This window comes from Pseudomonas sp. MF7453, assembly GCF_016405455.1.
Classification (GTDB): Bacteria; Pseudomonadota; Gammaproteobacteria; order Pseudomonadales; family Pseudomonadaceae; genus Aquipseudomonas; species Aquipseudomonas paralactis.
The window spans coordinates 115,344-173,014 of record NZ_JAEKCN010000006.1; the positions used below are offsets into that span (position 1 = coordinate 115,344).

Annotated in this window: 41 protein-coding genes and 2 pseudogenes (2 of these 43 cut by a window edge); 23 read left to right on the forward strand and 20 right to left on the reverse strand. The window is 57.6% G+C overall.

Going from position 1 to position 57,671, the window contains the following annotated elements; genetic code table 11:
* A protein-coding gene (locus JFT63_RS11405; RefSeq protein WP_057703026.1) for an aldehyde dehydrogenase crosses the window boundary here: on the forward strand, positions 1 to 383 show its 3' portion. 1,108 nt of this gene lie to the left of the window's left edge; the window shows 383 of its 1,491 coding nt (coding positions 1,109-1,491); its start codon lies beyond the left edge, outside the window; it ends in the stop codon at positions 381 to 383.
* Positions 384 to 513: 130 nt separating this feature from the next.
* The gene (locus JFT63_RS11410) at positions 514 to 1,446 is read left to right on the forward strand and encodes a cupin (RefSeq protein ID WP_057703027.1); all 933 of its coding nucleotides are present in this window, start codon (positions 514 to 516) and stop codon (positions 1,444 to 1,446) included.
* Between the two features lies 1 nt (position 1,447).
* On the opposite strand, the gene JFT63_RS11415 is transcribed toward JFT63_RS11410, so the two are convergent.
* A complete protein-coding gene (locus tag JFT63_RS11415; RefSeq protein WP_057703028.1) occupies positions 1,448 to 2,353 on the reverse strand; it encodes a LysR family transcriptional regulator in 906 nt (301 codons plus the stop codon).
* 402 nt (positions 2,354 to 2,755) lie between these two features.
* On the opposite strand from JFT63_RS11415, the gene JFT63_RS11420 reads away from it, so the two are divergent.
* Both JFT63_RS11420 and JFT63_RS11425 read left to right on the forward strand, forming a co-directional pair.
* A complete protein-coding gene (locus tag JFT63_RS11420) occupies positions 2,756 to 4,492 on the forward strand; it encodes a hydrogenase maturation protein (protein WP_198843968.1) in 1,737 nt (578 codons plus the stop codon).
* Positions 4,493 to 4,621: 129 nt separating this feature from the next.
* Entirely contained in the window at positions 4,622 to 5,245 is a 624-nt protein-coding gene (locus JFT63_RS11425; protein ID WP_198843969.1) for a dTMP kinase, read from the forward strand.
* Positions 5,246 to 5,286: 41 nt separating this feature from the next.
* Here JFT63_RS11425 and JFT63_RS11430 read toward each other — a convergent pair whose 3' ends face one another.
* The 7 genes and pseudogenes from JFT63_RS11430 to JFT63_RS30080 form a co-directional block, all read right to left on the reverse strand.
* Positions 5,287 to 6,438, reverse strand: a complete 1,152-nt coding sequence (locus JFT63_RS11430) for an alkaline phosphatase family protein (RefSeq protein WP_198843970.1) — start codon at positions 6,436 to 6,438, stop codon at positions 5,287 to 5,289.
* Entirely contained in the window at positions 6,435 to 7,886 is a 1,452-nt protein-coding gene (locus tag JFT63_RS11435; protein WP_198843971.1) for an FAD/NAD(P)-binding protein, read from the reverse strand. Before JFT63_RS11435 ends, JFT63_RS11430 begins: the two co-directional genes overlap by 4 nt.
* On the reverse strand, positions 7,883 to 9,433 hold the full coding sequence (locus tag JFT63_RS11440; protein ID WP_198843972.1) for an AMP-binding protein: 1,551 nt from the start codon (positions 9,431 to 9,433) through the stop codon (positions 7,883 to 7,885). Before JFT63_RS11440 ends, JFT63_RS11435 begins: the two co-directional genes overlap by 4 nt.
* 773 nt (positions 9,434 to 10,206) lie before the next feature.
* Positions 10,207 to 10,938: a hypothetical protein gene (locus tag JFT63_RS11445; RefSeq protein ID WP_186562741.1), complete on the reverse strand. Its 732-nt coding sequence runs from the start codon at positions 10,936 to 10,938 to the stop codon at positions 10,207 to 10,209.
* Between the two features lie 304 nt (positions 10,939 to 11,242).
* Positions 11,243 to 15,502: a hypothetical protein gene (locus JFT63_RS11450; protein WP_198843973.1), complete on the reverse strand. Its 4,260-nt coding sequence runs from the start codon at positions 15,500 to 15,502 to the stop codon at positions 11,243 to 11,245.
* Positions 15,503 to 15,648: 146 nt separating this feature from the next.
* Positions 15,649 to 16,512 carry a methyl-accepting chemotaxis protein gene (locus tag JFT63_RS30075; RefSeq protein ID WP_407071385.1) on the reverse strand — a complete coding sequence of 288 codons (864 nt, stop codon included), beginning with the start codon at positions 16,510 to 16,512 and terminating at the stop codon, positions 15,649 to 15,651.
* Positions 16,507 to 17,262, reverse strand: a pseudogene (locus JFT63_RS30080) (HAMP domain-containing protein); the annotation flags it as partial. The pseudogene JFT63_RS30080 and the gene JFT63_RS30075, both read right to left, overlap by 6 nt.
* A gap of 158 nt (positions 17,263 to 17,420) precedes the next feature.
* On the opposite strand from JFT63_RS30080, the gene JFT63_RS11460 reads away from it, so the two are divergent.
* Entirely contained in the window at positions 17,421 to 18,632 is a 1,212-nt protein-coding gene (locus tag JFT63_RS11460; RefSeq protein ID WP_198843975.1) for a multidrug effflux MFS transporter, read from the forward strand.
* 13 nt (positions 18,633 to 18,645) lie between these two features.
* Here the strand turns inward: JFT63_RS11460 and JFT63_RS11465 are convergent, their stop codons facing one another.
* A complete protein-coding gene (locus JFT63_RS11465; protein ID WP_186559969.1) occupies positions 18,646 to 19,560 on the reverse strand; it encodes a site-specific integrase in 915 nt (304 codons plus the stop codon).
* A gap of 106 nt (positions 19,561 to 19,666) precedes the next feature.
* Positions 19,667 to 20,479, reverse strand: coding sequence for a M949_RS01915 family surface polysaccharide biosynthesis protein (locus tag JFT63_RS11470; protein WP_198843976.1), 813 nt, complete (start codon positions 20,477 to 20,479; stop codon positions 19,667 to 19,669).
* A gap of 411 nt (positions 20,480 to 20,890) precedes the next feature.
* Between JFT63_RS11470 and arnC the strand changes: the two genes are divergently transcribed.
* The 12 genes from arnC to JFT63_RS11530 all read left to right on the forward strand — a co-directional run bounded on the left by arnC (position 20,891) and on the right by JFT63_RS11530 (position 33,975).
* Positions 20,891 to 21,925, forward strand: a complete 1,035-nt coding sequence (arnC, locus tag JFT63_RS11475; protein WP_005788328.1) for an undecaprenyl-phosphate 4-deoxy-4-formamido-L-arabinose transferase — start codon at positions 20,891 to 20,893, stop codon at positions 21,923 to 21,925.
* A complete protein-coding gene (gene arnA / locus JFT63_RS11480) occupies positions 21,922 to 23,913 on the forward strand; it encodes a bifunctional UDP-4-amino-4-deoxy-L-arabinose formyltransferase/UDP-glucuronic acid oxidase ArnA (RefSeq protein ID WP_198843977.1) in 1,992 nt (663 codons plus the stop codon). The genes arnC and arnA overlap by 4 nt, the downstream gene beginning before the upstream one ends.
* Entirely contained in the window at positions 23,913 to 24,797 is an 885-nt protein-coding gene (gene arnD / locus JFT63_RS11485; RefSeq protein WP_057703040.1) for a 4-deoxy-4-formamido-L-arabinose-phosphoundecaprenol deformylase, read from the forward strand. The genes arnA and arnD overlap by 1 nt, the downstream gene beginning before the upstream one ends.
* The gene (gene arnT, locus JFT63_RS11490) at positions 24,794 to 26,449 is read left to right on the forward strand and encodes a lipid IV(A) 4-amino-4-deoxy-L-arabinosyltransferase (RefSeq protein ID WP_186559978.1); all 1,656 of its coding nucleotides are present in this window, start codon (positions 24,794 to 24,796) and stop codon (positions 26,447 to 26,449) included. The genes arnD and arnT overlap by 4 nt, the downstream gene beginning before the upstream one ends.
* Positions 26,446 to 26,793, forward strand: a complete 348-nt coding sequence (arnE, locus tag JFT63_RS11495; RefSeq protein WP_186559980.1) for a 4-amino-4-deoxy-L-arabinose-phosphoundecaprenol flippase subunit ArnE — start codon at positions 26,446 to 26,448, stop codon at positions 26,791 to 26,793. Before arnT ends, arnE begins: the two co-directional genes overlap by 4 nt.
* A complete protein-coding gene (gene arnF / locus JFT63_RS11500) occupies positions 26,790 to 27,203 on the forward strand; it encodes a 4-amino-4-deoxy-L-arabinose-phosphoundecaprenol flippase subunit ArnF (RefSeq protein ID WP_057703043.1) in 414 nt (137 codons plus the stop codon). The genes arnE and arnF overlap by 4 nt, the downstream gene beginning before the upstream one ends.
* Positions 27,200 to 28,582, forward strand: coding sequence for a UDP-glucose dehydrogenase family protein (locus tag JFT63_RS11505; RefSeq protein WP_198843978.1), 1,383 nt, complete (start codon positions 27,200 to 27,202; stop codon positions 28,580 to 28,582). Before arnF ends, JFT63_RS11505 begins: the two co-directional genes overlap by 4 nt.
* Positions 28,583 to 30,205 carry an ArnT family glycosyltransferase gene (locus JFT63_RS11510; RefSeq protein WP_198843979.1) on the forward strand — a complete coding sequence of 541 codons (1,623 nt, stop codon included), beginning with the start codon at positions 28,583 to 28,585 and terminating at the stop codon, positions 30,203 to 30,205. It abuts the gene before it with no gap.
* Positions 30,206 to 30,526: 321 nt separating this feature from the next.
* Entirely contained in the window at positions 30,527 to 30,715 is a 189-nt protein-coding gene (locus JFT63_RS11515) for a type VI secretion system contractile sheath small subunit (protein WP_269812657.1), read from the forward strand.
* A 165-nt stretch (positions 30,716 to 30,880) separates the two neighbouring features.
* On the forward strand, positions 30,881 to 31,588 hold the full coding sequence (locus tag JFT63_RS11520) for an HPP family protein (protein WP_057703046.1): 708 nt from the start codon (positions 30,881 to 30,883) through the stop codon (positions 31,586 to 31,588).
* A 131-nt stretch (positions 31,589 to 31,719) separates the two neighbouring features.
* Positions 31,720 to 32,820 (forward strand): enoyl-CoA hydratase/isomerase family protein, encoded by a 1,101-nt coding sequence (locus JFT63_RS11525; RefSeq protein WP_057703047.1) that lies wholly within the window; start codon positions 31,720 to 31,722, stop codon positions 32,818 to 32,820.
* Between the two features lie 3 nt (positions 32,821 to 32,823).
* Positions 32,824 to 33,975, forward strand: coding sequence for an acyl-CoA dehydrogenase family protein (locus JFT63_RS11530; RefSeq protein WP_198843980.1), 1,152 nt, complete (start codon positions 32,824 to 32,826; stop codon positions 33,973 to 33,975).
* A 130-nt stretch (positions 33,976 to 34,105) separates the two neighbouring features.
* On the opposite strand, the gene JFT63_RS11535 is transcribed toward JFT63_RS11530, so the two are convergent.
* The 5 genes from JFT63_RS11535 to JFT63_RS11555 are packed head-to-tail and all read right to left on the reverse strand — an operon-like array spanning position 34,106 to position 39,662.
* Entirely contained in the window at positions 34,106 to 34,879 is a 774-nt protein-coding gene (locus tag JFT63_RS11535; RefSeq protein ID WP_057703049.1) for an enoyl-CoA hydratase, read from the reverse strand.
* 11 nt (positions 34,880 to 34,890) lie between these two features.
* Complete coding sequence (locus tag JFT63_RS11540) at positions 34,891 to 36,018, reverse strand: acyl-CoA dehydrogenase (RefSeq protein ID WP_057703050.1); 1,128 nt, start codon at positions 36,016 to 36,018, stop codon at positions 34,891 to 34,893.
* Between the two features lie 9 nt (positions 36,019 to 36,027).
* On the reverse strand, positions 36,028 to 37,212 hold the full coding sequence (locus JFT63_RS11545) for an acetyl-CoA C-acyltransferase (RefSeq protein WP_198843981.1): 1,185 nt from the start codon (positions 37,210 to 37,212) through the stop codon (positions 36,028 to 36,030).
* Positions 37,213 to 37,223: 11 nt separating this feature from the next.
* Positions 37,224 to 37,991, reverse strand: coding sequence for an SDR family NAD(P)-dependent oxidoreductase (locus tag JFT63_RS11550; protein ID WP_057703052.1), 768 nt, complete (start codon positions 37,989 to 37,991; stop codon positions 37,224 to 37,226).
* Between the two features lie 21 nt (positions 37,992 to 38,012).
* Positions 38,013 to 39,662 carry an AMP-binding protein gene (locus JFT63_RS11555; protein ID WP_198843982.1) on the reverse strand — a complete coding sequence of 550 codons (1,650 nt, stop codon included), beginning with the start codon at positions 39,660 to 39,662 and terminating at the stop codon, positions 38,013 to 38,015.
* Positions 39,663 to 39,890: 228 nt separating this feature from the next.
* Here JFT63_RS11555 and JFT63_RS11560 point away from each other — a divergent pair, with 228 nt between their 5' ends.
* From JFT63_RS11560 to JFT63_RS11580, 5 genes and pseudogenes are all read left to right on the forward strand, one after another.
* Positions 39,891 to 40,784 (forward strand): bestrophin family protein, encoded by an 894-nt coding sequence (locus JFT63_RS11560; RefSeq protein WP_057703054.1) that lies wholly within the window; start codon positions 39,891 to 39,893, stop codon positions 40,782 to 40,784.
* Positions 40,785 to 40,918: 134 nt separating this feature from the next.
* Positions 40,919 to 41,977 (forward strand): tetratricopeptide repeat protein, encoded by a 1,059-nt coding sequence (locus JFT63_RS11565; RefSeq protein WP_057703055.1) that lies wholly within the window; start codon positions 40,919 to 40,921, stop codon positions 41,975 to 41,977.
* Between the two features lie 203 nt (positions 41,978 to 42,180).
* Positions 42,181 to 43,683: pseudogene (locus tag JFT63_RS11570) on the forward strand (ATPase domain-containing protein).
* The gene (locus tag JFT63_RS11575) at positions 43,680 to 45,350 is read left to right on the forward strand and encodes an ATP-binding protein (RefSeq protein WP_057703057.1); all 1,671 of its coding nucleotides are present in this window, start codon (positions 43,680 to 43,682) and stop codon (positions 45,348 to 45,350) included. Before JFT63_RS11570 ends, JFT63_RS11575 begins: the two are co-directional and overlap by 4 nt.
* Positions 45,351 to 45,662: 312 nt before the next feature.
* A complete protein-coding gene (locus JFT63_RS11580; RefSeq protein WP_198843983.1) occupies positions 45,663 to 50,234 on the forward strand; it encodes a hypothetical protein in 4,572 nt (1,523 codons plus the stop codon).
* 41 nt (positions 50,235 to 50,275) lie between these two features.
* Here the strand turns inward: JFT63_RS11580 and JFT63_RS11585 are convergent, their stop codons facing one another.
* The 5 genes from JFT63_RS11585 to JFT63_RS11605 form a co-directional block, all read right to left on the reverse strand.
* Positions 50,276 to 50,653: a response regulator gene (locus JFT63_RS11585; RefSeq protein WP_057703059.1), complete on the reverse strand. Its 378-nt coding sequence runs from the start codon at positions 50,651 to 50,653 to the stop codon at positions 50,276 to 50,278.
* 78 nt (positions 50,654 to 50,731) lie between these two features.
* Positions 50,732 to 51,925 carry a hybrid sensor histidine kinase/response regulator gene (locus JFT63_RS11590; RefSeq protein WP_198843984.1) on the reverse strand — a complete coding sequence of 398 codons (1,194 nt, stop codon included), beginning with the start codon at positions 51,923 to 51,925 and terminating at the stop codon, positions 50,732 to 50,734.
* Positions 51,919 to 52,518 carry a chemotaxis protein CheB gene (locus JFT63_RS11595; RefSeq protein ID WP_057703061.1) on the reverse strand — a complete coding sequence of 200 codons (600 nt, stop codon included), beginning with the start codon at positions 52,516 to 52,518 and terminating at the stop codon, positions 51,919 to 51,921. Before JFT63_RS11595 ends, JFT63_RS11590 begins: the two co-directional genes overlap by 7 nt.
* Complete coding sequence (locus tag JFT63_RS11600; protein ID WP_186560003.1) at positions 52,515 to 53,345, reverse strand: CheR family methyltransferase; 831 nt, start codon at positions 53,343 to 53,345, stop codon at positions 52,515 to 52,517. Before JFT63_RS11600 ends, JFT63_RS11595 begins: the two co-directional genes overlap by 4 nt.
* Positions 53,346 to 56,843, reverse strand: a complete 3,498-nt coding sequence (locus JFT63_RS11605) for a response regulator (protein WP_198843985.1) — start codon at positions 56,841 to 56,843, stop codon at positions 53,346 to 53,348.
* 279 nt (positions 56,844 to 57,122) lie between these two features.
* On the opposite strand from JFT63_RS11605, the gene JFT63_RS11610 reads away from it, so the two are divergent.
* Positions 57,123 to 57,671, forward strand: partial view of a YopT-type cysteine protease domain-containing protein gene (locus JFT63_RS11610; RefSeq protein WP_198843986.1) — the start only. It continues 3,036 nt past the right edge of the window; the window shows 549 of its 3,585 coding nt (coding positions 1-549); the start codon lies at positions 57,123 to 57,125; its stop codon lies off the right edge, out of view.

A 57,671-nucleotide genomic window follows, 5' to 3' on the forward strand; every position in this document is an offset into this window, starting at 1 on the left:
AGCAGATGACCCTCAACGGTTCATCAAACTTCATCCAGCCGACGATCTTTGGCGACGTCACCCCGGGTATGAGCCTTTGCCGCGATGAAGTGTTTGGCCCCGTGCTGGCGGTGAGCGCCTTCGACACCGAAGAACAGGCCGTGCAGCAGGCCAACGCGAGTATCTACGGCCTGGCGGCATCGGTGTGGAGTGACGACCTGAACCGCGCGCACCGCGTGGCTCGCGCCCTGAATGCCGGCACTGTGTCGGTCAATACAATCGACGCGCTGGATGTCACGGTGCCCTTTGGCGGGGGCAAGCAGTCCGGCTTTGGGCGTGATCTGTCGCTGCATTCGTTTGATAAGTACACGCAGTTGAAAACCACCTGGTTTGAGTTGCGTTAACGGCCCCGTTTCGCATAACTGCTGTGCAGGTGCAGGGATTAATCCGCCAGCGCACACTGCCTATAGTTGATTCACGCACTGCAGCGCTTAAAAGCGCTGCGGGCTCCAGCCAACGACTGAGGTGAGCCTGATGAACCGTGAATTCAACCCCGCGCTGGCGGATATAAACCAGGTGGACGCCGAGTACTTCGAGTACAGCAAGGCGGCCAACCCCATCAGTGCCAACCTGATTGCGCGCATTCCCTACCACAGCTTTCCCGCCTCGTTATACGACAGTGGCCCTTCACGCGTGGTCCCGCTGGACCTCAGCGAGGCCTTGGGCTGCGAAGGCCCCGCGACAGGTCCCGGGCTGTGCGCGAACTTCATGCGTCTTAACCGTGGCGACACGCTGACCTTGCAACCCAATGCGACCTCCCAGGTGTTCTATGTGATCGCCGGGGAGGGCAGGCTGGTTCAGGGCGAGCATGAGATTCAATGGTCAAAAGGCTGTTTTATTGCCTTGCCAGGCTTGCAGGCGGTGCACTTCAGTGCCAGCCAGGATGCGCGTCTTTACTACGTGCACGATGAACCCTTGCTGCGCTACCTGGGAGTGACACGTAGCGTAGACCGCTTCGCGCCGACGCTCTACCCCGCAGCGTTGGCTAACGCCAAGTTGCGCGAAGCGGCCGACGATCCCCGGGCGCAAGACCGCAGCCGCATCAGCATTTTGCTGGGCAACCGCAACTTCCCCCAGACGCGCACCGTGACCCATGTGCTGTGGGCGATGTACGGCATCCTGCCGGCAGGCTCGGTACAAAAACCTCACCGGCACCAGTCGATTGCGCTGGATTTCATCATTGATTGCCCGTCGGGGTGTTACTCGCTGGTGGGCACCGAGCTGGACGCGGATGGTCAGATCCGCAATCCGCAGCGGGTGGACTGGTCGCCTGGCCTGGCATTTGTCACGCCTCCGGGCTATTGGCACGCGCACTTCAACGAATCGGACACCGAGGCGTTCCTGATTCCGATTCAGGACGCAGGGCTGCAAACCTATCTGCGCTCCCTGGATATTCGCTTCAGTTGAGTCATGTCCACTCAGGCGTCTGGCCCAGTCGCTCAACGATAAAGTCGATAAAACACCTGACCTTGGACGACACGATGCGCTTGGGCGGGTAGACAAACCACACGGCGAAGTCGCGCTCGACATCGCGTATTCGCCATTGCGGCAGCCACACGAGCAGCTCGCCGGCCTGGATGCTCTGGGCGACCAGCCAATCCGGTAACAGGGCAAAGCCCAACCCTTGGCGTGCGGCGATCAGTTGGGCGTCGAGGTCATTTATCCGAATGCCGCCGTTATGCAGCAGCGGTGCGACCTGGTCCCCGCAGACAAAGCTGATAGCGCCCGCAGGAGAGGTACCCAGCACCGCGGGCACACCGGTGAGGTCGGTTGGGGTTGTTGGTGCACCGTGCTGCCCGGCAAAAGCCGGGCTCACCACCACGCGGTAATGGCCGTCGCAGAGTTTGCGCGCCTTGAGCGTTGAATCGGCCAGCGCGCCAATGCGAATGGCTAGATCAACGCCTGCATGAATCAAGTTGACCTGCGCGTTGTCCAGCACCAGTTCCAGGCTGATTTGCGGGTAGCGCGCGCCAAAGTCCTTCAAGGCCGCAAGGATGTGATGGCGGGCGAAGGCCGGTGGCAGGTTGAGCTTCAACACGCCCCGGGGCTGCTCGTTTAACGCAGACGTCGCCGCTTTGGCATGTTCCAGTTCATCCAGCACCCTGCGCGCGTGCATCAGGAAGGTTTGGCCGCCTTCGGTCAGGTGCAGGGTGCGTGTGGAGCGATTGAACAGCGCGATACCCAGGTCCTGCTCAAGGTCCTTTACGTAGCGTGAAACCGTGGACGCCTTGATCCCCAACCGCTCGGCGGCGCGGGAGAAGTTATTGCCTTCGGCGGCTTCGACGAAGGCGGTGAGGGCACTGAAATAGTCCAAGGACAGCCTCGGGGCAGGGCAGGGAGAGGTGCAGATTGTTGAAGTTTGGACGGTGCTGTCAACCTTATGTGCTTAGCCAGTCAGTCAAGGATTTTGTAGGCGCGAGCTTGCTCGCGAGAAACCCATAGGCACCGCGTTTATTCTGGAAGCACTTTGCACCTGAATGTCGCTCAACTGCGCATCCTTGAGCTCTGCGAAACGCTGCTTGAGCAATACCTGGGCTACTTTTGGCTAAAGAGTGTCTGCGTCGTATTCAAGCGTGCGGATCTGGGCATTGCTCATACAAAATTGATCCGGATCAGGTGGCGCGGCTGCCGCGCTCTATAACCTTGGGCTTCCATCAAAGGCCAGGGACGGCTCAAGGAGCACCTCTGGTCGCCCAATCTCAAGGAAGAGTCAGCCATGCGATCACTGAAGATCCTGTTGTTATCCTCGGCATTCAACGGTTTGACCCAGCGGGCCTGGCTGGATTTGCGCCAGGCGGGTCACGATCCCAGCGTTGTGGTGTTCACCGATGAAATTACCGTGTGCCGCCAGGTCGAGGCGTCGGGGGCCGATCTGGTGATCTGTCCATTTCTCAAGGACCGGGTACCCGAGCAGCTATGGAACCACCCGCAGCGGCCGGTGGTGATCGTCCACCCAGGCATCGTCGGTGACCGTGGCGCCAGCGCGTTGGACTGGGCCATCACCCGGCAGGTTAATCGCTGGGGCGTCACGGCCTTGCAGGCGGTGGAGGAAATGGACGCTGGGCCGATCTGGTCGACCTGCGAATTCTACATGCCCGCCGATGTGCGCAAATCCGAGCTGTACAATGGCCAGGTAAGTGACGCGGCGATTGTCTGCATCCGCGATGTGGTGGAAAAATTCGCCACGGGCTTTGTCCCTGTGCCCCTCGATTACACCCAACCCGACGTTATCGGGCGATTGCAGCCGAACATGACCCAGGCTGACCGAACCTTCAGTTGGTTCGATTGTGCAGCCTTTATCAAGCGCAGCATCGACGCCGCCGACGGCCAACCCGGTGTGTTGGCAAGCCTGCTGGGCGGGCAATATTACCTGTACGACGCGCACCTGGATTCACGCCAGGGCACCCCAGGGGACATTCTCGCGGTCCAGGATGACGCAGTGTTGGTGGCGGCTGGGGATCACAGCCTGTGGATCGGCTCGCTCAAACGCAAGGCCCAGCCAGGGCAGGAGACCTTCAAGCTGCCGGCGCGTCATGTGCTGGCTGAACAAATGGCTGGCGTTCCGGTGCTGGACAGCTCGATCGCGCAACAGCGTTTCAATGCGCTGGCCTATCAACCGATTCGCTACCGGGAGACCGATCACGTCGGCGAACTGACATTTGAGTTCTACAACGGCGCCATGAGCACCGAGCAATGCCAACGACTGGTGGCTGCATTGCGCTGGGCCAAGGCGCGAGACACCCAAGTGTTGCTGATCAAAGGCGGGCGCGGCAGTTTTTCCAATGGCGTGCACCTTAATGTGATCCAGGCCGCCAAAGTGCCGGGGCTGGAAGCCTGGGCCAATATTCAAGCCATCGACGATGTGTGCCAGGAACTGCTAACCGCCAGGCAACTGGTAATCAGCGGCCTGACCGGCAGCGCGGGCGCAGGCGGCGTGATGCTGGCGCTGGCCGCCGATATTGTTTTGGCCCGTGAGGGCATAGTGCTCAACCCGCATTACAAAACCATGGGCCTCTATGGCTCCGAATACTGGACTTATAGCCTGCCAAGGGCCGTCGGCAGTGAAGTCGCGCACAAGCTGACCGAAGAATGCCTGCCCATCAGCGCCGTCCAGGCTCTGGAATACGCAATGGTTCAGGACATCGGCCCGCGCTGCCCACACACCTTTGATCTGTGGCTCTCTCAACAGGCCCAAAGCGCGCTGACCAATCCTCAATACCGGGACGCACGCGCGCGTAAAGCCATGTTGGATATTCAGCAAATTGAACGCTGTCGCGAGCATGAGCTGGCACAGATGCAGTTGGACATGGTGCAAAACCGCCAGCAGTTTGCCGAAAAGTGCCGCAACTTCGTGTTCAAACGCAAAACCTGCCAGACCCCGCAGCGGTTGATCGCACCATGGGCGTTGACGTACGAGGCTGGCATGCCGGAAAGCCGAATGCTGAACGGTTGACGCAGGGAGGGCGCTTCGGTCCAGTCCCGCCTCGCATTGGGCAATAAGGTTCCCCATAATGGAGGCCAACTTGCCCAAACTCCGAGACCTCATGGAACCGCACAACCTGAACGATAACGCAGCGCTCGTATGACTCGGGCGCTGTTTGTTTCGTTGGATGGGCCCAAGGGCACCGGCAAAACCACGCTGTTGGAGGCTGTTACGACAGCATTGAGGGCCGACAACAAAAAGGTCGTCCGCCTGTGCGAGCGCAAAAGCGATCCCTATCGAGCGCAAACGATGGCTCTGGTTAACAAATTCGCCAGAGACCCCAGCCGGGATCTGGAGCTTGAGGTGTGTGAACGCTTTGCCGACAGCCGCAGCTGGATCACCCGACACGTACTGGCTGCGCAGCCACCCGACAGCATCATCTTGATGGACCGCTGGTACCCGTCCGATGCCGCGTTTCGGCGGTTGATACCGTTTAAAGACATTCTTGCGCTGAACCTTGACCGACAGGTGCAAGTGCCGGATCTGCATGTGGGGGTTGTCACCACTGCGCAAATATCCTGGGCGAGGGCAGCGGCACGGCGGCGTGGGTTGAGCAGTACGGTGATGTTCAGGCTGGAGGAACAGGTGGCTTGTACAGAGGCGTTTGAGCGGGTGGGTGTGGGGCATGGGTGGGCGTTGTGTCGGAATGAAGGGACGGTTGAGGAGGGCGTGAGGTGGATGGTATCCGAGGTCCATAAAGTTCTTCGGGCACAGGCAGGTTGATGTGTAGGCTGTAGCTTCGAAGTCGAGCCACAGCCTACGGGTCACCGGTTGGTGTAGATTAGAAGCGGAGAAAGCTGATCCTCATCTGTTAAAGCCCCGTGATGTCCGTTCCATAAGGTCTGGTCTTTCTCCCTGAGGCTTTGCAAGATCCCGCCCTGACCTGTGGGATACACAATCATATCTCCGATACGTTGTTCAAACCTCGTGGAACCACCAAACAAACCTTCGTTAACCGCCTGGCTACGGGAAAGTACCGTAAAGTCATCACCCAGTTTGTTTTTCCAGCGCTCCATCACGGCGGGGAAGTTGCCGTCTTTCACGTAGACGTGCCGAGCTCGAATGTCGCCAGCAATCCATGCCACACCTTCTTGCAAGTGCTGATCAGAGTCGAAGTCAAAGCTTACTTCGGAGCAAAGGGTTGTCATGCCATGATCGGCGGTGACTAGCAGTTGCGTCCCTTGAGTCAGCGTACTGGCGATGGAAGAGATTAGGGTGTCGACCTCCTGCAGGCGGTTTAACCAGGCCTGCGAATGGGGTCCGTGAATATGACCCGCGTAATCCAACTCGCCAAGATAGACGTAAATCAGCTGTCTTGATAAGTTTTTTTGGGCGTTTCTAATCCGAAAGCCGCAGTGGGAGTAGTCTTCGTAGGGAGTGAAAGTAGCTCCTCTGTAGACAGCTTTGCTGTAACGAGAGTCTACGAATTTCGCTGGGAGTATGCACTCTATGTTCAGGCCCTGTTCCCTGGCAGTTTCCCAGGCTGTAGTTTCATCTTTAAAAATCGACGATTCAACGATCAGATCTTGATCGTGATGAGGACTGCCTGATTTCCATGGAAGTGGGGTGAACGATGTCTGAGCATCCAACGCGAATCGGCTGCCCACCACTCCGTGCTCGCCGCTCCCTTGCCCAAGGGCAAAGGAGGCCAAACTGGTAGCCGTGGTTGCAGGAAACCCAACCCTGAAAGACTGGCTACGACCCAGCAGCGTTTTCAGAAACGGTGCGTGGGAGCAATACTCATCAAGTAATCGCAGCCCTAAACCGTCAACCATGAAAACGATGATTTTATTCGCAGGTTGGAGATTGAAACCAGGCTCAAAAGTGAGTACCCCAAGGCTCGCTAGAATCGCATGTGACAGCTGAGCGAGCCCGGATTTTTGCGCGTGAAGTTCGTTTTGAAGCACCTGCCTCATGTCAGTGTCCTGGAGAGGATGGCGGAGGTGGCAGCGACACCGTGCATGACGCTGCGTACCACATCAGTGGTAGCCAAGAATTCACCCTTGGTCATATCACCCACGAAAAATAGGCCAGGGACTTCGTCGCCACGGCGGGACAGGGCTTGATACGTCAACGGGTTGATGGAGACACCGCCCAGGGGGTGAGTACTTATCGTGCCATTGACCAACATGTTTCTCAAAACGGGCAACTCTTTGAGGTCAGCTTCATCGTAACCAGCGCCGCGGCCATCAATCAGATACTCGACACACAAACATTCGCTCTGGCCGTGATAAATTTCGAAGCTCGACTCGGTAGCTTCGATTCCTTGAAGATCCGAGAAAATGTGTAATTGCTCAGCTTTCATCAACTGCAATATACGAGTGGCGCTAAACGCAGGAAATGCGGCCAGGTACGTCATCCAAGGACCATAGTATCTAGTCATGAACGTTGCTTTGTCGTCGTCACTAAGTTTCGACCAGAGCTTGTCAACAACTGTATAGGACGCGAGCAAAACGCTTTGCCAGAGATGATTGCCCTCAGAGCAGTTGTGCAGTTCTTGCTCAAGCTCTTCAGCCTTGGTTGGTCCTGCGTGTAATAGGGCATTCCAGTCAATAAGGTGGTTGGTGACCTTATCGAGTTCTTTCTTATGGATCGCCAGTATCGACTCTAACGTCTGAGTTTTTTCATCCAGAAGAGCAGCAGTAAACGCTTCAGCGTCATATCCGGAGTGCTCAGCAATCACCTTGGGTAGCTTACCCGCTCTGGAAACCATAAAGATTTTTCCAGTATGCCCCTTTTCTTGAAGCGCCAAGACTGCATCAATTGCTGTGAGTCGAGAACCAATGATCCCCACCGTAGCATCGGCAGGTATTTTCAAACCTTGATAAGGAGAGCGGAGCAGTTTTTTTGACGTGCTGGATAACAACGGCGATTTAGGTGCATGGCCAATGCATACAATCACCTTGTCAAAAATTTCCTCGGTGCCGTTTTCAAATTCTACGGTAAATTTTTTGACCGACTTGATGGGGGTAACGCAGGTCACTGCGGTATTGATAAGTTCAGCATAAGGTGCGTTATTCAAAGCGTTTTGTAACTGATGCTCCACATAGATACCAAACAAGCGACGTTGCGGGAACTCCGACCACGCCTGGTTTTCTTCAAGTGATGCTGCTTGCCACAATGACTGATTTTTTGCTCGCCACTCTACAAACTCAAGAGGGTTTTCCGGGTTCAGGCTCATGATAGAAGCCGGGAGGTTAATGATGTGACTGTTATAGTGAGTCCCAAAAGCCAAGCCAGCGCCCGGCTTGAGCCCGTCAGCAATAACATATTCAAGCACCGGGTCTTGTTTTGCGAGTTGGGAATACAGTTGTATGAACAGGCTAACGCCTGTTGGCCCTGCACCAATTTGTAAAACTCTCATTTGGACGCCCCTGCCTGGAGTTTGATAGCTATTTTACTTGCTTCATTTCGATCGATTTTGCCGGTCATGGTCATCGGCAGATCCTGTGCGAAATAGATATCTGTGCGGTTAACGGGATAATCATCAAGATGCGAGACATGCTTAACGATGACTTCGTGAGTGGGTTGTGTGCGGTGAGGCTTGAGCTTTATGAGCAGTAAGATTTTTTTGTCGACTTCGTGCGGCGTAGTAGTGGCGACACATTCCAGTACGTCTTCATGGTCACGCAAGTGAGACTCAAGCTCTGTCAGGTCGACCAACTTGCCGAGTACTTTAACCCGCGCGTCGGCGCGGCCATGAAGGCTGAAGATCTTGCCGTCATATGAAGCGAGGTCACCCGTTCGGTACCATCGACCGTGGCGCCCGTGTGGAAGACGGCGCAGGTATCGTCCTGACGTTCTGTGATCATGGTGTACGTAACCTTGCCCAACGCCACCGCCACCTATGTAGAGTTCGCCGACCTCGTGCACATCGGCATGAGTACCATCTTTGTTCAGAATGGCAATGTGAGTGCAGGGGAAGGGTATGCCAATAGGCAACGGGGCATCATCACCCAGGCGGCTTAGGACTTCAGCGGTAGGTTCGAAATAAGTGCTGTCGATTGTTGTTTCGGTTGTTCCATAAGAAAACACCAGGCGGCAGTTGTGAGCGATGACTTTACGAATATCGTTGAACTCCCTAACGCGCATCACGTCAGACCCGGCAATAAGCAGCTTGAAGCTTTCAAGTATGACGTTGTTGCTCAGTGCATAGTTGTAAAGCTCCCTGAGGATGATGGGAGTGAATTCCGCACACTCGATCTTGTGCGTGATGATGAAGTTGGCAAGGCTTTCAGCGTCTTGTTTTTCGGCCGACGTAGGAACGTAAATGGTTGCTCCGGAACAAAGTCCACGAATCCAATCGCCTGCAAATACGTCAAATGAAAGGCTGGCAAATTGCAGGTGCCTCTTGATTGTGCTCAGTTGATAAACTTCGCGCCAAGCCAAAAATGTTTCAATTAGATTGGCATGCCCAATGGCCACGCCTTTCGGATCTCCGGTTGAACCGGAAGTAAACATAATATAAGCGAGTGGGTGATAGTGTTGCTTTACGCTGATAGACGCCCGGACAGGCAGGTCACTATAATTAATAAACTCCGGGTCATCATTTTGCCTTTGATAAGGCAACTCATATTCAGAGAGCACGAGCTCAACGTTGGCAACGGCTAAGGTGCGTTGGATTTTCGACGTTGCCATCAACGGGTCTATAGGGCAGTAGATACATCCAGCATGTAAGCATCCCAACAGGGCGGGGAGTGCGCTGCTGATTTCACTCTGCATAATAGCAATAACGCTACCGGGTTCAATCCCCTTGCTCTGAATAAAAGCAGACACGTTGAATAGCTGCTCTTTTAACTCTTGGTAACTGACGATTTTATTGTCTGTAACGATGGCTGGCATATTGGGTGCAGCGTCACAGTGATTCAATATGAGTCGGAGGATTGACGAGTTTTTATCGGGGCGGTACATAAAACCATCCTTGTATTTATTTTATGTTTGCACTGCGGTTGTTTGCTCCGACTGTGCTGCTCACGTAAATGACGGCCATGCTTAAGCCGACATAATTAAGCGCCTAGTCAGTAGCCGAACTAAGTGTATAAAAAATGGATAAGTATGTTTGTGGGTGACAAACAGGTGTAAGAGGGAGTGAGGGTGTCATCTTAATCATTTAATTGCCTTCCATTGGCATCTACCGCCTTCCATTGGCGTGATTGGATCCAATATTTAGCGCTCATTTCCTCATGTGTCAACCCTCAATTCCAACCACCCTGATAGCTAGCCAATCAGGATGGGAGCGTAAGGGAAGTTTGGAAACGTTACAAAATACAACAAGCTTGGGATGTCAGAGCTCTTGGGCTCTTGGGCTCTTGGGCTCTTCGGCATTGCGGGAGCGGCTGGTGCGCTGCTTGCACGGGCGGAGGTATGGCGGACGGCGAAGGGAAACTGGTTACCCTAAAAAAGCGATGAGGTGGCCAGCCAGGAAGTCAGATAGCACCTTTGCTGTGTGAACCAACTGATTGATGTGGGGAGCTTTCCGATTAACTCGTTCACGTTTCCGATCAATCGGTGGGGGGCAAATTTGCGTCCAGCCATTACGAAATGCTGATACATGAGTGAGGCAGACCCAATCTTGTATTTAACATAATATACATTATGCGTACCGTCCTATACAGAGCTGGGGGGCTCCGGAAGCCAGATTTCAACCTTCACCAAGGCCTCAACACTCAAACCAGTCCTGCTCACTAAAACGACAACCCTTTCGGCACCACATATCGGCTGCCGTCATAATTCAGCACAAACGTCGCCGTCGACGAGTCGCCCTGAGTCTCTTCACAGCCGTCGCCTTCAACAGCACTATGACGGGTATTCGATTTTTCGGTGATCCGCAAATCCGCGAAACCTGCCGGAACTGATTTGCCAACCGCCAGTGTCCGCTCTGTCTGGTTGAAGTCGCCGGCGCACATGCCATCCCATTCACCACCGTTAAGGCTTACTTCCAGGTTGCTCATGATCTGGTGCAATTGCGAGCCATCGTGCAAATAGAGACTCAGGGTTTCACTGCTGTACGGGTTGACCCGTGACGAACCGTCATAGCTCACACGTACGCCAAATGCGCGTATTCCGGGCGCAAGTTGATAGCGTGCAGTGTCCAGCCGCAAGCCACTGAAGCGGATTGCGTCGGACTCGATTGCCGCTACCTGGTAGCTATGAGCAAGGACCTTGCCACTGGCGGCATCGGCGACAAGGACATCCAGGCCATAATCGCCGTCCCCGTCTTCAGTGACATTTACCGCAAATGGCAAGGCAGCAAGCACTTGGCTGGAGTTTCCTGGATTGACTTTGCAGGTCGCGCGTTCGCTGTCCAACGTCAACTGTGGATGCAGGGTCGCGGCCCAGGCTTGCATGTGTTCAGTGCAGTCACCCCAGGTGATCATGGGGAAAAACAACAAGGGTAATGCTAAAAATTTAGGCATGGGTCGGTCCTTGGACGGGTTGTCATAGTAATAATCCAGTTCCAAATTTCACAGTATTCAATCAGGATGGGTGAGCCTCCCTCCCCCTTGCTTATACTTAATCAACGCTATAACTCTACTAAATAGTCATTTAGTAGAGTTATTGTAAGTTCCTAGCGTTTATTAGTCCCCCTACGACCACGCCTTGAACCCCATCTGCGACCACTACAACCTACGGTCTCACGACTTCAGTACACTTGCCTTAGACATCTCTCCTCTCTCTTCCACCAGCCTACGGCATTAAACTGGCCCCCACCTAAGTCAATCAAGCCCCTTCTACAGCGAGCCGAGGACGTAAATCCAAGCCTCGAACCATCACCTGTATCTCACCCGAATGGGCGTTATTTATCTGCTGCGCAGCATCTTCCAAGAACGCGATAAGCCCTTCAAAATCCAACTCTTTGTGTGTATGTGGATGCCTCCATGTCCGCTTACCTGCGAACGTTATCAACAAGCACCCTGACCTAGCTTGCTCAGCGGCCATGTACTTATCCAATAATTGGTCATGCAGGGCGCTGAGCAGCTCGTTTGCTGATCGCGGCTTATCGCCTAATTTCAGTTCTATAACGGCTTGTTGCTCGGAGGCAGTGGAGCGCATGCGGATATCAGTTTCTTTTCCGTCCGCGGTTACACTCTCCTGATCCACGGTATATGCACCCTTGGCTGCATGATTGAGCTCGCGGGCGATAACCTGTCGAAGCGTATTTTCATCTTCGACGATGCTCCAGGCTCTGCGCGGAGAAGTATCCTCCAGCAACATACTCCTGAGGTCCTCGATCCGATCGTCCAGCAGCATGAACATCTGCTCGCGTGTCAGGGGAGCAAAGTTACCGGACGCCTCGATCTGCTGAATGGCCCTCATTGACAACGCGCGTCCTTCAGACTCAAGGGCCGCCCGTTCAAAAATAATTTCTTTCACGCGCTCCCGAGCATCGGCGAATACTGGATCTGCAAGCAGCTCAAGTTTAGCCTCCCAGGCGGCAGCCCCCTCTTGTTTAAGCAACTCATGTAAAAACCTATTACGCACATTTTCGGCTTGCCTGCGTACATCGCTCTGGCTGGAAAGCCCTCCCGATTTGTCGAATTTTTTATCGACATGTCGATGAGCCAACCGAACCAAATCAAGTAGGACTTGGGGCGTCATGCTTGCGAATGAAAATGGAGCATGGTTGCGCTGGCTCAAATCAGCGAAGGACAAAGCGAACCATTCTACGCCTCGCCCCATGTTAGCAACGGGGGCATCTTTCAAAATTTCCTCAAGGCACTTTACACCCGAAAGCGGGTCTGTTCGAAATAACACCGGCCCCCAGAGTCGCATCGACAGATCCGCCTCTTTACCAAAGATGTTCTGCTTGGCTTGTAACTTAAGTTCATCACGTGTTTGAACGTCGCCGCTCTGCGCGAGTATATTTGCAACGGCTATCAGTCGATCAGAAACCCCTGTACGGTCAGCAGCTTTGATTTGCGCTTCCAACCACTGCGAGAGTGCCGATTGCATGTAAGTGCTAAGCGAAACACCCATTGAGCCTAATCTTTCCAGCAAAGGCGTTGCCTCACTGCCCGCCAAACTCAACTGTTCGTTGGCCTCCCTCTCAACAGCACTGCGGTGCTTTTCATAAAGAGCCGGAAGAAGTCGCTCCAGCGTAGGTGCCCGCAGGCCGATCAAGCGTAGTGCTTGTTGGACCTCCAGCGCTGTCAGTGTGTCAGCCCAACCCGGTTGGCTGGCATTGAAAATCAACGCGGCCAATCGCAGCGTTTCTGTGAGTTCGCTGTTGTTTGTTACTAGGTCGCCTGAAGCTTTAGTCGTAGTACGCCAGGCACGACTCAATGCTTCCTCAAGAGGCACGCGGGCGTTCACTCCCAAATGTGCCACGACTCGTTCTATATCCCATTGGGCTCTGAATCGTATAAAGGTGTGCCTTGGCCCAGCAAGCCATAGCTTACGCAAAGTTCTTTCTGCCTGTTCGTCAGAAAACGCAGTGGTCGGATCATCCATTACCCGCTTTCTGAAGGCCTCCCAGAGATGGATTTTCGGATTTGCCCGTTCAGATCTTTTTGACCTACGCAGTTGTGCCGTAGGAGCAACCGCTTGTTCCACGACAGGGGTTGTGAAATTACGCGCAACGCTGACAAGTTGTGAGTTCCCCGCGAGGCTGGAAAGTATCGTGTCGTAACAGTGCTGGTCTTCAGGTTGTTCAGCACTCAAATGCAAGGCTGCTTGCAAAAGGAACTCACGCTTGCTGGCAGGCACACTGGCATCCGCCAATGCTGTGATCACCCATTCAAAGTCCACGGCATAGTCAAGTCTGAGCACGCCATGTTTCTGGGTATTGTCGTACTGTTCCTTAGCATCGGCAGGTGAAAAAAATTGCGCTCTGAGTGCCTCATCTGCCCAAAATAGCGTTTGGCGTGGCTCGCCACGCAGCGCCGAAAGCTGCGCCCTCAGCCTTCCAGGGAAGTCATTTTTATCGAGGTCAATTATTCTGAGTTGTGCGGCCAGCACGCAGGCCTGAAGTGTCTCTTGCGACGCCTCACCATTATCCAGTAAACGCGAGCACAACGAGCATAGCGAAGTGACCAGCGAAGCGTCTTCGGTATTCAACCCACCAGGGGCTTGCCAGGTTGCAGTTTCCCTTATCCGATTTATCAGCCAGTTGCACAGTTCATTCAATACTTCGCCAGACAGATCAACAGTGACCAGTATTGACGCGAGGTTACGAACCGGGCCCTCGCCTCTGGAGTTACGCAAGCGCCGCAAGATAGGAAACAATCCACTCAACGGCAGAAAGCGAGGGAATACAACAGGCACAAGATGGAAAGCGAGTTTATCGGGCCAGCGTTGCGGGGTATCGTTAATATCTTGAACCAAGGGCGATAAATCTGCATCTGAAAGAGCACCAAGCGTCGAGATCGCTTTGATTCGCTCATCATCATCAGCGCCAGCGTCCAACGCGAGCTTCATTGGAATATCGGTGCATTCGGACATGCGCGCCAAAGCGATCAAATCAAGCAACAGGTATCGGACCTTCTTATCTTCAGTGGCTTGCAACCACAATGCCGAGACCGTGGAGTGCAACTTCGGGTCCGCCAACCTTCGCGCTTGAAGGGTAGGGATAGCAAGGCCCCTATACGCCTCAGCAGCGTAATAATGGACATACGCATGCAACGCGCTTTTTTTCTGCGATAAGCTGAGAGACGCAGGATCACCATAGATCAACATAACGCTGGGGTCGCATTTCAGAACACTGTCGAATACTCGATCATTTTTTAGGCCAAGCCACGCGGCCACGGGGCGTAGTGACGGCTTTACAATCTTCAGCCCGGCAGTCGTTGTTGAAAAAAGAAGTCGTTTTACGTCACGGAAAGGCCGACCTTGGTCTAGTAAACTATTCAACCGTTCGGCAGCCAAAAACTGGGCAACCGACAGATGGTGAAACCGGACTAACCCATATGAAGCGAATCCAAAAATGGCACGTTGCAACAGGGCATCTCGCTCAGCTTTTGTCCAGTCGACAAGTACCTGCGCTACGTCTAATGCTGTGTTAGACCCGTTCGACGCGTCCGTTGAATATTTGAAATTCAACCGCCGCGCCAATAATGCTGCCAACGCTAAACGAGCGGAGCCCTCTCTTGCACGCTTCGGGCTTAACTCAGCGACTTCTTGACGTGACTCTGTCGGATTGAGTTTGAATTTCACACTTTCATGGATCTGCTCCTGAAGTTTCCCCAACGCTTGGTTTTCTCTCCAATGACTGCAAATTTCCAGCAGATCTTGTGGGCGTTTGGCAAAGTCATCCGCATTGGCGTTTTCGATTGCAGCCAGAAGCGCATCCGGATCGTTGATATGCTGTTGAACGATCAATGCCCTAGCCTGTTTCAGCGTCAGCGAATCGAGCTCTACCCGACACCAATAACTCGCCTCGTCCAGCGCAAGTGCTGCACCGTGTATTACTATATCGGAAAAGCTCTGCATCGCTGCTGGTAGGATGTTATCGCCATAAGCTGGAAGATACTTATATGCCAGGTGCTCATCGATGGGCACCGGCCGGCTCGTAATGACGACCCGAATGCGGTGCAAAAAGCCTTGGACGCCTTTGGCCAAGGAAATGAGCGCTTGTCGGAATGTACCTTGCGTTAATGAGAGTTCATCAATCGAATCCAAGAAGAAGGTTGCAATCTCGGTTCGGCTTTCCTGCCATTTAACCAGGCGTGCATATTCTTCTGGACTCAACAAGTCGTCTAACTTGTTCATCGAGAGTTGGCTGAGCTCAACGAAAAACGCTGCTTCCCCGTCGGCCCAAAGTAGTTTTTGCTGTTGCTGGCACTCAAACGTCTTGCCTGCGCCAGCTTCGGAAATGATCAAGATGCGGCGATACTCCAACAGGTCCTTCCATTCCCGCCGGCTACCGAATTTTTTAATTGCCGATGCCATCCAATCATCCGGCCTTGCAGCACTTTCATCGATCTCGACGTCTGAAAACCTGCGCATCACCCTCGTTACCACGTTGCGATCACCCTGATTCACTCTTGCAACACCCCTCCGGTGCAATCTTCTTATTATGCCGTGCGCGCGAGGCATTATCGATACTCGCTATGAAAGAGGTCACAGGTCGTATGGGGTATATTCGTACTCCGGTTGGCTGGTTGCCAACCTGGCAAAGGGATGTCAGCTCACAACCTAAACCGATCCACCGACTGCGAAAGCTTCCCCGCCAAACTCGACAATTCATCCGTCGTCGACGCAGTGTCCCCAATCACGCGGCTGTTGCTTTGCGACATGCCTGCAATCATCTCCACCTGATGAGCAATTTCGTTGCTGGCCAGGCTTTGCTCACTGATAGTTCGGGAAATATCGTTGACCAATTCGGTGGTGCTGAGCGTAGCCTGGAGGATCTCGCGAATGGCGCGTTCGACTTCGGCGGTAACGGCCATGCCCTTGTCCACTTGAGCAACGCCCTCCTCCATGCTGGTCACCGCTTCCCGAGTGTTTTGCTGGATGCGCCCGACCATGCTGGCGATCTCCTGGGTGGATGCGCTGGTGCGTCCGGCCAGGCTGCGTACTTCATCGGCGACGACTGCAAAACCGCGACCCTGCTCTCCGGCGCGGGCGGCTTCGATGGCGGCGTTCAGGGCCAGCAGGTTGGTCTGGTCGGCGATGCCTTTGATCACTTGAATAATGCTGTAGATCGCCTCGGACTCTTTGTCCAGGGTGCGGATAACCTGGGCCGATTGCTGCGCTGAACGGGCAATCCCGTCCATGTCGCTGACCACTTGGTGAATGACGCGGCCGCCATCCTTGGCCAGGGTTTCAGCCTGGTTGGCCATGTCGAGGGCACGTTGGGCATGGCGGGTGATTTCTTCGATGCTGGCGGTCATTTCGCTGGCGGCGGCGGCCATGGTGCTGGCGGCGGCGCTTTGCTGTTGGCTGCTGCCTGCGACTTCATGGCAACCCTGGCTCAGTTGTTCGCTCATGCCATTGACGCCATGGGCGTTGCTGCGAACCACTTCGATCATGCCGCGCAAATCCCGCTGCATGGTGGCCAGACTGCGAATCAGCGCACTGGCTTCGTCGTGACTTTTCGGCTCAATGATGGGTTCGCTCAAGTTGCCATGGGCGATGCTGTCGGCAATGTGGCTGGCGGTACGCAGCGGGCCCATGATGCTCAGAATGACCCAGCGCCCTTGTGCCAGCAGCAGTAACAGGCTGGCGATCAGCACCACGGCCAGGGTCCAGTTGGCTTGGCTGATGGTTTGCCGGGTACCGATGCTGGTCAGCTGGGTCTTGTTTTCGATCAGTTCACTCAAGGCCGCCATTTGATCTTCCAACCGACTGAAGGCGGCATTGAAGGTCTCCAGCTCGCCACGGGCGGCTTCGGGGTTGTCCAGGGCCAGCGCGACAATGCGCTCGCCGGCGCTGATGTAGGTATCCAGGCTGGGCTTGATGTTTTCCAGGCTCGTCTTGATTGCTTCGTCCAACGGCTGCTTGAAGTTGTCGGCCAGCACCTGGCGAAAGTGCTCGGCATGTTCCTTGAGCGAGCTGTTGACTTCGGTCGGTGTACTGGTGCTTTTGCCCAGCCCCACCAACATGGCCGCCAGCACATCGGCACGCAGGGCGTCGTGCATCATGTCGGCTTCCATGTGATTGCGCAGTACGGTCATGCTGACGTCATTGTCCTGTACCGCATCGCCCATCCGGGTATTTCCCAAATAGCTGGCCAGGCTCATGATCAAGGCGGTGAGCAACCCGGTCCCAATCAACAGCATCAAGCGTAATTTGATCGTCATGCTGGTATCCCCGTGCCAGGACCCTCGGTTGGGAACCCAACCGTTCAAGTGTCACTGTTAGCTGTATCGGCAACAACTGCTTGTTAGTGAAGCCTAAGTTTGCGGATCTGCGCGTTTCACTTAAGCTGGCCGTCCTTTGCTCCAGCCGGACCTGCATAATGTCTCGAAGTATTGCCCATCTCGCCCTGCTGCTGGGCCTGATCACCGCCGTCGGCCCGTTTGCCATCGACATCTACCTGCCTGCGCTGCCAACCCTGGGTTCAAGCCTTGGGGCCTCACCGGCGGCGGTGCAGATGAGCCTTACCGTGTTCTTCATGATCATTGGTGTGTGCCAGTTGTTCTACGGGCCGATCAGCGATGTGTTCGGGCGCAAACTGCCGATTTATGCGGGCTTGGTGATATTTACCATTGGCAGCATCGGCTGCGCGCTGGCGCCGACCATCGAAGTATTGATCGGTTTTCGCGCCATACAGGCATTCGGTGCCTGTGCGGGGATGGTGATCCCGCGGGCGATCGTGCGCGACCTGTACACCGGCCATGAAGCAGCGCGTCTGATGGCTTTGCTGATGCTGGTGATGAGCGTTTCGCCGATCCTTGCGCCGCTGGCCGGCAGCCTGGTGATCTCGATCTGGAGTTGGCGCGAAGTATTTGCTGTGCTGGCGGTGGTCGCTGTGCTTTGCCTGGTGATGACTGTCGTACAACTGCCGGAAACCCACCCGGCCGAACGCCGTTTGGGCAAGACCCTGGGCAATGCGTTCGGCAGTTATGGCGCGCTGTTGCGTGACCCGGTATTCACCGGCTTATCGGTCGTGTGCGGCTTTGGCCTTGCGACCTTCTTTGTGTTTATCGGCAGTGCGCCCTTCGTGTACATCGAGTATTTCGGCCTGACACCGGCGCAGTTCAGTCTGTGTTTTGCCCTCAACGCCGCCTCGTTTTTCGCCATGAGCCAACTGACTGCACGCTTGAGTGTGCGCTTTGGCCTTGCGCCGTTGATTCGCTGGTCGGTGGTGGGTGTGGCAGCGGTCATGGCCCTGTTGGCGGCCACCACATTCTGGGGTGATAGCTTGCCCTTGATGATGAGTTTGCTGTTTATCGGGTTCGGTTTTCTCGGCCTGTTGCTGCCGGCTGCGGGTGTATTGTCGCTGGAAGACCATGGCGCCGTGGCAGGTTCTGCGTCTGCATTGCTTGGCGCGATCCAGATGGTGACCGCGGCCGTTTCAATGACCCTGGTAGGGGTGTTCGCCGACCATACGCCCGCGCCGATGTTGATCGGCATTGCGTTGTGCGCGCTTGCCGCAATGCTCACCACGCTGTGGACCTTGCGCCGCTTGCCGGCGCACCTGGCCTCAAGCGCCCCGCCCTCCTCCTGAGCCTCGCCTACAGCTACAGATCAAAGCGGTCCACCGCCCGCCGCCGCTCATTGTCGTCGCGTACGTCATAGCTGGCGGTGGTCTGGATATTGGTGTGATGCGCCAGTTTCTGGGCGATCGACAAATCATGTTCTTCGATCACCCGGGTGATGAATGAACGGCGAAAATCATGGGGCATGATCTTCACACCCACCTGATCGCCGCGCTGCCGAGCAATGTAATAAATCGCATGTTTGGTAATGCGTTCGCGGGTGATGTGGCTGCCGCGGCGGATACGGTTGAACAAAAACGTGTCGTCCTGCTCGCCTTCCTTGAGTTGTTCGCGACGAAACTCAAGCCACGCCCGCAGCTTGACGAACGCCCAGTCCGGCGCGTATTTGATCAGCTCCTTGTTGCCCTTGCCGATCACCCGCAAGCTGCGTTCGTCAAAGTTGATCTGCGCCAGGTCCAGGTTGACCGATTCCGACTTGCGCATCCCGGAGCCATACAACAAGCCGATCACTGCCGCATCCCGCAGCCCCTGGGGTCGAGGGTCGGCGGCGCACACATCGAGCATCTCGCGGATCAGTGTACGACGCAGATTACGGCCCTGCCCCAGACGCGTGCCGGCTGCGGCCTTCACCGAGCGCATCTTCAACAGGTGATCCTGGCTGATCAAGCTCATGCGCCACGCTTCATTCATCACCCCTCGTACCGCATTCACATACAGCGATGAGGTATTCGGCGCGTAGCCGTCCTCGCGCAAGGCAGCCACCAGTGCAATGACGTGGTCGGGTTGCAGCAGGTGCCAGTCAATGTCTTCGAGGTTGAGGTCTTCGAAGCCCAGGCGGTCGGCGGCATCCTGCAGCACGTAGCGCATGGTCAGTTGGCTGGAGGGGGCCAAGCGAGTGAGGTAGAGGGTCAGCGGGTTGCGGATAGTCTCGGTCAAGGGATCAGCCTTTGGATTAAATACATCGATCAACTCATTGATTAATCGATGTATTTAGTGGGTTGGCGAAGGCTGAGTCTAACCCAGTAGCGGCCATGGTACAAAATCACGGCGCCGATTCGACGTCCTCCGCGGCTTCCTGGGGTTGGGCCAGGGATTGGCTCCAGTCGGCATCCTGTTTCTGCATCAGCGCGAACCAATGCCGGCGCATGAAGACGAGGTAGTCGCCCGGGGCCTTGGCAAAGTCCTTCTCGTCGCCATAGCAGCCCGGCAGTGGCAACTCAGTGCCCTGCTCCTTGTACTGGCTGACCAACTTCTGCTGGGCCTCGACGCTGCAATCGGTGGGCAACGGCATGCCGCGCAGGGCACCGGCATCTTCGTCCCACCAACTGGCGCCGACGCGGTCGAGACCACGCAGGCGATACTTGCCGGATTTGCCGACACGCATGATCAGCTTGAACTCATTGGGGCTCACGTCGCTGGTACAGGTGCGCGAATAACCGACCGTGACCTGGCTATTGCCGTCGCGCAGCAGGTCGGTGACTTTGGTGGCCGACTGATCAAAGCGCAGGCTGGCGTCGAACTCGCAGTGTTGCACGTCGTCGTGCAGCATCCACACACGCTTGGGATGATCGCCCGTCAGCAGATACTGCGCTGCGTAGACAAACGCCGACTGGGTGCCATCGTCCTCCCGCTCGCTGACCTGCTCGGCGAGTACCAGCAGGTTCTTGCCCTGACGGTCATCCCACGTATAGGCGGCGACTTGCTTGCCCGGCACTTCCACACCTTCCGGCACCTGATCGATATGGGTCAACGCGACGGCATCATCGGCATGCACACAAGTGACACAGGCCATCGTCATCAATAATCCCATCAGCGCAGGCCGCAACTGGCTGCGCAAAAGCTGCACGCTATTCATCCGATAACCCTGGCAAGAGATGGCTTACTTTACCGGCACTTGGGCGCCATTGCAGAGAAGTTTGTTCAATCACAGGCATCGGCCCAGCGAGCGCGCCCGGATTGAACCAAACAGCACGCATCGCGTTCCCATTTGCCCGTCTGGTCTGCACATGTAACGCCTTGATTACTTAGCTGAACCCTAGCTGTCTGCCTGTCAAATAAACGAGTTTTTCATCCGCCTTTCATATTCGTTGCACACATTTGCGCTTAACCTTGTCAGCAGTTCTTCAGAGCAATCCGTGGATTATCGACTAACCTATTGAAAACGCGTCAACTTTAGCGCCGTTTTGTAATCTGCGGCCTGTAGTTTCGTCCAATAATTGCTGCTGTTTTCACGCTTGAAGTTGCTTTAGCCCGAGGTCATGAATCTTTGAAACCCTACCCTATTCATTGCGTGTCGATCGTTATCCCGGTCTACAACGAACAAGAGAGCCTGCCTGAGCTGCTGCGTCGTACCACGGCAGCCTGCAAGCAACTGGCCTACGAATACGAAATCATCCTGGTGGATGACGGTAGCCGCGACAATTCAGCCCAACTGCTCGAAGACGCCGCTGCTGAAGAAGGCAGCCATGTCGTCGCGGTGATCCTCAACCGTAACTACGGCCAGCACGCCGCGATCATGGCCGGCTTCGAACAGTGCCGTGGCGAAGTCGTCATTACCCTCGATGCCGACCTGCAGAACCCGCCGGAAGAGATTCCGCGCCTGGTGGAGCAAGCTGCCCTGGGCTACGACGTAGTCGCCACCGTGCGTAACAACCGCCAGGACTCGGCGTTCCGCCGCTGGCCGTCGCGTTTGATCAACCTGGCCGTGCAGCGCTCCACCGGCGTGGCCATGACCGACTACGGCTGCATGTTGCGTGCCTACCGCCGCACCATCGTTGATGCCATGCTCGCCTGCCGGGAACGCAGCACCTTTATCCCGATTCTGGCCAACGGCTTTGCCCGCCACACAACCGAAATCCTCGTGCACCACGCCGAGCGTGAGCACGGCGAGTCCAAATACAGCGCCATGCGCCTGATCAGCCTGATGTTCGACCTGCTGACCTGCATGACCACCACGCCCTTGCGCCTGCTGTCCATCGTTGGTTTCAGTCTGGCGGCCCTGGGCGTGCTGTTCGCTTTTGCTCTGATCGTCATGCGCCTGGCCTTCGGCGCCGATTGGGCGGGCGACGGTCTGTTTGTGCTGTTCGCGGTGCTGTTCGTATTTACCGGCGGCCAATTCATCGGCATGGGCCTGTTGGGCGAATACCTGGGCCGCATGTACAGCGATGTACGCGCCCGCCCACGCTTCTTTATTGAAAAAGTGCTGCGCAACCAGCCGGCAGCACCGACTCCAGTCGTCGTCGTTGACGGCCTGGTGTCTTCCCATACTTCTACTTCTCCTTCCGATCAGGTTCAGTCATGAGTTCAAAAGCTGTTGTCTTCGCTTACCACGATATCGGCTGTGCAGGCATTGAAGCCTTGCTCGACGCGGGTTACGAAATTGCTGCGGTATTCACCCATGCCGATGACCCCAAGGAAAACAATTTCTACGGCTCCGTCGCCCAGCTCTGCGCACGCAATGGCATCCCGGTACACGCCCCGGAAGACGCCAACCACCCGCTGTGGATCGAGCGCATCGCCAAGCTGAACCCGGAGTACATCTTCTCCTTCTACTACCGCAACCTGCTGAGCGAACCGCTGCTGGCCACCGCCCGCAAAGGTGCGTTCAACCTGCACGGTTCGTTGCTGCCCAAATACCGCGGTCGCGCCCCGGCCAACTGGGTGCTGGTCAATGGCGAAACCGAAACCGGCGTGACCCTGCACCGCATGGTCAAGCGTGCCGATGCCGGCGCCATCCTCGCCCAGCAGAAAGTCAGCATCGACCGCACCGATACCGGCCTGAGCCTGCACGCCAAACTGCGGGATGCCGCCGCAACCCTGCTGCGCGATGCGCTGCCACAGCTGGCCCAGGGCAAGCTGACTGAAACCGCTCAGGACGAAAGCCGGGCCACTTACTTCGGCCGCCGCACCGCCGCCGATGGCAAGCTGGACTGGAAGCGGCCCGCCGAGCAGCTGTTCAACCTGGTTCGCGCCGTCACTCAGCCTTACCCGGGCGCCTTCTGCGCCGTCGGCGAGCATAAGCTCATCGTATGGCAAGCCGAAGTGCTCAAGAGCAATGAAGGTTTGGCGCCAGGTCGCGTAATCAGCGTCAACCCGCTGCGTATTGCCTGCGGTGAAGATTCCCTGGTGATCAAGTTTGGCCAGCGTAACGAAAACGGCCTGTACCTGGCCGGCCCGGCTTTAGCCGATGAACTGGGCCTGGTGGATGGCTCGGTACTGCGCGGCGCCGAGTCTGGCCGCAAGCCACGCCGTACCCGCGTGCTGATCCTGGGTGTGAATGGCTTTATCGGCAATCACCTGTCCGAGCGCCTGTTGCGTGACGACCGCTACGAAATCTACGGCCTGGATATTGGCTCCGACGCCATCGAGCGCCTGCGCAGCCACCCCAACTTCCATTACGTCGAAGGCGATATCAGCATTCACTCGGAGTGGATCGAGTACCACATCAAGAAATGCGACGTGGTCCTGCCATTGGTAGCGATCGCCACGCCAATCGAGTACACCCGCAACCCGCTGCGGGTATTCGAGCTGGACTTCGAAGAAAACCTCAAGCTGGTGCGCTACTGCGTCAAGTACAACAAACGCGTGATCTTCCCCTCGACCTCCGAAGTCTATGGCATGTGCCAGGACCAGTACTTCGACGAAGACACCTCCAACCTGGTGGTCGGCCCGGTCAACAAGCAGCGCTGGATCTACTCGGTGTCCAAGCAGTTGCTCGACCGCGTAATCTGGGCCTACGGCGACAAGGGCCTGAATTTCACCCTGTTCCGTCCGTTCAACTGGATGGGCCCGCGCCTGGACCGCCTGGACTCGGCACGTATCGGCAGCTCCCGCGCCATTACCCAATTGATCCTCAACCTGGTGGAAGGTACGCCGATCCGCCTGTTTGACGGTGGTGAACAAAAGCGTTGCTTCACCGACATTGCCGACGGCATCGAAGCCCTGGCGCGCATCATTGATAACGACAACGATGTCTGCAACGGCCAGATCATCAACATCGGCAACCCGGAAAACGAAGCAAGCATCCGTCAGTTGGGCGAAGAGCTGCTGCGTCAGTTCGAGGCTCACCCGCTGCGCCACAACTTCCCACCGTTCGCAGGTTTCCGCGACGTAGAAAGCAAGGCCTTCTACGGTACCGGTTACCAGGACGTGGCCCACCGCAAGCCAAGCATCGAAAACGCCAAGCGCCTGCTGAACTGGGAGCCGAGCGTGCAGATGAGCGAAACCATCGGCAACACCCTGGATTTCTTCCTGCGTGAAGCCATGCTTGAAATTGCGGATAAAAAGTAATGCAGGCAGGTCTTCGCATCGACGTCGACACCTACCGTGGCACCCGTGAAGGTGTGCCGCGGCTGCTCGAATCCCTGGATGAAGCCGGGGTGAAGGCGACGTTCTTCTTCAGTGTCGGGCCGGACAACATGGGGCGCCATCTGTGGCGCCTGATCCGCCCGCAGTTCCTGTGGAAGATGCTGCGCTCCAACGCTGCCGGTCTGTATGGCTGGGATATTTTGCTGGCCGGCACCGCCTGGCCGGGCAAACCGATTGGCCGCGACCTGGGGCATCTGATGCGCCAGGCCAAGGCCGCCGGGCATGAAGTCGGCCTGCACGCCTGGGATCACCATGGTTGGCAGGCCAACACCGGGCGTTGGAGCGAGGCACAGCTGGTCGAGCAGATTCGGCGTGGTGTGCAGACCTTGAGCGACATCCTGGGTGAGCGCGTGGACTGTTCAGCGGCCGCCGGATGGCGCGCCGATGAGCGTGTAGTGCAAGCCAAGCAAGGCTTCAACTTTCGCTACAACAGTGATTGCCGGGGTACCAGCCTGTTCCGACCGACGCTGGCCGATGGCAGCGCGGGCACCCCACAAATTCCGGTAGACCTGCCGACCTTCGACGAAGTCGTCGGGCCGGTAGTGGCTGCCAACGATTTCAACCGCTTCATCCTGGACCGGTTCAGCGCGTCGAAGCTGAACGTCTACACCATCCACGCAGAAGTCGAAGGGATTCTGATGGCCAATGATTTTCGCCAGTTGCTCGCCCAGGCAGGGCAGCGCGGCATTGATTTCAAACCCTTGGGTGATCTTCTGCCGGCAGATGTAACCACCCTTCCCCAGCAAAAACTGGTGCGCGGCGCATTGAGCGGTCGCGAGGGTTGGCTGGGAGTACAGCAGGCATGATTCGTCGCTGGGCCTTGCCCCTGCTCCTGCTGGCGTTTGCCGCGTTTTACCTGCTGCCGCTGGCCACCCATGGTTTGTGGATTCCTGATGAAACCCGCTACGCGCAGATCAGCCAGGAAATGCTGCTGACCGGCAAATGGGCCTCGCCGCACTTCATGGGCATTCGTTACTTCGAAAAACCCGCTGCGGGCTACTGGATGATCGCGCTGGGCCAGGCGATTTTCGGCCAGAACCTGTTCGGCGTGCGCTTTGCCTCGGCGTTGAGCAGCGCCCTGAGCATTGTGCTGGTTTACCTGGTATCCCGCCGATTGTGGAATGACCCGCACAAAAGCCTGGTCAGCACCCTGCTGTACATGAGTTTCCTCAGCGTGGCTGCCCTGGGTGGTTATTCCAACCTGGACCCGCAGTTCACTTTCTGGGTCAACCTGACCGGTGTGGCGTTGTGGTTCTGCTTCGACAGCAGCACACGGCGCGGCCGCTTGTGGTCATGGACGCTGTTGGGTTTCGCCTGCGGCATGGGCTTCATGACCAAGGGTTTCCTGGCCTGGTTGCTGCCGGTGTTGATCGCCCTGCCCTACGCCCTCTGGCAAAAACGCCTGGGTGAGTTGTTCACGTTTGGTGGCGTGGCCGTGGTGGTCGCAATTGCTGTCAGCCTCCCCTGGGCTTTGGCTGTACACCTGCAAGAACCGGATTACTGGCATTTCTTTTTTTGGCACGAGCATATTCAACGCTTTGCCGGAGAAGACGCCCAGCACGCCGAACCTTTCTGGTATTACCTGCCGCTGCTGGTCGCGTTCGCGCTTCCTTGGGTGGCCCTGCTGCCGTCCACGTTCAAGCAGGCGTGGCTGCAAAAGCGCGCGCCGAAAACCGCCTTTCTGCTGCTGTGGCTGTTGATGCCGCTGGCGTTTTTCAGCCTGGCCAAGGGCAAGTTGCCCTCCTACATCATGCCGTGCATGTTGCCCCTGGCGTTGCTGATGGGCTCGACCTTGAGCGACAAGCTCAAGCAGGGCCATGCTCGCGTCCTGCGCATTAATGGCTGGCTGAACCTCGCAATCGGGGTGCTGGCATTGCTGGCCCTCAGCTGGTTCCAGTTGAAGAAACCGGTGTACGAGCCGGGTGAGGAAACCTTCAGTCTGGTGCTGGTGTTCACCTTCCTGTTCGGCTGGATCGTGGTCAATCTGTTGCAAGCGGCACGGCCCTTGACGTTGTGGGCCGCGCCGCTGATTGGCAGCGGGTTATTGGTGTTATTGGTGCCTGCAGCGCTGCCCCATTCGGTGGTTTATAACAAGACCCCGGACCAATTCATCATCGATCACATTGACGAGTTGCAGCCCTCTGTCGCCCTGCTGAGTAATGATCTGGGCGCCGCTTCTGCGCTGTCATGGCGTCTCAAACGCCCGGATATCACGCTTTACAACACCTCTGGCGAGGTCAAGTACGGGCTGGCTTACGCCGATACGGCCCATCGATTGGTCGACCCTAACTCTATCCAGGCGTGGATGGCACAAACCCGCCGCACCGGCGCCGTCGGCGTGGTTATGCGCCTGAACAGCCAAGGTGAAAAGGAAGAGCTTGCGCTGCTGCCAACCGATGGCAAGCGTTATGCCCAGGGCAAGATCGTGATTCTGATTTTCCCGCAGGTCGCGCCATGATCACCCTGCTGCTGTTGCTCAGCGCCTGCTTGCTTACCTGCATGGGCCAGGTCTCGCAAAAGTTCGCCGTGGAAAGCTGGCGGAACATGCCCGAAGGCTGGGCATTGAGGCTGCGCTCGCCGTGGTTATGGTCAGCGCTGGTGTGCCTGGGTCTGGGCCTGTTGGTGTGGCTGCTGGTAGTGCAGCGCCTGGAAGTGGGGGTTGCCTACCCCATGCTCAGCCTGAATTTTGTGCTGGTCACACTGATGGCGCGCTTTGTATTTCACGAACCCATCGATGGCCGTCACTGGCTGGGTGTGGGGCTGGTGATTGCCGGCGTCGTCTTGCTGGGGCGCCAGGTATGAGCCGCACACAGGGTTTCGCCCTGGCCCTGGGCAGTGTCGGCCTGGTGAGTGGCGCCCAACTGGGCATGCGCTGGAGCATGACGCGCCTGCCCCTGCCCACCGAGTGGCTGGCTGCCTTTAACAGCAACAGCATCGACCCTGGCGCCCTGGGCGTGGTGATCCTGGCGATCATTGCCTACGCGCTGTCGATGCTCTGCTGGCTTGGCGCGCTCAAGCATCTGCCACTGGGCCGAGCCTACTCGTTGCTCAGCATCAGCTACGCACTGGTCTACCTGCTGGCCGCCAGCCTGCCGGTGTTCAACGAAGCTTTCTCGCTTTCAAAAACCCTGGGGGTGGCCTTGGTCATCCTCGGCGTACTGGTTATCAACTCTCGTCGTGCTTGCACCTCAAGTCCCAGGAATACCCCATGAAAATCAGCGTATTTGGTAGTGGTTACGTTGGTCTGGTACAGGCCACTGTATTAGCCGAAGTCGGTCACGATGTCATTTGCATGGACGTTGACAAAAGCAAGGTCGAGTCGCTCCAGAAAGGGCACGTGACCATCTTCGAGCCGGGCCTGGCCGCGATGGTCAAGGACAACCTGGAAAGCGGTCGCCTGCGTTTTACCTATGACGAAAAACTCGCCGTCGAGCACGGTGAAGTGCTGTTCATTGCCGTGGGAACGCCGTCGGATGAAGACGGTTCTGCCGACCTCAAATACGTGCTCTCGGTGGGTGACGCCGTGTCCCGCCACCGCGTGGAGCCGGTAATCCTGGTGGAGAAGTCCACCGTGCCCGTCGGCACTGGCGACACCTTGCGCGCCCATATCGAAAAGAACCTGCATATCGCTGGCCGTCAGCTGGAGTTCGATATCGTCTCCAACCCGGAATTCCTCAAGGAAGGCTCGGCCGTTGCCGACTGCCGCCGCCCGGACCGCATCATCATTGGCTGTGAGCGCGAGGAAGTGCGTGAGGTCATGCGCGACCTGTACGCGCCGTTCAACCGCAACCATGACCGCATCATCTTCATGGACCTGCGCAGCGCCGAACTGACCAAGTACGCCGCCAACTGCATGTTGGCCACCAAGATCAGCTTCATCAACCAGATCGCCGAGCTGGCCGAACACCTGGGCGCCGATATTGAATCGGTGCGCCTGGGCATTGGTGCCGATTCGCGAATCGGCTACCACTTCATCTACCCAGGTTGTGGTTACGGCGGTTCGTGCTTCCCCAAAGACATGCGTGCCTTGATCCATAGCGCCAAGCAAGCCAACTGCTCCAGCGACCTGCTCGAAGCAGTGGAAGCCATCAACCAGCGCCAGAAGAGCAAGCTGTTCGAGCGCATCAATGCGTTCTTCAAGGGCAATCTCAAGGGCAAGACCTTCGCGCTGTGGGGCCTGGCCTTCAAACCCAACACCGATGACATGCGCGACGCTCCCAGCCGCGTGCTGATGGAAGCCCTGTGGGCCGCCGGTGCCAATGTGCGCGCCTTCGACCCGGAAGCCATGCAGGAAACCCAGCGGATCTATGGCGACGACCCGCGCCTGATGTTGATGGGGACTCCGGAGTCCACCCTGGGCGGCGCCGATGCGCTGATCGTGTGCACCGAATGGCAGCAGTTCAAGGCACCGGACTTCGACCTGATTCACCAGCGCTTGAAAACCCCGGTGATCTTCGACGGCCGCAACCTGTATGACGGCGAACGCTTGACGCGCAAAGGCTTCAAGTATTTTCCCATTGGCCGTGGTGATTCCTGCGAGTTGCCGATCCCCCAGCAAAACTGGGTTGAACAGGTCAGGGATGTCGGCTAGGTGAACAAGGCTTTCCCATCCATGCAGAGCGCCACGATCCGCCGCCAGTCGCTGGGGCTCGGGCTGTTGGCGCTGGTGCTGTTTATCGCCGGCAACTGGCACCAGGCAATTATCGGTTTTGATTCGCGCTTCGTGATGTTCGCCCAGGAAATGCTGCGCCACGGGCCAGGTTTTTTCCCCACGACCTACGGCCAACCGTATGCCGACTACCTGGCCACTTCAACGCTGCTGACCTGGCTGCTGTCATTGCCTCTGGGCCAGGTCACCAGCCTGACGGCATGGCTGCCCAGTGCTGTCGCCTCAGCACTGATCGTCATGCTGGTTTATCGCCTGACTGCGCCCTACTCCCTGCGCTGGGGGATGTTGAGCGTGGCAATGTTGCTGCTCAGCAGCACCTTCGTCAGCGAAACCCGCGCGGTCTCCCTGGACCAGATGCTCGCCGCCGTGACCCTGGCGGTGTTTTACCTGGGCTATGCCCATGATCACTTCGCTGCTGCCAAGCGCTTGCATTGGGTGTTTGTGTTGCTGCTGCTCGGGTTTGCCCTGCGTGGGCCGATTGGTTTGGTGATTCCCACTGGCGTGTTGTGCAGCTATTACCTGATCAACCAGCAGTGGCGTCGTTTGTTCAGCTTCGGCCTGCTGGCGTTGGCGCTGCTGGCGGCGTGCGTCGGCCTGTTGCTGCTGCTGGCCAAGCTCAGCGGCGGCGAAGACTTCATGCATGACGTGATTCGTATGCAGTTTCTGGGGCGCATGGATGGCAGCGAAGGCTCCGGCGGTGTGCTGTATTACTTCACCAGTTCCCTGGGCAACTACGCCCTGGCTTATCCGCTGGCAGTCCTGGTGCTGGTGGCGATCATGATCGGCGGGCGGCGTGCGCCGGAGCCCGCGTTGAAGCTGGTGCTGTATTGCGCAGCGGCGGGTGTGCTGGTGATGGTAGGCCTGTCGGTACCCCAGGCGAAAAAAGCGCGCTATATCCTGCCGATGTTGCCGATGGCCGCGATCATCGCCGCGTACCCGTTCCAGGCGACACAGGGGCGACTGTTTGCCTGGCTGCGCGGCCTGACGCTGGGCGTCTGGACACTATTGCCGACGCTGTTGGTGATTGGCCTGCTGATGGCACGGCGGCGTTATCCGCAACCGCTGGCCAACCTCGAAGTAATCTTCGTCGTACTTGGCCTGCTTCAGACCCTGGCGCTGCTGACCCTGCTCAAGTCGCGGCTGCGTACATTTGGCCCGGCCCTGGCCGCAGTGCTGGCCCTTTGGACAACCTACATCCTGGTGGTTGAACCCCTGGAGCGTCAGTTATACGACACCCGCACGTTCAGCCTCGCCGTCAAGGCGCAAGTCCTGCAGCAACCAGCGCCCGTGGTGCTGCACGCGCTGGGTAAAGATGCGAAAGCCATCAAGTTCATGGTCAACTTCGATTGTGACAAGGTGCCGCTGTTTACCCAATTGCCCATCGAATTGAAGCCGATTCAGGCGCCGGCATGGTTGGTCATGAGCCAGGCCGACTTCCAGGCGCTGGACGATCCACGCCTGCGTTCAATTACGCCCACGCTGACAGGCGAGTTCGACAAGAACCCTTACGTATTGCTGCATCTGGTAAAAACCACAGTGCCATAAGCACTTTTCCAGGGGCATTGTAAGAAAGAGCGCCGACTCTTTAATGGGTGGGCGTCTTTCATCAAAGGCACCAAGAAAACACCTACATTCCTTTGCGTAATGGCTGGTGCACTTTCCCTTCCTGTGCCTGGAACCCGACGGTAGACTCGCTGCCACGTGCACTAAGTATTTACCACCCGATCGTCAGGGCTGTCCCGAAAGCGCTTGGGTCAAGGCACGCCATAATTACAAGGACGTTGTAGGCTGCCCACGCGCGATGGCTTACTTCATCGAGAGGACAATGCCGTGCGAGAGGAACTGTTGAATGTACCTGTACCAAGACTGGATCGGCTGATGGCATTGCGCGACGCGCTGGTGGCGTTAAAGGGGCCGCTCGCAGACGACCCCAGGCTGCGCGAAGATCTGCATGAGCGCTTGTTCAATGAAGAGGCCAATAACCGGGTGTTGGGCAAAGTCAGCCCACCAGCGCCCACTGTGGCAGGCTCCATTAGCTTGGGCGATGCCTTTTAACTGCATTAGTTTTGCGTTTAACCCTCATTAATATGCACTGGTACGATCGGGTCAACCTCGGCAAACTGCGCAGGTTCCTCCCCCAAATATTGGAACGTTCAAAGGGCTGCACCGGGAAACCAGGCAGGCCTTTTTTTTCGCCCGCCGTTTATGGATCGTCTTTACATGCTCGCTCGCTGGTTACCCGCTTCAATCAACACCCGCCCCGCTGAATGGAGCCGTGCCGGGATCGGCATGGCCTTGGGAACCCTGCTCAGTGTCTGGGCTTGCGCCCAGGTATTCGGCATGGAGGTTGCCCTGCATTTGCTCGGGCCCCTTGGCGCTTCGGCCGTGTTGCTGTTCGCGGTGTCCTCGGGAGCGCTGGCCCAGCCATGGTCAATCATGGGCAGTTACCTGTGTGCCGGTATCGTTGCCTTGCTGGTGGCACGGGTACTGGGGCGAACCCTGGGCAGCGCGTGCCTGGCGGCAGGCATGACGGTAATCCTGATTTGTTGGCTGCGTTGTTTGCACCCACCGGCCGGTGGCCTGGCCATGACGCTGGTGCTGGCCGACCCTGCGTCCATCGCCCTGGGCTGGTACGAACTGGCGCCTGTTATGCTGGGTGCCGGCGCTCTGCTGGGGTGCGCGCTGGTCTACAACAATGCCACGCGCACGCGGTATCCCAAGGGGTTGGCCGAGCCTGCACCTGTGGTCCTCGGCGTTCAGCCCGTCAGCGATCCGTCGATCACAGCGGCCGACCTCAAGCTGGCGCTGGCCGAAATGGAGCAGTTTTACGATGTCGAGCCAACCGAGCTGGAGCAGCTGATCCACGCAGCGGAAGGACACGCACGGCGGCGCAGTATCGGTGAGGTCCTGGCCAACCGCGTGGTTTGATCCCTGCTGCATAAATGCAACAACGACCTGCATGATTGAAGGTTGTACTGGGCAAATTTGCACTGGTACGATCGCGAGAAGGTTCGCCCGCGAACATCTTGATAAAGAACAATAAAAGCAGGGAGTTAGTGATGACTGCTCAGGTTTCATCCGAAGCAAGCCGCGCCGATATTCAGCAACAAGTACTGAGTGAAGTGCGTAACCATATCGGCCACCTCACCCTCAATCGCCCCGCCGGCTTGAATGCCATCACCCTCGACATGGTCCGCCAGCTGACTGCGCAGTTGCAGGCGTGGGCCGATGACCCGCAGGTATACGCAGTGGTGCTGCGCGGCGCCGGCGAAAAAGCCTTCTGCGCCGGCGGCGACATCCGTTCGCTGTACGACAGCTTCAAGAACGGCGACACCCTGCACCAGGATTTCTTCGTCGAAGAATATGCCCTCGACCTGGCTATCCACCATTACCGTAAACCGGTGGTGGCATTGATGGACGGCTTCGTCCTCGGCGGCGGCATGGGCCTGGTACAAGGCGCGGACCTTCGGGTCGTGACTGAACGCAGCCGTCTGGCGATGCCGGAAGTGGCTATCGGCTACTTCCCCGATGTAGGTGGCAGTTATTTTCTGTCGCGTATTCCCGGTGAGCTGGGAACCTACCTTGGCGTGACCGGCGTGCAGATACGTGCCGCCGATGCGCTGTATTGCGGACTGGCCGACTGGTCTATCGACAGCGCCAAACTCCCCGCCCTGGACAACAAACTCGACCAGCTGCAATGGAGCGATTCACCCCTCAAGGATTTGCAAGGTGTGCTAGCCAAACTGGCGGTGCAGCAATTGCCCGATGCGCCGCTGGCGGCCCTGCGCCCGGTTATTGATCACTTCTTCGCGCTGCCGGACGTACCGAGCATCGTTGAGCAATTACAGGCAGTTACCGTCGCCGACACCCATGAATGGGCATTGAATACCGCCCACCTGATGCAGACCCGTTCGCCCTTGGCCATGGCCGTGACTTTGCAAATGCTGCGTCGTGGCCGGCACCTTGCGCTGGAACAGTGCTTTGCTCTGGAGCTGCACCTGGACCGCCAATGGTTCGAGCGTGGCGATCTGATCGAAGGCGTTCGCGCCCTGATCATCGACAAGGATAAAGCCCCACGCTGGAACCCGCCCACGCTCGATGCGCTGGACGACGGCCATGTCGATAGCTTCTTCCGCGACTTCGCGCAGATTGGGAAATAAGCCATGCAAGATCTTGAATACACAGAAGAACAAATCATGATCCGCGACATGGCGCGCGACTTCGCCCGTGGCGAAATCGCCCCTTACGCCCAAGCCTGGGAAAAAGCCGGCTGGATCGACGACGCGCTGGTGGCGAAGATGGGCGAGCTGGGCCTGCTCGGCATGGTGGTCCCGGAAGAATGGGGCGGCACCTATGTGGACTATGTGGCCTACGCGCTGGCCGTGGAGGAGATCTCTGCAGGTGACGGCGCCACTGGCGCCTTGATGAGTATCCATAATTCAGTGGGTTGCGGGCCTATCCTCAACTACGGCACAGCCGAGCAAAAACACACCTGGCTGGCCGAACTCGCCAGCGGCCAGGCCATCGGCTGCTTCTGCCTGACCGAACCTCAGGCCGGCTCCGAAGCGCACAACCTGCGCACCCGCGCCGAATTGAAGGACGGCCAGTGGGTCATCAACGGCGCCAAGCAATTTGTCAGCAACGGCAAGCGTGCGAAGTTGGCCATCGTGTTTGCGGTGACCGATCCGGAATTGGGCAAGAAGGGTATTTCAGCGTTTCTGGTGCCTACCGACACCCCGGGGTTTGTGGTCGACCGCACCGAACACAAGATGGGCATCCGTGCCTCGGACACCTGTGCCGTTACGCTCAACCAATGCAGCGTGCCCGAAGCCAACCTGCTGGGTGAGCGCGGCAAGGGCCTGGCGATCGCCCTGTCCAACCTGGAAGGTGGACGCATCGGGATTGCCGCCCAGGCTCTGGGCATTGCCCGCGCCGCCTTTGAAGCAGCACTGGCTTATGCCCGGGATCGGGTGCAGTTCGACAAGGCAATCATCGAACACCAGAGCGTGGCCAACCTGTTGGCCGACATGCAAACGCAGCTGAACGCAGCGCGCTTGCTGATCCTCCACGCGGCACGCCTGCGCACCGCCGGTAAACCGTGCTTGTCCGAAGCGTCACAGGCCAAGCTGTTTGCCTCGGAAATGGCCGAGCGGGTCTGCTCCAAGGCGATGCAGATCCATGGTGGGTATGGGTATCTGGAGGATTATCCGGTGGAGCGTTACTACCGGGATGCGCGGATCACGCAGATTTACGAAGGCACCAGCGAAATTCAGCGGATGGTGATTGCCAGGGAGTTGAAAAACTACCAGTTCTAACGGACACCACACAAAACCTTGTGGGAGCTGGCTTACCTGCGATGCAGACACCTCGGTACATCAGTAAACCGAGGCGATGCCATCGCAGGCAAGCCAGCTCCCACCTTTGCTCTGCGGCGTTTGGCAGGGTTTACTTATCCTTGAACGCCGGCGCCCGCTTGGCCACGAATGCGGCCATGCCTTCCTTCTGATCCTGGGTCGCGAACGCCGCGTGGAACACCCGGCGCTCAAAGCGCACGCCTTCGGACAGGCTGACTTCAAAGGCGCGGTTCACGCTCTCCTTGACCATCATGCTGATCGGCACTGACTTACCGGCGATCAGGGTCGCGACTTTCAGCGCTTCTTCCAGCAGTTCATCGGCCGGCACGATACGCGCCACAATCCCACAACGCTCGGCTTCGACGGCATCGATAAAGCGCCCGGTCAGGCACATTTCCATGGCCTTGGCTTTGCCCACGGCGCGGGTCAGACGCTGTGTGCCGCCCATGCCCGGCAGCACGCCGAGGTTGATTTCCGGCTGGCCGAATTTGGCATTGTCACCGGCCAGGATAAAGTCGCACATCAGCGCCAGTTCACAGCCGCCACCCAGGGCAAAGCCGTTCACCGCGGCGATGATTGGCTTGCGGCGGTTGGCCACCCGGTCGCTGTCGCTGAACAGGTCGTCCATGTAGATCTGCGGGTAGGTCAGCTCGGCCATTTCCTTGATGTCGGCACCGGCCGCAAAGGCTTTTTTCGAGCCGGTCAGCACGATGCAGCCGATTTCCGGGTTGGCTTCCAGGCTATCCAGCGCCTGGTTCAGTTCGCTGACCAGTTGCGCATTCAGCGCATTCAACGCCTCGGGACGGTTGAGGGTAATCAGCCCGACGCGGCCCTGGACGTCAAGCAGGATGGTTTCGTAGCTCATGTATCGACTCCTTAAAGATTGCGTGAGATGACCATGCGTTGGATATCGCTGGTGCCTTCGTAAATCTGGCAGACCCGCACATCGCGGTAGATCCGCTCCAGGGGAAAGTCGCTCAGGTAACCGTAACCGCCCAGGGTTTGCAAGGCGGCCGAGCAGACTTTCTCAGCCATTTCCGAGGCAAACAACTTGGCCATGGACGCCTCCACCAGCGCCGGCTGGCCGCTGTCACGCAGGGCCGCGGCGTAATGCACCATCTGCCGGGCCACAGCAATCTGCGTGGCCATGTCGGCCAGGCGAAAGGCGACGGCCTGGTGTTCGATCAACGGCTTGCCGAAGCTTTCCCGCTCACGGGCATAGTCACGGGCCGCTTCGAAGGCGGCGCGGGCCATGCCTACCGACTGGGACGCGATGCCGACTCGGCCGCCCTCAAGGTTGGCCAGGGCGATCTTGTAGCCCTCGCCCTCCTCGCCCAGGCGATTGGCCACAGGCACCTTCACGTCTTCAAACAGGATCTGGCAAGTGTCGGACGCATGTTGCCCGAGTTTGTCTTCGACCCGTGCCACGCTATAGCCCGGTGAGTCAGTGGGGACGATGAAGGCGCTGATCCCGCGTTTGCCCGCTGCCGGGTCAGTGACGGCAAACACAATCACGACCCCGGCGTTTTGCCCAGAGGTGATGAACTGTTTGCAGCCATTGAGTACATAGTGATCGCGTTCAAGACGCGCACGGGTCTTCAGGCTGCTGGCATCGGAGCCCGCCTGGGGTTCGGTCAATGCGAAGGCACCGAGCATGGTGCCGCTGGCCAGGGGCGTGAGGAACTCGGCCTTTTGCTGGTCATTGCCGAATTTAAGGATCGGCACGCAGCCCACCGAGTTATGCACGCTCATGATCGTCGAGCACGCACCGTCGCCTGCGGCGATTTCTTCCAGGGCCATGGCGTAGGCCAGGTAGCCGGTGTCACAACCGCCCCACTGCTCCGGCACCAACATGCCGAAAAAGCCCAGCTCGGCCATTTCAGCGATGGCTTCTTTGGGAAAGCGATGCTCGCGATCCCACTCGGCGGCGAACGGCTTCAAGCGTTCCTGGGCAAATTGCCGGGCGGCGTCGCTGATTTGCAGTTGTTCGTCATTGGGCAGCATAAGTCATCCTTAGTAGAGGCATTCAACGGCCATGGCCGTGGCTTCACCGCCGCCGATGCAAATGGCCGCGACGCCACGCTTGAGGCCCCTCTGGCGCAGGGCCGACAGCAGTGTCACCAGGATTCGCGCACCCGAAGCACCAATGGGATGGCCCAAGGCGCAGGCACCGCCATGCACGTTGACCTTGTCGTGAGGGATCTCAAGCTTGCTCATGGTCACCAGGCTCACCACAGCAAAGGCTTCGTTGATTTCAAACAGGTCGACGTCTTCCAGGCTCCAGCCGGTTTTGCTCATCAGCTTGCGGATCGCCCCCACCGGCGCCACCGGAAACAGCCCCGGCTCATCGGCAAATGCCGCGTGCCCGTGGATCACCGCCAAAGGCTTGAGGCCACGTTTGTGGGCCTCGGACTCGCGCATCAGCAGCAATGCCGCAGCGCCGTCGGAGATCGAGCTGGAGTTGGCCGCGGTGACGGTGCCGCTTTCACGGAACGCCGGTTTCAAGCTGGCGATCTTGTCCAGCCTGGCTTTAGGCGGCTGTTCATCGTGCAAGATGGTTTTTTGTTCCTTGCCCACGGTGACCTGCACCGGCACGATCTCGCTGGCGAAGCTGCCATGGGTGATGGCCTCCTGCGCGCGTGTCAGGGAGGTGATCGCGAAGGCATCCTGAGCTTCCCGGGTAAAGCCGTTATGCTCGGCGCAATCTTCGGCAAAAGTGCCCATCAGGCGGCCCTTGGCGTAGGCGTCTTCCAGGCCGTCGAGGAACATATGGTCAAGCACCTTGCCGTGGCCCATGCGGTAGCCACTGCGTGCACGATCCAGCAGGTACGGGGCGTTGGACATGCTTTCCATACCGCCTGCGATCACCACATCGACACTGCCGGCGCGCAGTGAATCATGGGCCAGAATCGTCGCCTCCATGCCCGAGCCGCACATTTTGTTCAGGGTGGTGCAGCGGGTGCCTTTATCCAGCCCCGCGCCCAGGGCCGCCTGGCGTGCCGGTGCCTGCCCGAGACCGGCCGGCAGCACGCAACCAAACAGCACCTCATCCACGGCATCGGTGGCGAGACCGGCCCGTTCAACGGCGGCACGAATCGCCGCCGCGCCCAGCTGCGGTGCGGTCAGGCTTTTGAGATCGCCCTGAAACCCGCCCATGGGCGTGCGCACGGCGCTGACAATCACAATAGGGTCGTTCATACAGCCGTTCCTTACTTGGCGGCCATGCGCAAGGCGCCGTCGAGACGGATCACCTCGCCATTAAGCATGCTGTTTTCAAGGATATGTCGCACCAGCGCGGCATATTCGTCGGGTTTGCCCAGGCGTGGCGGAAACGGCACGCCGGCGGCAAGGGAGTCACGTACTTCTGGGGTCATGCCGGCCATCATCGGGGTTTCGAAAATGCCCGGGGCGATGGTCATCACGCGGATACCGAAACGCGCCAGTTCCCGTGCGGCGGGCAAGGTCAAACTGGCAATCGCGCCTTTGGACGCGGCATACGCAGCCTGGCCGATCTGCCCATCGAACGCCGCCACCGAGGCGGTATTGATGATCACACCGCGTTCGCCGTCGGCATTGGCTTCGGTTTCTGCGATCGCCGCAGCGGCCAGGCGCAACAGGTTGAAGCTGCCGATCAGGTTGACGTTGATCACCTGGGCAAAGCTGGCCAGCCCGTGAGGGCCGTTCTTGCCGAGGATTTTCTCGCCGCGCACCACACCCGCGCAGTTGATCAACCCATGCAAGCCTCCAAACGCCTCGACAGCCGCTTTAACGGCCGCTTCGGCAGCCGCTTCCTGACTGATATCCGCGACGGTGCTGCGGGCGTTGTCGCCCAGTTGTGTGGCCTTTGCCGCAACCGCGTCGGCGTTCAAGTCCACCAGCATCACCTTGGCACCGGCCGCGATGAGCATGTCAGCCGTGGCCGCACCGAGGCCCGAAGCACCGCCGCTGACCAGAAATACCTTGTTTTCAATCTGCATCGTTATGTCCTTTGAGTGGGGTCAAGCCACGGCCGCCTGGGCTTTGGCTATTTCCTGATTGCGCAAAATAAAGCGTTGCAGCTTGCCGCTTGGGGTTTTGGGCAAGTCGCTGACAAATTCGATTTCCCGTGGGTAAGCATGAGCGGCCAGGCGCTGACGTACATGCAGGCGCAGCTCTTCGGCCAGTTCCGGGGTGGCGCGGTATTGCTCGCTGAGCACCACGAAGGCTTTCACCAACTCGGTACGCTCAGGGCAAGGCTTGCCGACCACGGCGGCCTCGATCACCGCCGGGTGCTCAACCAGAGCGCTTTCCACATCGAACGGCCCTACGCGGTAGCCGGAGGTGGTGATCACGTCATCGCTGCGCCCCACAAAGCTGATACTGCCATCGGGGTTCAACTCCACGGTATCGCCGCTGAGGTAGTACTTGCCGACGAAGGCTTTGGTCTTCACACCGTCGTAGCCGGCGAACCAGCACATCGGCGATTGTTCGCGGTCGATGGCCAGAATGCCCGGTTGGCCGGCGGGCAATTCCTGGTAGTTGTCATCCAGCACCACAATGCGATGCCCGGGTGAAGCGAACCCCGCCGAGCCCACATGCACCGGATGCGTCAGGCCGTGGTGATTGCACAGCACCATGCCCAGCTCGGTCTGGCCGTAGTGATCGTGGATGGTCACGTCCAGGTTGTCGGCGAACCAACGGATCACCTCCGGGTTCAACGGCTCGCCGGCACTGCTGACGATGCGCAGCTTGCCCTTGATTGAGCGGGCGAACTGCTCGCCCCCGGCAATCAGCAGGCGATACGCTGTGGGCGAGCCGGTCAGGTTGGTGATCGCGTATTTATTGATGACCCGGCAGGTGCTTTCCAGGGTGAACGGGCCATCGTAGAAGGTGATCGGATGCCCCATGGACAACGGCCCGGTCACACCGAAATAGATGCCGTAGGCCCAGCCTGGGTCGGCGACGTTCCAGAACGCGTCTTCTGGGCGCAGGTCGACGGCGTCGCGCATGTACCCCTGGAACGCGACAATCGCCTTGAGCGGCACCGCCAGAGCCTTGGAGGGGCCAGTGGTGCCCGAGGTGAACATCAGCAGGAACGGATCATCCGCGCCCAGCAACACCGGCTCGCAGACGTTGGAATAGTTGGGCAGCTCGGCCCAGAAGCTGAAGTCGCCGCGCACGATGCCCTCGCCCTTGGCCCCGGTGACAGTGACAATGGTCGGGCAACCGGCGACTTCGGCCAGCTTGGCGCGGTTCACCGCGTCGGTGACCACCAGCGCGGCGCCTGAGCTGGTCAGTCGATGTTCAATGGCCTTGGGGCCGAAGGCCGTAAACAGCGGCTGATAAACCGCGCCGATGCGCCAGGTGGCCAACACGACCACCAGCAATTCGGCCGTACGTGGCAACAGCCCGGCCACCTTGTCACCGCGCTTGACGCCCTGTGCGAGAAGGAAATTGGCGAAGCGTGCGGCCTGGTCCTGCAGTTCGGTAAAGGTCGACGTGGAACTGCGCCCGTCCCGGCCCTCCCAGAACAATGCGATGCGCCCCGGCAGCGCATGGCGGTCACAGCACTCCACGCAGGCGTTGAGCGCCTGCAGGTTGCCGGCCAGTGCGGCATCGACAGTGCGCTGATAATCAAACTCGGTGGTGGCGGCCAGGTACTCACGCATCGTTTCAATCCTTCTGTGTTTTTATTTTCAGGACTTTTAACTGGATAAATCGGCTGAAATAGTCGCTCCAGAGCGTTGCAGGGGCAATGGTCAAAGCCTTCAACTTGGCTGACTGGTTTGGCCAACCGGCGATCATTGATCCCAACGATCAGACGGTCGATCCAAGTGATTGGACGCTCTGCATACCAGCTTCTACCCTGATGGCCTGCACTCTTACAGAAGCCTGCCATGATCGTTCGCCCCAAGCCCAACGTGTTGGGCATCCTGTTTTCCCTCAAGGGCTCGATTGCCAAGCGCATCGCCTGGCGCAGCCTGTTGGTCACGCTGCTGGCTTCGGTCATTGTGCTGGTGGAAACCCTGCACCCCGCTTACTTTTCCAGGGTCAACGCCACGCCCTTTACCTTGCTGGGCTTGTCGTTGTCGATTTTCATGAGTTTTCGCAATAACGCCTGCTATGACCGCTGGTGGGAAGGCCGCAAGCAACTGGGGCAAATGATCATTGAGGTACGCTCGCTGATTCGTGAAACCCAGGTGCTGGGCGACACCCCCGAACGGGCCGGGCTGCTGCATGAGCTATGCGGTTTTGCCCATGGCTTGATCGCGCATTTGCGCCATGAGGATGAGGTGCGCGCCATACAGCCCTGGGTCACCGTGCATCCGAGCCACCCCAACCTGCCCGACAGCGTGCTGCAAATGCTCGGTGCGCGGTTGTGCGTGCTCGCCCGGCAGGGTGTGATCAGCGAATGGCGCTACACGCAGCTGGAAGCCAGGTTGGTCAGCCTCAGCCAAGTGCAGGCGTCCTGCGAGCGCATCAAGACTACCCCGCTGCCCTTCCCCTATACCTTGCTGCTACACCGCACCATTTACCTGTTCTGCATCCTGTTGCCCTTCGCCATGGCCGAACCGCTGGGCTGGTTGACACCGGTGTTCACCGCGATCGTCAGCTACACCTTCTTTGGTTTGGATGCGATCGGCGATGAATTGGAGGACCCATTTGGCTTCGACGAAAACGACCTGCCGTGCGATGCCATCCTGCGCACCCTGGAGCGCGAGATTCTTGCGGCTCTCGGTGAAGCCGACTTGCCTGCTGCGCCGCAGCCAGTGGATTACGTACTGACCTGAGGGTGGCAAGCAAGCTTGCTAGCGCTCCCAAAAAAGCCTGAGACTGCTGCGCATCACCTGCGGGTTTGACACTCGCCCTGCACTGACCGAAGCTGATGGCTTTGTACTAGCCACCAAAGCTTTCGGACGCCCGCATGTCAAAGTCACGCCGTAACGCCATCATCGGCCTGTGCGCCCTGTTGTTGATCGTATCGACCCTTTGGTTTTTCTCTCGCTCCCCTCAAGCCACCGTGGCCCCCGCCATTGCCCACGGTTATTCCAAGGCGTTGAAACAGGCGCAGAACGGCGAGCCAGGCGCTGCGCGCGTGTTGTACCAACAGTTGGGGCGGCCTGATCTGTCGCCTGAGCGCCGCGCTGCCCTGCACGCCCAATTGCCCAATTACCCCAGCCCCCAAGCGTTGAAGCTGGCGGATAAGGACCTGGCCGATGAATCTGCGCTGGTACGTGAGGCGGCGATCCACAGCATCGTCGGCCTGGTGCCCACCGGCCAGCGCACACTGTTGCTTGGTCCGGTGCTGGATGATCCCGAACAGTCGGTGCGCTTTGCTGCGGCCAATGCCCTGCTCGGCCTGTCGCCAGACACCCTGGGCTTGTATTTCGGCCCCTTGCAGCAGGTACTCGACGAGTTTGTGAAAACCCTCAAGGCCCAGCCTGAAAGCGCGCAAGGCTGGATCCAGCTGGCGCGTCTGTACATCCACAGCGCCATGCTGGCTCCGGCGCAAGACGCGCTGGAGCAGGCGATGCGTCTGGAACCGGACAACCTGCAAGCAGGCGTGGCGCAAATCGAACTGCTGGACAAGCAAGGCAAAACCGAAGAGTCGCGCCAGCTGTTGGCGCAGCAATTGGCGGCGCATCCGGAGTCGGCCTATCTGCAACATGCCTTGGGCATGTGGTTGCTGCACCACGGCGAGCGCCCTTATGCTTTGCTCGGCCTGTCCAAAGCGGTGGAGCTGGAACCGAACAATCAGGATTATCGCTTTGACCTGGCCACCACCTTGCATGACCAAGACGAACTGGAAGCCGCCCAGCGCCAGTTGGAAGAGATCGTTCAGCGCCACCCGGCCAATCGCAAAGCGCGTGTACTGCTGGTCAACTACTGGAAAGAGAGTGGCCAATTGCAGAACGTCCAGGTGCTGCTGGCACAGTTGGAGCAACAGAACCCGGATGATCCGGCGCTACAGCAGGGCCTGTAGGAGCGAGCTTGCTCGCGAAAAATCCAGAACACCCTGTTTAACCAGCATACCCGCGTTATCGTTGACGTTCTTCGCGAGCAAGCTCGCGCCTTCACGGCTGCAATTGTGAAGAAACGTTGAACCGCCACAAACCGCTACGGTCAAGTGAATATGGCGCACCTTTTCGGCGCGCACCCAACTTGTACGTGACCTGAGGGCACTTCTTGTCTACATCCAATGCGCTTTTAAGTGAAAAGGCGGCCACCGGCATCGAAGGTCTTGATGACATTCTTTCCGGCGGGCTATCACGTAGCCATTTGTTTCTCCTTGAAGGTGAGCCGGGCACCGGTAAGACCACTGTCGCCCTGCACTTCTTGCAGGCAGGGGCGAAAAACGGTGAAAAATCCCTGTATATCACCTTGTCCGAAACCGAGCGGGAACTGCGCCAGGGTGCCAAGTCCCATGGTTGGGACCTGGACGACAACATCCATATCTTCGAATTGACCCCACCCGAAAGCCTGCTCAATGCAGAGCATCAGCAGAGCTTGCTGTATTCCTCCGATCTGGAGCTGGGCGAAGCCACCCGATAGATTTTCGAAGTAGTGGAACGCGTCAAACCGACCCGCGTGGTGGTCGACAGCCTGTCGGAGATTCGTCTGCTGGCGCAAAGCTCACTGCGCTATCGCCGGCAAATCCTGGCGATCAAGCACTACTTCGTGCGTTATGACGCCACAGTGTTGCTGCTGGACGACCTGACCACCGAATCGCTCGACAAAACCGTACACAGCGTGGCCCACGGCGTCATTCGTCTGGAAGAACTGACCCCCAACTACGGCGCCGAGCGCCGTCGGGTGCGGGTGGTCAAGTATCGGGGGCAGAAATACCGTGGCGGCTTTCATGATTTCACCATCATGGGCGATGGTGTGCATGTATTCCCGCGCCTGGTGGCCGCCGAGCACCGTGGAGGCTATAAACGCGAAACCATGAGCAGCGGCATCAGCGAACTGGATGCCTTGATGGGCGGCGGCATCGAGACCGGCTCCAGCAGCTTGATCCTCGGCCCGGCCGGTACCGGCAAATCGCTGATCTCGATGATTTTCGCCGCCGCCGCCGTGGAGCGCGGGGAAAAGGCTGCTCTGTTCATCTTTGACGAAGAGATGGGCCTGTTGTTTGAACGCATGAACAACATGGGCATTGATCTGGCGGCGCTGCAAGCCACCGGGAATCTGCTGATCGAACAAGTCGACGCGGCTGAACTGTCCCCCGGCGAATTTTCGCACCGGGTAAGGCGTTGCGTGGACGAACGCGGCATCAAGACGGTAGTAATCGACAGTATCAACGGTTACCAGGCAGCGATGCCGGAAGAAAATGCCCTGATCCTGCATATGCACGAACTGCTGCTGTATCTGAACCGCCGCGGCGCTGCGACCTTCATGACGGTGGCACAACACGGCCTGGTCGGCGACATGCAGACCCCGGTAGACATTACCTACCTGGCCGACACCGTCATCCTGCTGCGCTACTTCGAGGCATTGGGCAAGGTTCGCCGCGCCATTTCGATCATCAAGAAACGCACCGGCACCCATGAATCGACCATACGCGAGTACCGCATCAGCAGCCGCGGCATGACCGTCGGCCAACCCCTGGACAATTTCCAGGGCGTGTTGCGCGGCATCCCGACCTACATGGGCGCCGGTTCGCCCCTGCTCAAGGAAGAGGACGTGTGACCCCGCTGCCTTCTGCCTTCGAACGAGCCATCATCCTTGCGCCTCTGGGGCGAGACAGTTCGCTGGCGCTGATGATGCTCAAGGAAGCTGGCTACCACGGTGTGGTTGCCGGCAGTCTCGACGATTTGTGCACAGCTCTGAACGAGGGTGCGGGCCTGCTCATCATTGCGGCCGAAGCCTTGCGTGGCGTGAACATGGAGCCGTTGCTTGAGTTCCTGCACCAGCAGCCGGCCTGGTCGGACCTGCCTATCGTGTTGATGACCCATCACGGCGGCAGTGAGCAAAACGGTTCTTCACACTTGAGCGGGCTGCTGGGCAACGTGACGTTCCTGGAGCGTCCGTTCCACCCCGTGACGCTGATCAGTCTGGTCAGTACCGCCCTGCGCGGTCGTCGACGCCAATACGAGGCGCGCGACCGGCTGATCGACTTGAGCCAGAGCGAGCTGCGTTTGCAGCGCACGCTGGAGACCCTTGAGCAACAAGTGGAAGAGCGCACTGCGCAACTGCGCAACAACGAGGAAGCGTTGCGCCAATCGCAAAAAATGGAGGCCGTCGGCCAGTTGACTGGGGGTATCGCCCATGATTTCAACAATATGCTCACCGGGATCATCGGCAGCCTGGAGCTGCTGCGCAGGCGTGTGTCGCGCGGCAAGCTGGATGACCTGGATAGCCTGATCGACTTGGGCGTGACCTCCGCCAACCGTGCCGCCAGCCTCACCCACCGCCTGCTGGCGTTTTCGCGCCGCCAGTCCCTGGATTCCAAGCCGGTGGCGATCAACCAGCTCGTGACCTCCATGGGTGAGTTACTGCAGCGCAGCATCAATGAAAGCATTGCCCTCGACATGCGTCTGGACAATGCCTTGTGGACCGCCGAAGCCGATCCCAATCAACTGGAAAGCGCCCTTCTCAACCTGGTGATCAACGCTCGCGATGCCATGCCCGGTGGCGGCCGCCTGACGGTTGAAACCACTAACCGGCACTTGGACAGCGTGTTCACTGCCGCTTACGGCACGTTAAAGCCGGGTGATTATGTAGAACTGAGCGTCAGTGACACCGGCTGCGGCATCCCGGAACACTTGATGGGCCGGGTGTTTGATCCGTTCTTCACCACCAAGCCGATCGGCCAGGGCACGGGGCTTGGGCTGTCGATGATCTATGGCTTTGCTCGCCAATCCCACGGCCATGTGACCATTCATAGCGAAATTGGCAAAGGCACCACGGTGAGTTTGTTCCTGCCGCGCTGTATCGGCGAGATGAAGCCTCAGGAGACGCTCAATCCAACATCGCTACCCTTTGCCACTACCGGTGAGACCGTCTTGATCGTCGAGGATGACCCGGCCGTACGGGTGTTGGTCAGCACCGTACTCAAAGAGTTGGGTTATGGCTTCGTCGAAGCGCAGGATGCCGACTCAGCGTTGCCGATCATTGAATCAGAGCAACGTATCGATCTGATGATCAGTGACGTAGGTTTGCCGGGTATGAACGGCCGACAATTGGCGGAGATCGGCCGCCAGATTCGCCCGCAGCTGAAGGTGCTTTTCATCACTGGATATGCCGAACACGCGGCGGTACGCGGAGGGTTCCTGGACCCCGGCATGCAACTGATCACCAAGCCCTTCACCTTTGATTTATTGACCGCCACGGTGCGGGACATGATCCAGGCGTAGCCATGCACGCCGCTGTGTAATGAATTGTCATGGCGCCACGTTGAACAGATGGAATCGATGCGGTTTTTTTTCCACAAAACGTTAACGCGTTACGTATGAAAAAAAATTCAAGCGGCATCGATCAGGAGAATTCCGTCAGTGATAACGTCCTCTTCCACTGTAACCCCGTTTATTGTGCAGACCGGAGCCCCGCCTGCCGGGCTCCACGCACAAGCGCTCATCGCCTCTCCCTCACCCATGATCGAGGCACCTGTAGTCAGGGAACCCTCTGATGAAACACCTCAGGCAGCGGGCGACAGGGCCTTGACGAGGATGTATGCCAATGCGCTGAAAAATTCGATCATTGACAAACATCATCTGGATTATAAAAAGCTAAACATTGAAAACATTCCGCCGGACTCTTCTTTCGGACAATGGCGAAGGCATCTACATAACATTATTCAAAGCCGCGCAATGCTGGAGTGGTCAGTCGATAAGGGCATTGACCTATCCTTCCCCCTCAAGATCAATGCCCGCGACGGCACCCTCATTTCCGACTCGGCGGGCGGCGCTGTCAGTGTCTATGACTTTCCTGGCTGGCCTCTGCTCATCAGTGCCGCCAAGGCGCTCACGCCCTACGGCGGGGTTGTTACGGTGGGGAAAAGTGATACAGCCCAAGTGCAAGACATCGCTTTTTTTTACCACAAGCATGTGCCCATTGATCGCGCCACTCCCAAGCCCGCTCAGAAGGACATCTTGAACGCGTATGCTGAACAAGTGCTGGAAGGGCCCCCTTTCGAACCAGCCGATTTGCATAGCCCTTTCAGGGAGAGCCTGAGTCTGCAACAGACTCAACTGGGTGACTTGAATAATCGCAGGGCTGTGAGTGGTCAAATAACAGCCAGCCTTGTTGCGAAGCTGGGAAAGCTATCGAACTCCGTAGTGCCCTTTGGCACTGCCGAAGAGCGTACACAGCTTTTTGGATCGGACCAGCAGGAGGCATTGAAAAACACCGTATTTACGGTCGATCCCGCCTCATCCTATTTTCGAGAACACAACCTGATGCCAGGGGCGACCGTAAGTCTGCACCGATTTATGGAAGATCAAGGTATAGAGCTACCCACCAACTATGACCAGCTCATGGGAGTGGCCAAAGCATTGCTAAGTGTACCTGCGGTAAAGCCTGCTCTAGGAGATCTGGGCGGTGCGCTTTCCTGGCCAACGCTGTTAAGCAACGAAGATCAGCGCAAGCTTCATTCTGTAATACGCCATGATTTGAAAGATGAGCAAGACGACCACTTGCTCGCTCATTGGACCCGTAACGTTCATTGGGAGGCCGGCACCCTCAATGATGATCCTCATCAAGTACTTAACGACATTCTCAAGTCCACCAAACCACGGGTTTTGGGCATGAGAGCAAGGTCAGAACTGGGCGAAATAGCTTCGCCTGACTCTCTCATGGAGTGGATGCTTGCCGCGCTTCAAACTTCCTTGGACAGCGAAAGCGTGTTCACGAACCCGCCCGCCTCAACGAGAACCAAGGTCGCTGGATTCGACTTGGCCAGCCCCTACCTCGGGGGTAAAAGTGCATCCGCCCTACGAGGCGCCCTGAGTGATCACTTGATTCGTGTAGGAAAAGCCACGGTCCGAACCGCTCCTCTCGCTGTGTTTGTGCTGTTGTCTCGCAAGGCGCCGGCGCTCCTGGTTAAAGAAATACCTGAGGAAGTGAAATTTGGCTCGCACACCTGGGTCAGTTTCAGCACTGCGGTGGCCCGTATCGAAGCTCAGGCACCCGGCTCCACGAGCAAGATGACCTTTGCACAGGTCATGACCCGCGCTGAACAAATCCCGCTTTATCCTGAAGACAGGCTCACTGAACAGTTGGCGCAGAATGAGGCTCTGAAAGACTGGGGCGTCGTAAACGGTATCTTGGATGCCAGCGACGATGACATATATACAGACGCAAAGATGGATGAGGTACGCAACGCATTCAACGAGCAAGTGGCTGAGTTGAGCGCAGCCTCCACGACTTTTGCAACGCAGATGCCAAAGTTTCATGAAAAAGCGCTGAAACAGTTGCAGTCGCTTATGCCGAATCTATCTCTGGATGATCTTCAGGATAAATGCATAACCCGCGATACTGCCCGGTATGACTCACCTGGCCCTTATTCGGTGTTGGATTTGTACCTGACAGACAGGCTCAAACCCAGCGATATACAGTGGCGCTCAAGCAATAACAAAATCAGCCTGCCCGCCATTCGGGTGAGATTGAGTACGGAAACCTCGTCATTATCAGATCTGAAAACTGAATTTGAGCGTGAGTTTTCCGCTTACGTTGATGGCCATGAAGCAGCAATCAGTGCGCAAACTAAACATTTAATTTCATCGCTCCCCCTGGCTGACCGAAAAATGATTGAATATGGGCAGCTTACGGTGGGTCAATACTTTAAAGTTTATCGAAGCGCTACTACAGGCAATCTAAACAGTTTTGAGCAGGCGCCGGGCAGGATTTTTTTGCATAGCAAGCTCGATGAAAATACATGCACTTATGAAATAAACTGGTATGAAAATACTATTACAAAGCGCGATGACCTGAATGACATTAAAATCGCCCCCCTCCCCCCCAAAACCAGAGCGCCTATTCCAAGAGGGATGCAACTCGGCGATTCGTTTTATCTTCTCGCACCTCTTGACCCTCCCGGTAACTACACCGACAAACTACTTGATGAAAAAGATGACGCCAGGACACCCAGGAGTTTCTTCAGCGAGCGAACACGCTACATCGCGGATGCGAAGTTGAAAATTGCCGACATTCCGTCATACAAAGGGATGGCCCAAGGCATGACGACGTTCGACACTGAAGTATCGACCAATAAAAAAGTAGGTGAGTTTTTCCTGAACCTTGTTCCTTTTTACTCTGCGGTCAATAACTTCGCGCAGGGCAAAGTGGGCGAAGGTATTGCTGACCTTGCCCTTGATGTGTTCGGTTTTTTCGTTGCCTTTGGCGCAGCCGCCAAGGGGGTCAAGGCTCTGAAAGTGGGATCATCCGCATTCAAGTATTTCAAGCATGGCGCCAGGATTTTCGGTCGTGGTGCCATCGGTGCACTCAATCCGCTGGACGGCATTGGTACGCTGGCGAATGGCGTCGCGACTGCCGGAAAAAACCTGGTCAAATTAGCCGCCCGTCAAGTCGCAAAGTGGACAACGCCAGAAGCTTATAATGTGATAAAAGCGTTGAAAGGTTTTGATTCCGGCGCGATAGGAACCGCTAAAATTCATGGAGAACTCGTTGAAACTGTCGCTGCGCAGAAGAACGGAAAGTGGTATGCGATTGATACAGCTACCCGGCAACCCTACGGGCTTCCCCTCAAGGACTTCTTGCCCTCTGCACGAATAAACGTGGAAGAATTTGGTCGATGGGCGAGTGCGGCCGACCCCGGAAAAAAAATAAGCGATGAGATAGTCAACAAGTGGAAAGGCAGCGTTACAAAGCATCGGGGAACGGCGGAGTTTGATAATGGTTACTCTATCGGCGCGTCTAACAAAGTGCCTGGCCTGGATAAAGCCAATAAAATAGAAGACATTATGAAGTTGGCTGGCGACAGCACGCTCACTGCTGAGCAAGTCGGCATTATCGCAAGAAAATACGATGACATTGCGTACAGGTTTGGACGCTCCGGTTCGGCGCGGTTCATTGACAATATAGAGCCTCGCTTCGGTACCGTGATCCCGCTGCCACAAGTCGTCTATCTGACTCAGACATTACAGTTGTCCGACGGGCAGTGCGCTGCGCTGTCCAGAATAATGGCAACCGCCATGGAGCATGGAAAGGAAGCTGAGTTCATCAAAAACCTCTACACCGCGGCGGCGTTTCCCACAGACCCGGCCTCCCGAGCATTTACTCAAACATTGAGAAAGCTTCAGAACCAAGTGGGCGGACAAACCGCTTTCCATGCCGGAAAAACACCTAGGCAGCTTTCCTATAAAGATATGATAAAAGAGTTGAGTGACTCCCCCGCTCAAAAGTCGTTAATGATCGACTCGCCAGGCCATGCGATGACGGCCGGGGTCAAGGTGAAGGACGGTGAAAAGGTATTTTGGTTTTATGACCCCAATTTCGGCCTGGCAAACTTTTCGACCGCCGAAGCAATGGAGGGTGGCCTGACTCGACTTTTCCATGATAAAAAACTCAACGCTCAATATAAAACCCACAGCCTTGACAGGAATAATCTGGAGTTCAAGGTCTTTGAACATGATGATGCCTGGGTTCAAAAAAACAGTGTGTTCGGCGCTGATGTCAAAGGTTTATACGACGTACCACTGATACCTTCAGGTCTGCCACGCAGCGTTACAAACGAACAGTTGAAATTCAACTGGGAGAAACTGCACGCGAACCCCGAAAATCAGGGATTGATATGTTACGAAGCATCCATGCGCGTGGGGCAAGCTGAAAAAACTCTTTCGCCTCAGGTATACGATACCGTTCTAGCCGCCACAAATCGCAAAAGCGCCAGCAACTACTCAGCCGGTTATCTTGAACTCATGGACATCAAGCCCGACAACCTGAAGACCACTTTCAACCCTGCCGATATTACCGAGTCGGGGCTTATTAACTTCAAATACGCAAATGAAGGGGGAGATTTCGCTCATACGGTTTATATACAAAAAACCAGTAATAATGAGTTATTTCTTTTCAATACCAATAGCCCGGACCTGGACTTGGCGATGATCAAGAGTGGCAATCCTCCACAGATCAGCGGCGGAATGACCGTCTATAAACTCAGTGATGGCAACCACAAAGGTCTTCAAGACTTCATCGACGGCGTCGGCGCCAACGTCAGCTGGCAATATGCTTACACGCCTGCGAGTAAACTGAACGCAAATGTTCGCAAGGCCCAATCTTGATTGGATAAAGTGCGCGACGCCCTTACATGGCGTCGCTCATTTCAAGCCAGCAACCGCTGGATATGCTCCTGCAGCGTATCCAGATCAAACGGCTTGGCCAGAATAGGCGCATTGCGCGTGATCGGGCTGTTACAGTCGAGAATTTCCTGCGGATAGCCGCTGATAAAGATCACTTTCAATTCCGGTCGCAGTTTCAGCGCCGGCTCGGCAATCTGCACACCGGAAATCCCGCCGGGCAGCCGGTAATCGGTGACCATCAGGTCCAGGTGCGGCTTGGTCGCGAGGATTTCAAAGGCCTGCTCCCCATTGATCGCCTTCAAGACCCGATAACCCAGGCCAGCCAGGTATTCACCCAGCACAAACATAATGGATTCGTCGTCCTCGACGATCAGTACGACATCTTGCGCATCTTCACTCATGGGAAGCCTTTGTCCGGTCAATTGCTGCAGTTACGACCATGGGGTCACGCAGAGGTTGCGTCGGGCTGACGATTGATTTCACGCAGCCGCCTCAAGGGGCAGGCACACGCGAAACAGGGCGCCCTCGCCTATCTGGCTCTCGACCTCAATGGTGCCGCCATGGGCCGCAACAATCTGCTCGGAGATAAACAACCCCAGGCCCAGTCCGGCGGCGGCATGGTTAGCCGAAACCCGCTCGAACTGCTGGAAAATACGTTTCTGGTTCTCTTCGCTGATACCAATGCCACGGTCGCGCACTTCCACGCGCGCCTCACCATGCTCGGTATACACCCGCACATTCACGGGGCTTTTGGCCCCGTAGCGCAGCGCATTGGTCAACAAGTTGGTAATCACCTGCTCAATACGGAATTCATCCCAATTACCTTCCACAGGCTCTTCGGCCACTAACTGCATTGACGATTCGGCAGCGACGACCTGTGGCTCGAAGTTGTGCACCAGGTCGCGCACCAGCCGCGTCAGGTCAAAACGCGCCGGGCGGATGGACAGCTTGCCGGTGCGGATGCGCGACACGTCGAGCATGTCCTCGATCAGGCGGATCAGGCTTTTGATCTGCCGCTCGTCGCGGTCGACCATGGCGTGCATCTTGTCCAGGGTAAATGCGGCGGCGTTGTCGCGGGCCAAGTGCATCTTGCGCAGTTGCGTTTCCAGAATCAGCCCGTTCAGAGGCGTACGCACTTCGTGGGCGACAATCGACATGAAGTCGTCACGCATACGCACCGCCTGCTCCAGCTCGGCCTGGGTAGCCTGCAGGCGCGTGAGCAACAGTTCCTGCTCGCGGCGGCTGCGCTCCAGTTCCTCGACTTGCAGTTTCATCGCCTTGCTCTGGCGGTACAGGTCGACGAACACATTGACCTTGCTCTTGACCGCGTGGATATCCAGCGGTTTGTGCAGGAAATCAACGGCCCCGCTCTCATAACCCTTGAAGGCGTAGTTGAGTTCGCGGCCGGCGGCGCTGACGAACACAATCGGGATGTTTTTGGTCTTTTCGGTACCGCGCATTAGTTCGGCCAGCTCGAAACCGTTCATGCCGGGCATCTGCACGTCGAGAATCGCCATGGCGAATTCATGTTCCAGCAACAGGGACAACGCTTCGTCGGCACTCAATGCCTTGAAGACCTGGCGATCCTCGCGCTTGATCAGCGCTTCAAGGGCCAGCAGGTTTTCCGGCAGATCGTCGACGATCAGCAGTTTGGCCTGGACAGTACTTAACATGGGAAGGGTTCCAGGGAAGCCAGCAATGAGCCGATACGGCCCAAGGAAAGAATATGGTCGGGTGTGTGCAAGGCCAGGGCCGCCAGAGGCATCACGGCGATCCGGGCTTCGGCAGGGTCTTGTACCACGGTGGTGCCCCCTGATTGTTTGACGTGGGCCAGCCCCAGCGCACCGTCCTGGTTGGCGCCGGTCAGCAGGATCGCCAGCAGGCGCGGCCCATACACATCGGCGGCAGAGTCGAACAGGAAGTCGATGGCAGGCCGGGAGTGGTGCACGCGATCTTCCTGGCTCAGGGACAGGCTGCGGTCGTGCTCCACCGAGAGGTGATAGCCAGGCCCGGCAAAATACAAGGTGCCCGCCTCCACTGCTTCCTTGTCCTGAGCTTCCTTGACCGGAATGTTCAGGCGCCGCGCGAAGACCTCCGCCAGCTGGCTGCGACGCTCATCCGGCAGGTGCAACACGGCGATGATCGGCAGGCCGAAAGTGCCAGGCAGTTGACCGAAAATGCTCAGCAACGCCTCGACGCCACCGGCGGAAGCGCCGACGACGATGGCTTCAATTCCACGAATCGGAGGTTCATGCGCCTCGCTCATGATTTACGGTAGATCCGTTCCTGTTTGACCAAGGGTTCGAATTGCTTGCTGTAGGCGGAAAAATCCAGAGTTTCCTTGCTGCCCAGCACGAGAAAGCCGCGATGACACAGCGACTCATGAAACAATCCGAATGCGCGATCCTGCAATTTTTTATTGAAATAAATCAATACATTACGACATGAAATTAATTGTGTTTCTGAGAAAACACTGTCGGTCGCCAGGCTGTGGTCGGCGAAGGTCACGTTCTCGCGTAGCGTCTTGTCGAAGATCGCGTAATCGTAAGCTGCGGTGTAATAGTCGGCAAATGAACGTTGCCCACCGGCCTGCTGATAATTGGCGGTGTAGGCGCGCACGTTCTCAAGGGAGAAGATGCCCTGCTTGGCTTTCTCCAGCGATGTCGGGTTGATGTCCGTGGCGTAGATTATCGTGCGTTCAAGCAACCCCTCTTCACGCAGCAGGATGGCCATGGAGTATACCTCCTCGCCCGTGCTGCAGCCGGCGATCCAAATCTTGATCGACGGGTAGGTCTTGAGCAGTGGCACCACTTCCTGACGGATGGCCAGGAAGTGCGACGGGTCGCGAAACATCTCGCTCACCGGGATGGTCAGAAATTGCAGCAGCTGCATGAACGCCGCCGGGTCGTGCAGCACCCGCTCCTGCAGCGCCGAGATGGTCGCGCAGTCGAACTGGCGCAAGGCGTGGGCCACGCGCCGTTTGACCGACGCACCGGAGTAGTCACGAAAGTCGTAGCTGTACTTGAGGTAAATCGCCTCAATCAACAGGCGCAGCTCAATGTCGCTGCTTTTGTCCAAAAAACACTGTTCCACTTAAATACGTTCCATCTTCGGTAGCCATACGCGAATCAGCGAGAACAGACGGTCCAGGTCAATCGGCTTGGCCAGGTAATCGTTGGAGCCGGCCGCCAGGCAGCGCTCCTGATCGTCTTTCATGGCCTTGGCCGTCACTGCAATGATCGGCAGTTTCTTCCAGCGCGGGTCCTGGCGGATCAAGGCCGTGGCCTCGTAACCGTCCATCTCCGGCATCATCACGTCCATCAATACCAGGTCGACATCCTCGACTTCGTTGAGTTTGTCGATCGCTTCGCGTCCGTTACGCCCGATCACCACCACGGCGCCCTTGTGCTCCAGCGCGCTGGTCAGGGCGAAGATATTGCGTACATCGTCGTCCACCAGCAGGATCTTGCGCCCCTCGAAGACCTTGTCGCGGCTGCGGGCGGTCTTGAGCATCTTCTGGCGGTCATGGGACAGCTGGGATTCGACTTTGTGCAGAAAGAGTGTGACTTCATCCAGCAGGCGTTCAGGTGAGCGTGCGCCCTTGATGATGATCGAGCGTGAATACTTGCGCAGTTCAGCCTCTTCATCGCGGGTCAGGTTGCGCCCGGTGTAGACGATCACCGGCGGGAACGAGCAGATATCTTCGGTGGCCATGCGCTTGAGCAACTCATTGCCGAGCATGTCCGGCAGCTTGAGGTCGATGATCATACAGTCGTAGATATTGTTGCGCAGCAGGTCGAGAGCTTCCTGGGCAAAGCCTACGGCGGTGATTTCAATATCATCGTCGCCGATCAAGCGGGCGATGCTGTCGCGTTGCAGGTCATCGTCCTCCACCAGCAGCACGCGCTTGACCTTCTGAGTCAGCTTGGCTTCCAGACGGGCGAACACGTCCTTGAGTTCTTCACGGGTGGTGGGTTTGACCGCATAGCCGATGGCGCCCATGTGCATCGCGGCTTCGACGCGGTCTTCCACGGAAATCACGTGTACAGGGATGTGGCGGGTGTTGGCGTGCTCTTTGAGACGCTGCAGCACGGTCAGCCCGGAATGATCCGGCAGGCGCATGTCCAGCAGAATCGCGTCCGGGATGTATTCCTCGGCGAGGCTGTAGCCTTCGTCGGCCCCATGGGCGACCAGGCAGTGGTAGCCCAGTTCATGGGCCAGGTCGTACAGGATGCGCGCAAAGTTGGGCTCGTCTTCCACTACCAGGATGCAGCGGGTGCTGAACGGAGCTTTTTCACGGTCATCGGCAAAGCGTGGGATCAGTTGGGCGTCGGCAACCGGCTGTGGCGAAATCCTCACTGGCGCAGGGATCGGTGTGACCACGGCTTGGCGCGGTGGCTCGACGGTCTGTGCGTCTTCCTCGCGTTCCACATATTGCTCGGGCAACACCAGGGTGAAAATACTGCCCTTGCCCGGCTCGCTGGTCACGCTGATGTAACCGCCCAGCAACGCCGCCAGGTCGCGGGAAATCGACAGGCCCAGGCCGGTACCGCCATAACGGCGATTGGTGGTGCCATCGGCCTGGCGGAAGGCTTCGAAGATACTTTCCTGCTGGTCCAGGGCGATACCGATGCCGGAGTCGCGCACGGTAAAGGCAATGCCCTCCCCTGGCGCCCGGGAGACGGTCAGGCTGACCTCGCCCTGTTCGGTGAACTTGATGGCGTTGGACAACAGGTTCTTGAGGATCTGCTCCAGGCGCTGGCGATCGGTGAACAGCAAGGTCGGCGCGCCCTGCTGCACGTCCACCGCAAAGCCCAGCTTGCGATCCGCCGCCAGCGGCTCGAACATCCCCCGCAGGCCGTCGACAAGGCGCACCACACTGGAGTTTTCCGGGCGCACTTCCAGCTTGCCAGCTTCAACCTTGGAAATGTCCAGGATGTCGTTGATCAGGTTGAGCAAGTCATTGCCGGCAGAATAGATCGACTCGGCAAACTTGACCTGCTCGGCACTGAGGTTTTCCTGCGGGTTCTCTGCCAGCAGCTTGGCCAGAATCAACGAGCTGTTCAGCGGGGTGCGCAGCTCGTGGGACATGTTGGCGAGGAACTCGGACTTGTACTTGCTGGAGCGTTGCAACTCATCGGCACGGTCTTCCAGCTCCAACTGGGCCTGGTTCAGCTCGACGTTCTTGCGGTCCATGGCGTCGCGCTGCTCGGCCAGGGTCTGGGTTTGTTCGGCAAGCTGCTCGTTGGTCTGCTCAAGCTCGGCCTGTTGAGTCTCCAGGTGGGCCTGGGATTCCTTGAGGATGCGTGACTGCTCTTCGAGTTCTTCGTTGGCGGTCTTGAGCTCTTCCTGCTGCACTTGCAGCTCTTCGTTGAGCTGCTGGGTTTCGGCCAGCACTTCCTGCAAGCGCTGGCGATAGCGGGCGGCTTCGATGGACGTGCCGATATTGCCGGCAATCAGTTCCAGCAGTTCGACATCGCGCTCATCCAGCGCACGCAGGAAGCCCAGCTCAACCACGCCGTTGACGCGGTCCTCATCGCTGGTCGGCACGACCAGTACGCTACGGGTAGCGCCCTCGCCCAGACCGGAGCTGACTTTGAAGTAATCCACCGGCACATCGTCCAGACGAATCAGGCGATCCAGTTGGGCGGCCTGCCCAACGATGCCTTCGTCGTTATAGATCGACTGTTCCTGCTGCTCTTGCTCGCGGGAGAAGCCATAAGTAGCCACGCGCTTGAGGCCGCCGTGTTCTTCGCGCACGTACAGTGCGCCAACGGCGGAGCCCATGTACTGGGCGAAGAACTGCAGGATATTGCGACCCAACATGTTCAGGGTCAGTTGGCCGAGCACCTGTTCAGCCAGCTCGGTCTGGCCATTGCGCAGCCAGGCTTGCCGTTCAAGGCGCCGTGCAATCTTCTGTTGTGACGCGAGGTTTGCGCTGTAACTCTCTGAAAGTGAAACTAAATTCTTTCTTCCTGCATAAGCAAGAAAACCGCTCAAGCCCAGGACGAACACCAAATACAGGGTGACGCTGATCACCGTCGTACGGGTGACCTCCTGGTTACGGGTGATGCGAAACTGCTGCTCCATCGCCACCGCGTCTTCGTACTCCCGGCGGATCTCATCCGTCAGACGTTTGCCTCGGCCAGCCTTGACGGCGCCGCGGTAGTCACCGTTTTGGCGCTGCATATCAATCATCGACTGGGCGTACTTGTTCCACTCGCTCTGCAGGGCTTCCAGGCGTTTGAGGCGGTCGACCTGCTGAGGGTTGTCCGCCACCAGTTCCTGCAAATTGCGCAGGTCGGCAATGATTCGCGGCTTGGCCACCTCATAGGGGTCGAGGAAATGTTCATCGCCGGTGATCAGAAAGCCGCGCATACCGGTTTCCAGGTCAACCGTCAGCTTGGACGTCTCATTGAGGTTGTTGATGACCCGATCGGTGTGCTCCACCCACTGGATCACCGAGAGCAAATAGGTAATCAGGCAGACGAAAAACACCGCGCTGAGCACGCCCACGCCCAAAGGCAGGGCCACGTTCCGGCTCAACAGGGTACGGAAGCTCTTTTCATCGACGGACGACGCGGGAGTCATGGGCATGCCTTGGCCAAGTGCGGAAAACCCGGGAGTTTGCCCCAAAGTGGCGCTTGAACGCTATTTTTCTAAGGCCGCAATACCGTAGAAATGTTGTCCTCCAGCAAAAAATACGCCACGCCGTTACGTATTTTACATTCAGTTATTGACGTTATTTCTCACATTCGGGAGTAGGACGTATCGGAACCTACCTACGGAGCTTACCACTCAGGATAGCGTCTCGGGACAAGGAGGCTCCACCAGGAGGGCGCATTTCCTACCCTGAAAGGTTTATCCATCATGCTGAACAATATCGAACAACGTGCTTTTCCCGTTGTATCAACTGTCATTCCATTCCCTGAAACAACACAAGCACTCCACGCCACCCAGGCTCAATCGAGCGCCCCGAACTCCCCTGCCCCCGTCAGCCCGCCACCTCAACGCAAAACCGGCTTGGCCGCCGATCTGGCAGACAAAGAAAATTTGAAGTCACTGGGTCAGAAGCTCCAGCAGATTGCGAGCCAGCTCGGTAAAGGGGCTACGCCTCAGTTGGTACTGGCGGCCCTGGGCAGTACCCCACTGGATATTCACCCTGAGTCTTCCTATGCCAATGAAGCGGGTGACAGTGTGACCCTTGAGACCTTCATCAAAAAAATCTTGGGATTGCCTTTGCCCAGTAGCTATTTCCACCTCACAGGCCTCGCTTTTTCTGTGACCAATCGCTCCATGGAGAACTCCTTCGGCAACCTGGGAGGCGCGTTGTCCTGGCCGGTCCCCTTGAGCACGGATGAACAACACCGACTGCGCGCTATCACCCTCAATCAAGAGCACGCTTTAGGCGACAAGCCC

Bases quoted from the DNA above. Each gene is read 5' to 3' on its own strand.
- JFT63_RS11410 (WP_057703027.1), top strand. From the start codon at position 514: ATGAACCGTGAATTCAACCCCGCGCTGGCGGATATAAACCAGGTGGAC.
- JFT63_RS11420 (WP_198843968.1), top strand. From the start codon at position 2,756: ATGCGATCACTGAAGATCCTGTTGTTATCCTCGGCATTCAACGGTTTG.
- JFT63_RS11425 (WP_198843969.1), top strand. From the start codon at position 4,622: ATGACTCGGGCGCTGTTTGTTTCGTTGGATGGGCCCAAGGGCACCGGC.
- JFT63_RS11430 (WP_198843970.1), bottom strand. From the start codon at position 6,438: ATGAGGCAGGTGCTTCAAAACGAACTTCACGCGCAAAAATCCGGGCTC.
- JFT63_RS11435 (WP_198843971.1), bottom strand. From the start codon at position 7,886: ATGAGAGTTTTACAAATTGGTGCAGGGCCAACAGGCGTTAGCCTGTTC.
- JFT63_RS11440 (WP_198843972.1), bottom strand. From the start codon at position 9,433: ATGTACCGCCCCGATAAAAACTCGTCAATCCTCCGACTCATATTGAAT.
- JFT63_RS11445 (WP_186562741.1), bottom strand. From the start codon at position 10,938: ATGCCTAAATTTTTAGCATTACCCTTGTTGTTTTTCCCCATGATCACC.
- JFT63_RS30075 (WP_407071385.1), bottom strand. From the start codon at position 16,512: ATGCAGCGGGATTTGCGCGGCATGATCGAAGTGGTTCGCAGCAACGCC.
- JFT63_RS11460 (WP_198843975.1), top strand. From the start codon at position 17,421: ATGTCTCGAAGTATTGCCCATCTCGCCCTGCTGCTGGGCCTGATCACC.
- JFT63_RS11470 (WP_198843976.1), bottom strand. From the start codon at position 20,479: ATGAATAGCGTGCAGCTTTTGCGCAGCCAGTTGCGGCCTGCGCTGATG.
- arnA (WP_198843977.1), top strand. From the start codon at position 21,922: ATGAGTTCAAAAGCTGTTGTCTTCGCTTACCACGATATCGGCTGTGCA.
- arnD (WP_057703040.1), top strand. From the start codon at position 23,913: ATGCAGGCAGGTCTTCGCATCGACGTCGACACCTACCGTGGCACCCGT.
- arnT (WP_186559978.1), top strand. From the start codon at position 24,794: ATGATTCGTCGCTGGGCCTTGCCCCTGCTCCTGCTGGCGTTTGCCGCG.
- arnE (WP_186559980.1), top strand. From the start codon at position 26,446: ATGATCACCCTGCTGCTGTTGCTCAGCGCCTGCTTGCTTACCTGCATG.
- arnF (WP_057703043.1), top strand. From the start codon at position 26,790: ATGAGCCGCACACAGGGTTTCGCCCTGGCCCTGGGCAGTGTCGGCCTG.
- JFT63_RS11505 (WP_198843978.1), top strand. From the start codon at position 27,200: ATGAAAATCAGCGTATTTGGTAGTGGTTACGTTGGTCTGGTACAGGCC.
- JFT63_RS11520 (WP_057703046.1), top strand. From the start codon at position 30,881: ATGCTCGCTCGCTGGTTACCCGCTTCAATCAACACCCGCCCCGCTGAA.
- JFT63_RS11525 (WP_057703047.1), top strand. From the start codon at position 31,720: ATGACTGCTCAGGTTTCATCCGAAGCAAGCCGCGCCGATATTCAGCAA.
- JFT63_RS11530 (WP_198843980.1), top strand. From the start codon at position 32,824: ATGCAAGATCTTGAATACACAGAAGAACAAATCATGATCCGCGACATG.
- JFT63_RS11535 (WP_057703049.1), bottom strand. From the start codon at position 34,879: ATGAGCTACGAAACCATCCTGCTTGACGTCCAGGGCCGCGTCGGGCTG.
- JFT63_RS11540 (WP_057703050.1), bottom strand. From the start codon at position 36,018: ATGCTGCCCAATGACGAACAACTGCAAATCAGCGACGCCGCCCGGCAA.
- JFT63_RS11545 (WP_198843981.1), bottom strand. From the start codon at position 37,212: ATGAACGACCCTATTGTGATTGTCAGCGCCGTGCGCACGCCCATGGGC.
- JFT63_RS11550 (WP_057703052.1), bottom strand. From the start codon at position 37,991: ATGCAGATTGAAAACAAGGTATTTCTGGTCAGCGGCGGTGCTTCGGGC.
- JFT63_RS11555 (WP_198843982.1), bottom strand. From the start codon at position 39,662: ATGCGTGAGTACCTGGCCGCCACCACCGAGTTTGATTATCAGCGCACT.
- JFT63_RS11560 (WP_057703054.1), top strand. From the start codon at position 39,891: ATGATCGTTCGCCCCAAGCCCAACGTGTTGGGCATCCTGTTTTCCCTC.
- JFT63_RS11565 (WP_057703055.1), top strand. From the start codon at position 40,919: ATGTCAAAGTCACGCCGTAACGCCATCATCGGCCTGTGCGCCCTGTTG.
- JFT63_RS11580 (WP_198843983.1), top strand. From the start codon at position 45,663: ATGTATGCCAATGCGCTGAAAAATTCGATCATTGACAAACATCATCTG.
- JFT63_RS11585 (WP_057703059.1), bottom strand. From the start codon at position 50,653: ATGAGTGAAGATGCGCAAGATGTCGTACTGATCGTCGAGGACGACGAA.
- JFT63_RS11590 (WP_198843984.1), bottom strand. From the start codon at position 51,925: ATGTTAAGTACTGTCCAGGCCAAACTGCTGATCGTCGACGATCTGCCG.
- JFT63_RS11595 (WP_057703061.1), bottom strand. From the start codon at position 52,518: ATGAGCGAGGCGCATGAACCTCCGATTCGTGGAATTGAAGCCATCGTC.
- JFT63_RS11605 (WP_198843985.1), bottom strand. From the start codon at position 56,843: ATGACTCCCGCGTCGTCCGTCGATGAAAAGAGCTTCCGTACCCTGTTG.